The sequence below is a fragment of the Pedobacter miscanthi genome (assembly GCF_003315595.1).
Taxonomy (GTDB): Bacteria; Bacteroidota; Bacteroidia; order Sphingobacteriales; family Sphingobacteriaceae; genus Pedobacter; species Pedobacter miscanthi.
In genome coordinates, this window is the sequence record NZ_QNQU01000029.1 from 1 (window position 1) to 57,671 (window position 57,671).

At 37.8% G+C, this 57,671-nt stretch carries 56 protein-coding genes (1 of these 56 running past the window's edge); 26 read left to right on the forward strand and 30 right to left on the reverse strand.

Features of this window, described 5'->3' with window-relative positions; all coding sequences use genetic code 11:
- Positions 1-241 precede the first annotated feature (241 nt).
- Complete coding sequence (locus tag DRW42_RS24490; RefSeq protein WP_113951507.1) at positions 242-646, reverse strand: hypothetical protein; 405 nt, start codon at positions 644-646, stop codon at positions 242-244.
- Between the two features lie 2 nt (positions 647-648).
- Complete coding sequence (gene lat / locus DRW42_RS24495) at positions 649-1,980, reverse strand: L-lysine 6-transaminase (protein ID WP_113951508.1); 1,332 nt, start codon at positions 1,978-1,980, stop codon at positions 649-651.
- 181 nt (positions 1,981-2,161) lie between these two features.
- Here lat and DRW42_RS24500 point away from each other — a divergent pair, with 181 nt between their 5' ends.
- Positions 2,162-3,406 (forward strand): tyrosine-type recombinase/integrase, encoded by a 1,245-nt coding sequence (locus tag DRW42_RS24500; protein WP_113951509.1) that lies wholly within the window; start codon positions 2,162-2,164, stop codon positions 3,404-3,406.
- Here DRW42_RS24500 and DRW42_RS24505 read toward each other — a convergent pair.
- On the reverse strand, positions 3,403-3,648 hold the full coding sequence (locus DRW42_RS24505; protein WP_158544395.1) for a hypothetical protein: 246 nt from the start codon (positions 3,646-3,648) through the stop codon (positions 3,403-3,405). The genes DRW42_RS24500 and DRW42_RS24505 overlap by 4 nt on opposite strands.
- 1,081 nt (positions 3,649-4,729) lie before the next feature.
- On the opposite strand from DRW42_RS24505, the gene DRW42_RS24510 reads away from it, so the two are divergent.
- Together DRW42_RS24510 and DRW42_RS24515 are read left to right on the forward strand one after the other, a co-directional pair.
- Positions 4,730-5,665, forward strand: coding sequence for a hypothetical protein (locus tag DRW42_RS24510; protein ID WP_113951511.1), 936 nt, complete (start codon positions 4,730-4,732; stop codon positions 5,663-5,665).
- Positions 5,666-5,847: 182 nt separating this feature from the next.
- Complete coding sequence (locus DRW42_RS24515) at positions 5,848-6,150, forward strand: hypothetical protein (protein WP_113951512.1); 303 nt, start codon at positions 5,848-5,850, stop codon at positions 6,148-6,150.
- Between the two features lie 152 nt (positions 6,151-6,302).
- Here DRW42_RS24515 and DRW42_RS24520 read toward each other — a convergent pair whose 3' ends face one another.
- A complete protein-coding gene (locus DRW42_RS24520) occupies positions 6,303-6,587 on the reverse strand; it encodes a helix-turn-helix domain-containing protein (RefSeq protein ID WP_113951513.1) in 285 nt (94 codons plus the stop codon).
- A gap of 74 nt (positions 6,588-6,661) precedes the next feature.
- On the opposite strand from DRW42_RS24520, the gene DRW42_RS24525 reads away from it, so the two are divergent.
- Genes DRW42_RS24525 through DRW42_RS24545 form a run of 5 tightly spaced genes read left to right on the forward strand, consistent with a single transcriptional unit; the run spans position 6,662 to position 8,749 of the window.
- Complete coding sequence (locus DRW42_RS24525; protein WP_113951514.1) at positions 6,662-7,489, forward strand: hypothetical protein; 828 nt, start codon at positions 6,662-6,664, stop codon at positions 7,487-7,489.
- Between the two features lie 14 nt (positions 7,490-7,503).
- A complete protein-coding gene (locus tag DRW42_RS24530) occupies positions 7,504-7,950 on the forward strand; it encodes a hypothetical protein (protein WP_113951515.1) in 447 nt (148 codons plus the stop codon).
- Positions 7,950-8,141, forward strand: coding sequence for a hypothetical protein (locus DRW42_RS24535; protein ID WP_113951516.1), 192 nt, complete (start codon positions 7,950-7,952; stop codon positions 8,139-8,141). The genes DRW42_RS24530 and DRW42_RS24535 overlap by 1 nt, the downstream gene beginning before the upstream one ends.
- A 48-nt stretch (positions 8,142-8,189) precedes the next feature.
- Positions 8,190-8,504: a hypothetical protein gene (locus DRW42_RS24540; protein ID WP_113951517.1), complete on the forward strand. Its 315-nt coding sequence runs from the start codon at positions 8,190-8,192 to the stop codon at positions 8,502-8,504.
- Positions 8,505-8,509: 5 nt separating this feature from the next.
- On the forward strand, positions 8,510-8,749 hold the full coding sequence (locus DRW42_RS24545; RefSeq protein WP_113951518.1) for a hypothetical protein: 240 nt from the start codon (positions 8,510-8,512) through the stop codon (positions 8,747-8,749).
- 890 nt (positions 8,750-9,639) lie between these two features.
- Here the strand turns inward: DRW42_RS24545 and DRW42_RS24555 are convergent.
- The gene (locus DRW42_RS24555; protein ID WP_113951520.1) at positions 9,640-10,254 is read right to left on the reverse strand and encodes a recombinase family protein; all 615 of its coding nucleotides are present in this window, start codon (positions 10,252-10,254) and stop codon (positions 9,640-9,642) included.
- 129 nt (positions 10,255-10,383) lie between these two features.
- The gene (locus DRW42_RS24560; protein ID WP_113951521.1) at positions 10,384-10,716 is read right to left on the reverse strand and encodes a hypothetical protein; all 333 of its coding nucleotides are present in this window, start codon (positions 10,714-10,716) and stop codon (positions 10,384-10,386) included.
- A 112-nt stretch (positions 10,717-10,828) separates the two neighbouring features.
- On the opposite strand from DRW42_RS24560, the gene DRW42_RS24565 reads away from it, so the two are divergent.
- Entirely contained in the window at positions 10,829-11,842 is a 1,014-nt protein-coding gene (locus DRW42_RS24565; protein ID WP_113951522.1) for a hypothetical protein, read from the forward strand.
- An 86-nt stretch (positions 11,843-11,928) separates the two neighbouring features.
- Here DRW42_RS24565 and DRW42_RS24570 read toward each other — a convergent pair whose 3' ends face one another.
- From DRW42_RS24570 to DRW42_RS24585, 4 genes are all read right to left on the reverse strand, one after another.
- Complete coding sequence (locus DRW42_RS24570) at positions 11,929-13,716, reverse strand: Eco57I restriction-modification methylase domain-containing protein (RefSeq protein ID WP_158544396.1); 1,788 nt, start codon at positions 13,714-13,716, stop codon at positions 11,929-11,931.
- A 105-nt stretch (positions 13,717-13,821) separates the two neighbouring features.
- Positions 13,822-14,448 (reverse strand): HNH endonuclease, encoded by a 627-nt coding sequence (locus tag DRW42_RS24575; RefSeq protein WP_113951524.1) that lies wholly within the window; start codon positions 14,446-14,448, stop codon positions 13,822-13,824.
- Positions 14,448-15,074, reverse strand: coding sequence for a response regulator (locus tag DRW42_RS24580; protein WP_113951525.1), 627 nt, complete (start codon positions 15,072-15,074; stop codon positions 14,448-14,450). The genes DRW42_RS24575 and DRW42_RS24580 overlap by 1 nt, the downstream gene beginning before the upstream one ends.
- A gap of 1 nt (position 15,075) precedes the next feature.
- Complete coding sequence (locus DRW42_RS24585) at positions 15,076-17,598, reverse strand: sensor histidine kinase (RefSeq protein ID WP_113951526.1); 2,523 nt, start codon at positions 17,596-17,598, stop codon at positions 15,076-15,078.
- A 263-nt stretch (positions 17,599-17,861) separates the two neighbouring features.
- Here DRW42_RS24585 and DRW42_RS24590 point away from each other — a divergent pair, with 263 nt between their 5' ends.
- Entirely contained in the window at positions 17,862-18,563 is a 702-nt protein-coding gene (locus DRW42_RS24590; RefSeq protein ID WP_113951527.1) for a hypothetical protein, read from the forward strand.
- A 416-nt stretch (positions 18,564-18,979) separates the two neighbouring features.
- Here DRW42_RS24590 and DRW42_RS24595 read toward each other — a convergent pair whose 3' ends face one another.
- The 5 genes from DRW42_RS24595 to DRW42_RS24615 form a co-directional block, all read right to left on the reverse strand.
- On the reverse strand, positions 18,980-19,831 hold the full coding sequence (locus DRW42_RS24595) for an SGNH/GDSL hydrolase family protein (RefSeq protein WP_113951528.1): 852 nt from the start codon (positions 19,829-19,831) through the stop codon (positions 18,980-18,982).
- Between the two features lie 246 nt (positions 19,832-20,077).
- Entirely contained in the window at positions 20,078-21,226 is a 1,149-nt protein-coding gene (locus DRW42_RS24600) for an FAD-dependent oxidoreductase (RefSeq protein ID WP_113951529.1), read from the reverse strand.
- A complete protein-coding gene (locus tag DRW42_RS24605; protein ID WP_113951530.1) occupies positions 21,207-21,830 on the reverse strand; it encodes a TetR/AcrR family transcriptional regulator in 624 nt (207 codons plus the stop codon). Before DRW42_RS24605 ends, DRW42_RS24600 begins: the two co-directional genes overlap by 20 nt.
- A gap of 219 nt (positions 21,831-22,049) precedes the next feature.
- On the reverse strand, positions 22,050-22,919 hold the full coding sequence (locus DRW42_RS24610) for a 1-aminocyclopropane-1-carboxylate deaminase/D-cysteine desulfhydrase (protein ID WP_113951531.1): 870 nt from the start codon (positions 22,917-22,919) through the stop codon (positions 22,050-22,052).
- A gap of 65 nt (positions 22,920-22,984) precedes the next feature.
- On the reverse strand, positions 22,985-24,013 hold the full coding sequence (locus DRW42_RS24615) for a DUF6588 family protein (RefSeq protein WP_113951532.1): 1,029 nt from the start codon (positions 24,011-24,013) through the stop codon (positions 22,985-22,987).
- Between the two features lie 102 nt (positions 24,014-24,115).
- On the opposite strand from DRW42_RS24615, the gene DRW42_RS24620 reads away from it, so the two are divergent.
- Positions 24,116-25,144, forward strand: coding sequence for an RluA family pseudouridine synthase (locus tag DRW42_RS24620; RefSeq protein ID WP_113951533.1), 1,029 nt, complete (start codon positions 24,116-24,118; stop codon positions 25,142-25,144).
- A 3-nt stretch (positions 25,145-25,147) separates the two neighbouring features.
- Entirely contained in the window at positions 25,148-25,987 is an 840-nt protein-coding gene (locus DRW42_RS24625; protein ID WP_113951534.1) for an aminotransferase class IV, read from the forward strand.
- 375 nt (positions 25,988-26,362) lie between these two features.
- Here DRW42_RS24625 and fmt read toward each other — a convergent pair whose 3' ends face one another.
- Complete coding sequence (gene fmt, locus DRW42_RS24630) at positions 26,363-27,271, reverse strand: methionyl-tRNA formyltransferase (RefSeq protein WP_113951535.1); 909 nt, start codon at positions 27,269-27,271, stop codon at positions 26,363-26,365.
- A gap of 90 nt (positions 27,272-27,361) precedes the next feature.
- Here fmt and DRW42_RS24635 point away from each other — a divergent pair, with 90 nt between their 5' ends.
- Positions 27,362-28,405 (forward strand): DNA topoisomerase IB, encoded by a 1,044-nt coding sequence (locus DRW42_RS24635; protein WP_113951536.1) that lies wholly within the window; start codon positions 27,362-27,364, stop codon positions 28,403-28,405.
- Between the two features lie 139 nt (positions 28,406-28,544).
- Here the strand turns inward: DRW42_RS24635 and DRW42_RS24640 are convergent, their stop codons facing one another.
- A complete protein-coding gene (locus tag DRW42_RS24640) occupies positions 28,545-28,751 on the reverse strand; it encodes a hypothetical protein (RefSeq protein ID WP_113951537.1) in 207 nt (68 codons plus the stop codon).
- 234 nt (positions 28,752-28,985) lie between these two features.
- Complete coding sequence (locus DRW42_RS24645) at positions 28,986-30,254, reverse strand: exo-beta-N-acetylmuramidase NamZ family protein (protein ID WP_113951579.1); 1,269 nt, start codon at positions 30,252-30,254, stop codon at positions 28,986-28,988.
- 172 nt (positions 30,255-30,426) lie between these two features.
- Here DRW42_RS24645 and DRW42_RS24650 point away from each other — a divergent pair, with 172 nt between their 5' ends.
- Positions 30,427-31,656, forward strand: coding sequence for an ABC transporter permease (locus DRW42_RS24650; RefSeq protein ID WP_341866240.1), 1,230 nt, complete (start codon positions 30,427-30,429; stop codon positions 31,654-31,656).
- Positions 31,657-31,745: 89 nt separating this feature from the next.
- Here the strand turns inward: DRW42_RS24650 and DRW42_RS24655 are convergent, their stop codons facing one another.
- On the reverse strand, positions 31,746-32,186 hold the full coding sequence (locus DRW42_RS24655) for a hypothetical protein (protein WP_113951539.1): 441 nt from the start codon (positions 32,184-32,186) through the stop codon (positions 31,746-31,748).
- Between the two features lie 36 nt (positions 32,187-32,222).
- Positions 32,223-33,023: a tRNA pseudouridine(38-40) synthase TruA gene (truA, locus tag DRW42_RS24660; protein WP_113951540.1), complete on the reverse strand. Its 801-nt coding sequence runs from the start codon at positions 33,021-33,023 to the stop codon at positions 32,223-32,225.
- A gap of 74 nt (positions 33,024-33,097) precedes the next feature.
- Between truA and DRW42_RS24665 the strand changes: the two genes are divergently transcribed.
- A complete protein-coding gene (locus DRW42_RS24665; RefSeq protein ID WP_113951541.1) occupies positions 33,098-33,481 on the forward strand; it encodes a YchJ family protein in 384 nt (127 codons plus the stop codon).
- 132 nt (positions 33,482-33,613) lie between these two features.
- On the opposite strand, the gene mazG is transcribed toward DRW42_RS24665, so the two are convergent.
- Both mazG and DRW42_RS24675 read right to left on the reverse strand, forming a co-directional pair.
- Positions 33,614-34,420 (reverse strand): nucleoside triphosphate pyrophosphohydrolase, encoded by an 807-nt coding sequence (gene mazG, locus DRW42_RS24670; RefSeq protein ID WP_113951542.1) that lies wholly within the window; start codon positions 34,418-34,420, stop codon positions 33,614-33,616.
- 19 nt (positions 34,421-34,439) lie between these two features.
- Positions 34,440-34,889 (reverse strand): DoxX family protein, encoded by a 450-nt coding sequence (locus tag DRW42_RS24675; RefSeq protein ID WP_113951543.1) that lies wholly within the window; start codon positions 34,887-34,889, stop codon positions 34,440-34,442.
- 71 nt (positions 34,890-34,960) lie between these two features.
- On the opposite strand from DRW42_RS24675, the gene DRW42_RS28890 reads away from it, so the two are divergent.
- Positions 34,961-35,209, forward strand: coding sequence for a hypothetical protein (locus DRW42_RS28890; RefSeq protein ID WP_158544397.1), 249 nt, complete (start codon positions 34,961-34,963; stop codon positions 35,207-35,209).
- Here the strand turns inward: DRW42_RS28890 and DRW42_RS24685 are convergent.
- From DRW42_RS24685 to mnmC2, 3 genes are all read right to left on the reverse strand, one after another.
- Entirely contained in the window at positions 35,192-36,301 is a 1,110-nt protein-coding gene (locus DRW42_RS24685; RefSeq protein ID WP_113951545.1) for an AI-2E family transporter, read from the reverse strand. The genes DRW42_RS28890 and DRW42_RS24685 overlap by 18 nt on opposite strands.
- A gap of 80 nt (positions 36,302-36,381) precedes the next feature.
- Positions 36,382-37,329: an aldo/keto reductase gene (locus tag DRW42_RS24690; RefSeq protein WP_113951546.1), complete on the reverse strand. Its 948-nt coding sequence runs from the start codon at positions 37,327-37,329 to the stop codon at positions 36,382-36,384.
- Positions 37,330-37,970: 641 nt separating this feature from the next.
- Complete coding sequence (gene mnmC2, locus DRW42_RS24695) at positions 37,971-38,636, reverse strand: tRNA (5-methylaminomethyl-2-thiouridine)(34)-methyltransferase MnmC2 (protein ID WP_113951547.1); 666 nt, start codon at positions 38,634-38,636, stop codon at positions 37,971-37,973.
- Between the two features lie 281 nt (positions 38,637-38,917).
- On the opposite strand from mnmC2, the gene DRW42_RS24700 reads away from it, so the two are divergent.
- Positions 38,918-39,256, forward strand: coding sequence for an MmcQ/YjbR family DNA-binding protein (locus DRW42_RS24700; protein WP_113951548.1), 339 nt, complete (start codon positions 38,918-38,920; stop codon positions 39,254-39,256).
- A 3-nt stretch (positions 39,257-39,259) separates the two neighbouring features.
- On the opposite strand, the gene DRW42_RS24705 is transcribed toward DRW42_RS24700, so the two are convergent.
- From DRW42_RS24705 to DRW42_RS24715, 3 genes are all read right to left on the reverse strand, one after another.
- Complete coding sequence (locus tag DRW42_RS24705) at positions 39,260-39,724, reverse strand: DinB family protein (protein WP_113951549.1); 465 nt, start codon at positions 39,722-39,724, stop codon at positions 39,260-39,262.
- Positions 39,725-39,729: 5 nt separating this feature from the next.
- A complete protein-coding gene (locus DRW42_RS24710; protein WP_113951550.1) occupies positions 39,730-40,509 on the reverse strand; it encodes a DUF2625 family protein in 780 nt (259 codons plus the stop codon).
- Between the two features lie 299 nt (positions 40,510-40,808).
- The gene (locus tag DRW42_RS24715) at positions 40,809-42,842 is read right to left on the reverse strand and encodes a M13 family metallopeptidase (protein WP_113951551.1); all 2,034 of its coding nucleotides are present in this window, start codon (positions 42,840-42,842) and stop codon (positions 40,809-40,811) included.
- Positions 42,843-43,202: 360 nt separating this feature from the next.
- On the opposite strand from DRW42_RS24715, the gene DRW42_RS24720 reads away from it, so the two are divergent.
- From DRW42_RS24720 to DRW42_RS24735, 4 genes are all read left to right on the forward strand, one after another.
- On the forward strand, positions 43,203-45,194 hold the full coding sequence (locus tag DRW42_RS24720) for a heavy metal translocating P-type ATPase (protein WP_113951552.1): 1,992 nt from the start codon (positions 43,203-43,205) through the stop codon (positions 45,192-45,194).
- 159 nt (positions 45,195-45,353) lie between these two features.
- The gene (locus DRW42_RS24725; protein ID WP_113951553.1) at positions 45,354-45,992 is read left to right on the forward strand and encodes a Uma2 family endonuclease; all 639 of its coding nucleotides are present in this window, start codon (positions 45,354-45,356) and stop codon (positions 45,990-45,992) included.
- A gap of 45 nt (positions 45,993-46,037) precedes the next feature.
- Complete coding sequence (locus DRW42_RS24730; protein WP_113951554.1) at positions 46,038-46,676, forward strand: Uma2 family endonuclease; 639 nt, start codon at positions 46,038-46,040, stop codon at positions 46,674-46,676.
- A 45-nt stretch (positions 46,677-46,721) separates the two neighbouring features.
- Entirely contained in the window at positions 46,722-47,363 is a 642-nt protein-coding gene (locus DRW42_RS24735) for a Uma2 family endonuclease (protein WP_113951555.1), read from the forward strand.
- On the opposite strand, the gene DRW42_RS24740 is transcribed toward DRW42_RS24735, so the two are convergent.
- Positions 47,360-47,782 carry a DoxX family protein gene (locus DRW42_RS24740; protein WP_113951556.1) on the reverse strand — a complete coding sequence of 141 codons (423 nt, stop codon included), beginning with the start codon at positions 47,780-47,782 and terminating at the stop codon, positions 47,360-47,362. The two genes, DRW42_RS24735 and DRW42_RS24740, sit on opposite strands and share 4 nt — an antisense overlap.
- A 351-nt stretch (positions 47,783-48,133) precedes the next feature.
- Between DRW42_RS24740 and DRW42_RS24745 the strand changes: the two genes are divergently transcribed.
- The 4 genes from DRW42_RS24745 (at position 48,134) to DRW42_RS24760 (ending at position 55,467) form a co-directional block, all read left to right on the forward strand.
- Positions 48,134-50,812: a valine--tRNA ligase gene (locus DRW42_RS24745; RefSeq protein WP_113951557.1), complete on the forward strand. Its 2,679-nt coding sequence runs from the start codon at positions 48,134-48,136 to the stop codon at positions 50,810-50,812.
- Positions 50,813-51,130: 318 nt separating this feature from the next.
- A complete protein-coding gene (locus DRW42_RS24750; protein ID WP_113951558.1) occupies positions 51,131-52,486 on the forward strand; it encodes a Gfo/Idh/MocA family protein in 1,356 nt (451 codons plus the stop codon).
- 96 nt (positions 52,487-52,582) lie between these two features.
- Positions 52,583-53,947 (forward strand): 3-keto-disaccharide hydrolase, encoded by a 1,365-nt coding sequence (locus DRW42_RS24755; protein WP_113951580.1) that lies wholly within the window; start codon positions 52,583-52,585, stop codon positions 53,945-53,947.
- Positions 53,948-54,273: 326 nt separating this feature from the next.
- A complete protein-coding gene (locus DRW42_RS24760) occupies positions 54,274-55,467 on the forward strand; it encodes a Gfo/Idh/MocA family protein (protein WP_113951559.1) in 1,194 nt (397 codons plus the stop codon).
- Between the two features lie 759 nt (positions 55,468-56,226).
- On the opposite strand, the gene DRW42_RS24765 is transcribed toward DRW42_RS24760, so the two are convergent.
- On the reverse strand, positions 56,227-56,685 hold the full coding sequence (locus DRW42_RS24765; RefSeq protein ID WP_113951560.1) for a type I restriction enzyme HsdR N-terminal domain-containing protein: 459 nt from the start codon (positions 56,683-56,685) through the stop codon (positions 56,227-56,229).
- A 390-nt stretch (positions 56,686-57,075) separates the two neighbouring features.
- On the opposite strand from DRW42_RS24765, the gene holA reads away from it, so the two are divergent.
- Positions 57,076-57,671: the 5' portion of a DNA polymerase III subunit delta gene (holA, locus tag DRW42_RS24770; protein ID WP_113951561.1), read on the forward strand. 424 nt of this gene lie beyond the right edge of the window; only the first 596 of its 1,020 coding nucleotides appear in the window; its start codon is at positions 57,076-57,078; the stop codon falls past the right edge of the window.

A 57,671-nucleotide genomic window follows, 5' to 3' on the forward strand; every position in this document is an offset into this window, starting at 1 on the left:
AGACAGGGAAGAGAGGTTTATTCAACAGCGGTTCGTTCCTCAGGGTACAAAACTTTGTAAATAAACCCGATTGCAGCGAACATCCCGATTTTTCATCGGGATAAAGCGCAAAGCGGGACTGAAAATGCCAAGTGCACAGAACCTTCCATTTCCAAATCAATAAAAAATCAAAATTTTACGAAAATTAGCCCATTATTTATTCCGTTCTGTGAGGATACAGACCGGGGAGTTGGTGTTAATATTAATTAAACGGATGTTTATTAAAGGCTACCTGGCTCATTGCACTTTTTTCGTACAGGGCAATACAGGCTTTATTAAAAGCAGGATCGAAGTTTACTTCTCCAGGCTGTAATGTAGCTGGCACATTTCCGTTTTGCATGAAGAAGTAAACCTTTGTATTGCCATATTTGGTATGCGGCATTAAATTGCCATAATCTTCCATTTCTTTCCAAACCGAATCCTTAACCGTTACCACATAAATACGTTGTACAGGACCAGTGTTATTGGCGTTTCTATACTTTGCAACTTCTTTAAAACCTGCTTTCATATCTTCAACACCTGGCTGGTCGAATACATCTTTTACCATAAAAAATATCAGTATTAAAACGCCGATGGTAACAATATAAACTAAGGGTTTTTTGTTCATGGCTACAATAAAGGCAATATTTTTTCCATAACCGTCAGGCCTTCGTCAATATGTTTTTGCTCAATGCAAAGTGCCGGACGGAAACGTATGGTTTTTTCACCACAGCCCAAAAACATTACATTGTTGTCCAGTCCTTTACTGATAAAAGCATTGCGCATTTCTTTGTTGGGAAAATCGAACGAACACAATAACCCTCTTCCGCGTACATTACTCATTTTATCGAACCGATGCGACAGGCTTTCTAAATGATCTCTTAAATAAGCCCCAACTTTAGTTGCATTTTCGCAAAGATTATCTTCTTCTATAATCTGTAAAATCTGGGTTGAGCGAACCATATCAACTAAATTACCTCCCCAGGTAGAGTTAATCCGGCTTGGCACTTTAAATACGTTGGTTTCAATTTCGTCTACCTTGTTGCCAACGAGAATGCCGCAAACCTGCATTTTTTTACCAAAAGCGATGATATCTGGTCGTGCTTTTTCGCTAAAATGCTGATGGCACCAGAATTTTCCTGTTAAACCCACCCCGGTTTGTACTTCATCATAAATCAAAAAGGCTTCATTTTCATCGGCCAGTGTTTTAAGCTGGATTAAAAACTCTTCGCGTAAATGGTTGTCGCCACCCTCTGATTGTATAGGTTCGATAATAATGGCACAAATTTCGTCTTTGTTATCGGCAAAAGCCTTTTTGATCTGCGCTAAAGAAGCTTCTTCTGTTTCAACAGCACGGTTTAAACGATCTCCTGAAAGTGGAAATTTAACTTCGGGAACGGCAACCCTTGGCCAGTCGAATTTGGCAAACCATTTGGTTTTATCGGGCAGGGTATTGGTTAAACTTAAAGTATAACCCGTGCGACCATGAAAGGCCCTTTCGAAATGTAAAACCTTAAATCCTTTTTCTTCGGTATAACCTTTGGCAAAGTTTTTTTGAACTTTCCAGTCCATGGCTACCTTGATGGCATTTTCTACCGCTAAACCGCCACCTGCAATAAAAAAAGCATGCGGAAGGTAATCGGGAATACCAACTTTAGAAAATGTTTCTACAAACTGTGCATATTGCTGGGTATAAACATCCGAATTTGAAGGGTTGGCCAAAGCCGCCTGGAACAGACTTTTTTTGAACCCTTCATCATTGATCATTTTAGGGTGATTATAACCTAAAGGAACGGAAGCAAAACAGGTGAAAAAATCGAGTAGGGTCCTGTTATATTTCGAATCGTAAATATAGGCGCCGTTACTTTTTTCCATATCATAGGTAAGGTCGAAACCATCGGCCAAAATGTGTTTCCTTAACGATTCGTTAACGCGATCTGCAGGTACTGTTAATTGATACATAAACTTGGATTTGGTATATTCCAAATTTAGTTAAATGTGCCTAAAATCAAAATTTAAGCACTTTTTGTACCCTTAAGGCAAAAAATAGGTTTAAACTGTTTAAAGTACTTTAAATAAAAAAATATGCTTAAATAGCTTTTTATGTAATTATTTTTAAATTTGGGGGATAAAATAGGGGATAATGAAAACTAATTTTAAACGCTCTAAAGCAAGAATATTAAAATCTTGGAAAGACACCACTTTCAGGTTATTTGTACCATCGATTATCAACAAAGACAATAAGATTGAGGTACATTTCAACTTTTTTAACCCAGAAACTGGAAAAAATAAGCAGATTAAAAAAGCAAACGGTATTGATAGATACGCTCCAGAAAAAGTGTATGTTGGACAGGCTAATTTACTAGTTGATAGTCTAATTAATCTTTTGGAAAAGGGTTGGAATCCAATAAGTAACACTATGCCTGACTATAATAAACTAACTGCTAATAGCAATACAAATGATTGTATTAATGTTTGGATTGAACATAGGGAAGCAGATTTGCAGGCTAAAAAGATTAAAAAGGATGAACTTGAAACTACTGCAATGGTGTTAAGGTTTTTCAATAATTGGTTAAAGAAAAATAATCTACTTTATGACAAACCATCAATATTCACAAAAAATGATATTGATTCATTTATGCGTTCCATTGAGAAAAAACGAACACTTGGAAAAGCTACCTACAACAGTTATTTGTATCGCATAAATTATTTCTTTAAGTTTTTAGTTGAAGAAAGAGTGTTAACCAGCAATCCTTGTTTGGGTACATTCAAGCATAAAGTTAAGGGCTTACCAACAAGATTTGTAATTTTTGAAGGTGATGAGGTAGCTATGGTTAAAGAGAAATTGAAAGGCGTAGCAAAGTATGCTGATCTAGAATTAGCAATCAACTTACTATATACATATAGGATCAGAGGTGCAGAACAATTAAGAATTACAATAGGAATGTTTGATTTTGAAAACAATTTATTGCTTTGCCCTGCACAAGTAGTTGAGCGTGGTGAATTAGTGAATATGACGAAAAATGGACAACCTGCAGTGTTTAAATTGAACGAGCATATGATAACAATGATAAAAAGATATCTTGGTAAGGATATTGAAAATAAAAATTACTTTCTTTTTGGTGGGCATTGCAAGCCAAAGCCAGTACAAACCGCTCAACAACTATTCACTAACAAGTGGTCGCGGTTTAGAAAGGAAAATAATTTACCTCCTCACCTTCAGTGGTATGCTTTAAAGCATACGAGTAATTCAAATACTCTTTTAACAACAGGTAGTGATGCATTATCAATAATTAACAGACATTTGGACACTAATCAAATTAACAAATATACAGCAGAAATGAAACGTAAAATGACTATTGAAGTTGATGATACCCACAATTTTTAGGGACTAATTTTTTTACCCCATTTTAAAATTGAAGCTGAAAGTGATTCTATCTTTTCAGCTTTTTGTGTTCTTTTAGGTTTATTCTTTTCTTTAGAAAAAGTTTTTTTAATGGCTAAAGTATCAGCTTTAACTAATTCTTGATTTTTAGTTAATTCGATGATGTGTTTTTCCAAGCCGCATATCTTATCCATTAGCAAATTAAATTGCTGGATTGAAAGGGTGATATGTGTTTGTTGCTCCACATATCCTAAAGTAATTGGGAGATTAAAAAAGTCAAGCGCTAGTACTAAATATTATGGGGGGTGAGCGCAAATGGGGGGGTAGATTGAAACCCACTCATTCGCATACAATGCACTCCGTGCATGTTTCACCTGTTGGAAGCAAAATACTTCGTACGTTGGAATGACTAAATGAACGATTACTGTTTAAGCTTACTCTAAATCAATTAATTTATTAGAAATGAATAATCTAGTTGGAATGAAGTAATCAATTGTTTACATCGATTAATACATAGTTATTCTAAAAAAAAATATTCAGTTGAAGTAATATCATTAATTGTAGAACTGAATTACTCAGATTTACTTCGTACGTTGAAAGATGGTAAACCTCGGTTATCGTTGGAATATGTCAATACAATGTTTCAATTTGATTTACCAATAGATGAATACTGTTTAGGTTTCCAATCGATATTTATAATACATTAACTACTGCTTACTGTTGAAATGATTCCATCATAACTTGTTTATTATTCCAACTTCTTTTTCTTCAATAACTCCTTAAAAGTTTTTATAAGCAAACCAGTAATTGAATTTTACTTTTTCTCATTCCAATGAGTTATATATATAATACGAGAATTTATTCGAGTATTATATATATAGATTATTAGAAAAATAAATATAATTAGTGTTTAAGTATATAATAGGGGTACTTTTTTGCAAATTATGGATTTTGATATAAGTTTCCGAAGGGGTACTTTTTAGGATTTTTTCAGTAATTCAGGATTTTGATATAACTTTCCGAAAGGGTACTTTTTTTGTGCAAATATTGTTTGGTTATCCTTATTAACCGAAGGGGTACTTTTTCAACTTCTAGTTATTTATTTAATTGGACTTGATTTTTTTCACCTTCCAAGTTACTTTAGATTAAAAGTTTTTGAAAATATTTTCACTAGAAAAGACACTGTCATTCCAGGTAAGGTATTTATTAGAAATGAGTTTCACTTATTGCGCTGGTAGCACCATTCCTTTCAAATTGATGGTACTATCAGCTTTAGCTTTTGAAAGGGCTAATAATACTGTGAAGCTAAGCTAAATGTAATAACAGATGAAACCAATAGTAAAACTATCTATAAACATTCCCGCAGCAATAATCGAAATCCTGCAATCAAAAGATGAATGTAAAACAGCATTCCAATTAAATAAGTATGTATTCTTCTCTGCAGTGTTGTATGCTGCAACCGATAATTCAAAAGAACTAAATAGTCACGACCTTTACGCTACAATGATGGTTAATAACGTCAAAGGGATGGTCATAAAGAACAACCTTATCAAATGGGGCATAATTGAAATTACCAGTACCGTTCAATTCAAGAAAGCAGGTAAAAATTCATTTTCTGCAAACAACAGTTGTACCTATCGTTTAAACCCTGTTTTTATCGGGTGTATTACCACCTACACATTTTTCTCTTCAACAGCAAAGTTTGTAACTAAACCAGAAGTGTATTGGCTCACGGGTGGTGAAATAATCGAAAAAGCTACAGAAAAGGAGGTAAAGGAATTGGCTATGCGAAAAAAAGCTTTAAAGCGCACAGTTGACCCAAAGAATGCAGATGTTCTTGCTGTTGCTACAAAAGATGATTTCTTTATCAACCACAATGATGTCGATATTGATTTGACCGATCCATTCTGGAGTGACGACCATTGCACGAAAGCTATTACAGCGATTCCATCGGTATTACCTAAATCGAGTACTGATCAAGACGCCATACTTAAATTGAGTAGTACCTGCAGCGATATCAAGGAATTAACGCTAATTGATGATGAGGGTATCACAACAACTGTGCATAATTTCCATGATTACAGAGAGACAGCTCCCAATGGTTTGCCTTCAATGATAAACAAGCAACTAAGTTCGCTTTACAAACAAACAAACTACCATATAGTAACTATCGGTGATTGGAAAAATGATAAAACCCTAAAGTTTTCAAAAGAAATAATTACTTGCAATAGTTACCAATTAACCTTCTTAGAGGCAGTGTAGTTTTTAATGACGTATTTTTCCGATGATTAAGATGTGACCAATATTTTTTTGCATCCCAAAGAAAAATATAGAAACCTATAATGAATAATTTTGGTAGTTTATCTGAACTATTAAAACCAACTAATGTTAACAATACCTTAAAGATATGATTTCGAAATTGGATTAATTCCTATCTTTAATTTATGATAAGAAAAGAAGCAAACGATCTAAATGATTATTACAATGGTATAGTTGGTAAAACTTATGATGGAAAATATTTCAACGCTTTAGTCATAGTGCCAGAAAACGGAGAGAACATTGATAAATTAGTTTACCATATGATGCATAACGAACCAATGAATGCTTCAAACCTTTTGGCAACCTATGATTCGTTCAAGGTCTTAGCAGTGGCAGACTACGATATTAATACAAATCAGTTTGCAGTTAGAGAAGTACAAGCACTAGCAAAGGAAATGGAAGCAAACGATTTCGAATGGTCTGAATAATTATAAACCTCTCGTGCCCCTATCATAAATTTTGTCGGGGTTTTATTCTTGCGAAATAGTTAATGAAGAGCTGCTCGTGGAAATTCATACTATTAAATCTAGTTAAATTCTAATTACTTCTTACTGTATAATGTAAGATGTGCTGCGATGATTTAATCTTTATCAGGTTTGAATTCCTCCAAAAGCATCTGTGGGGAAATTTCAAAAAAATCTGAAATGTCAAATATCATGGAGACCGTAGCATTCACCACACCTCGCTCAATTCTTGAAATTTGCGAATAATCAAGATCCAATTTGTTGGCAAGCTCGGCTATGGTCAACCCCTTTTGTTTACGATATTTTTTGACGTTGTGTGCGAGGGTGATAATTCCTTGTTCATTGCGTCTTTTTTTCCCTCCTTTTATCTGTCCACCTTTTTTCTTTGCGCCATTTTGCATTGGACTAAGAAAAAGAAAAGCTCAAGTTGTATATAGGGATTAAAATCCCTATTTTTGTGTTTTAAAATACTCTCATGAAATCTAGATTCACATTAATTTTTCTCACAATTTTTTGTATTTGCTCTTGCAACCAAAAAACATCGGTTAATCAAACCAGTAATGATCAAAGCACTGCAGACAAATCTGCTAACCTAAAGGATCTTGAAGATTACAAACTTTCCCTGCTGGGAGATCCAATTTCTAAGGTTGACGAAATCCTTGGTGAACCAGATACAAAGGGTAATTCATATAGTTTTAAGACTGGGCATTATATTTACTATAATAAAGTTATTGATAGGGGTGAGGTAAAGCATTTAGTTATCTACTACGTTCGTATCGGAAGAAATGCGCCTTACCGTACTGTAGAGGATATTCAAGCAATCTCGGATGGTGGAACTTATGCGAATTCAAGATATGGCTCTTTTGTTGTTCAAAAACCAGTTGGGTTTAGTAGTAAAAATAGTGGAGTTGACAATCTGAAGTCACAAATTGATTTAAAAGTCAAATCTGTTAATCTTAATACCCTTAATACTTACGATGAACCTTATATTAATGGTAAGGCATATTTCTATTATGATGATCAGTTGCACCTAAAGGCAATTAAATATAGCTGGCAATATGTTCAGGGTTTTGAAGATGCGACCATTTATTACTTTGATAACGACAAGTTGATTTACATTAGTAGCAAAACTCCTACCAGCAAAATAAAGCATTCAGAAAAATATGTGCAGAATGATGAAGTCAAGGTTGCACTATATGATGGTGACGAGAAACCCTGCAGTGATGGAGCAGATTGCTACTTCGACAAATTTAGCAACGCTTACAAGTTATTAGATCAATATTATGCAGGTCAGGGGGATTAAATAACCGCAGCATCATGAAAAGATATACTCCGCCTCAATACACAAATCAGAATCCTACTGTTTCAGGAAAAACATCCCTAACATCAAGTACAGATTTCATTGTTGATGTATTTGGCACGAAAACCCATTCAAATCCAATATCCAATTTCTTTGAAAATTTACGTGGATTTCTTTTGGTGAAACTGGTTCTTCCAATAGCAATGTTCCTTGGGATGTTCCTATTGTTGGCACTCGTTATTTGTGCGTTCGGAAAAGATCAAATCTTTGGGGAGGCAGGTAAATGGTGGGTTGGCATTGGAGTTCCAGTAGTATTTGGGCTTTGCATATTTTCGACCAGATGGGGTAATTTAATCTTTACTGCATGGATTATGTTGCTTTACCTTGTGTTTATAATCATCCCTTTGGGATATGTTATTGTAACTTTAATGAAACCAGTTTTGGAATATTTAAGCATAATGTAATGGAAAGAAAATTAACTGGTGACGAAAATATTGATGAACTGTCAGTACATCAATATTTAGCACTTAAGATATTTGTAAGCCGACTTGACGCTGAAGAGCGATTAAATGGTAGCTTATATGGCTTGGATTTGAAACGATTGGCATCTGATGCATCTCTGCTTGCCAAGGAAGCAATACAAGGATTTCACTGAAAATTGTTTATTGATAGATCTATCATTCTGGAACTTTAAGAATTTATTATGAGAATTACACATGTTGATTTGCATGATGTTGCAATAGATTGCAATAAAATATTGGAAGAATTAGGCAGTCATGATGAGTTGAAGCTAAAGCCTAATGGATCAACCACAACTATACTTTCCAAGAACATCAATTCAGGTGAAGTGGTTGAGCTTTATGAAGATATAGTGCTATGGGAGGGTTATGCTTTCCTCAATGGTTATGCTACTGCACTAAAAAACTTGAAGGTAGAGAGCGCCAATGTCACGTACGATAATGAGACTACGCATAAGCCCTCAAAAACTTTGTTTGGGATATTTAAAAGAAACAAATAAGTATAATGGGCGTTTCAATCTTAGGTTTAAACTCAATGTGTGTTAAGCTAAATGGAATTTTAGAAAATCTGGAAAAACCATATCAATGGTCTTACGATGCAGGTGGTGATACAATAATCTTGCTATGCAAAAATACCAATAGCGAAACCACCCAATATATCTTCCAAAGCAATTCGATTCAAGAATGTTTTAATTATTTAACTGGCTATTATTTAGGATTACGTCACTTAAGTATGCTTGTTTAATGCTGTTTCCCATCATGTAATAGGCTATGATTAAGTAAAAAAAATGCAGAAATTCTTGTATCCCAACTTTATAAAAGATTTTATAGAAATTTTACTGTAATTGAGGTTATTTTTTGAAATAGCTTTATTTTGCTTTATCTTTTGGAATTATTTAAGAGTGCTTCTAAGTTATGTCAACTGCAGAATATCTATATTTCATTTATTTTTTGCCACTAGTGCTTGCTTATTGGTGGGGATATAGTAGAAGGTCAAAATCCTTAACATTTATTCCCAAAATCCCATTAACAGATCAGGACAGGTTGAACTGTTCAATTTTTGAAAGATGTAAAACTGTACACTCAGCAGCATTAATTGAAGCGACTCAAAAAACATTTTTTCGGCAGGTAGAATATGGTAACGTTATCTATGATGTTACACTGCAGAAAACTAATTATGGTGTTTGGGATTGGATAACCATAAAAAAGTATGAACCGCCTGTACTCACTCACAAATTTGACAATTACAATTTCTGAACACTAGAACGTTTTTAGTGAAAAGTCAATATTTCTGGTCAATTTTTTTGGTCCCAAATTTTTTACAAGGGTGTTTCCCAAATTTTCCAGTCGAAACTGATCCAGACTTTGAAAGGCACATCGGGCAGGTATTTCCCAGGTGCTGGGAGGTGTGCCAGTAGTAGGGTACCAAAGGGTGGGGTAGCACTGGTGAATAAAACGCACCAGAATTTTACGGAAGTGTTGAAGAGACACCCACCTAAATGGTAATAATTAACAGAAATGTTAACTTTTTTTAGGTAAATTCAAGCTAAAATCCACGTTTCTACTGTTAAATAATATATGTTTCGATATGTATTCCTAGGGTTCTACCTAGGTTTAACCCAGGTTATGCACGGGTTATTTTGCACTCTCCATTAAGCCTAGCTTCTTGATTTTGGTAATTGTATTTAGGTTGACACCAGTTAATTTTGAAATCTCAACACCTTTTAGATTGCCCATTTTTAGGTATTCCAAAACTTTACTATTCCTTGGCTTGCTGAGGAATTTTAAAGAATCTTCTTTTGTTCCAACTTTTCTACCACTATAAACACCTTTAGCTTTAGCGATCAAAATACCTTCTCTTTGTCGCTCTCGGATTTGAGTTCGCTCCATTTCGCTTACAACCCCAAGAATACTTATGATCATTCGGGATATTGAGTTCTCGTTGCCATTTTCATCAAGGGTTTTCAGTCCTTGATTGATAAAAGTTATCGACACACCTTTTTTTTTAAATAATTCAATAGTGTTCAACAAATCCTGTACATTTCGACATAACCGATCAATGCTGCTAACAGTCAGCGAGTCTATTTTCCCAGCATTTAATAGTTTTATAATTTCTTTTCCCTTGTCTCTATCAGCAAACGCAATCGAACCGCTACAGTAGTCTTCAAAAACTTTGAAACCTGCAGTGTTAGTCTTTTGTCTGTCTGTTTTCTGATCAAGCGATGAAACTCTAATGTATAAAATATCCATATTTTAGATTGGTTTAATTTTACTCTAAATATACGAAAAAACATCTTATTATCGCCTGGAAATCAATGAATTATGTTTTTATGTTCATTGCCATAATTCGTGCTTTTAAAGTGTACCCTAAAAGGGAAGTTATGTATTGAATATGTGATTAAATTTCTTCCGCAACGATCTTTCAAATGTTACCGCTTCAATTTGCGTATCAAATGCGATTGTTCTGTATTCAATGCTTTCGAGGTTTAAGAACACATACTGCTTTTTCACCTCACTTCTCCTTGTACCTTTACCAAAAGGGATAGGCAGTAATGAGCAAAGCCTTGAGGCTACATTAGAAGCCCTGCCAAATAGAATTAGCTCTTTTGTGTCCTTATTTCTCAATTGGTATACGCCATATCCCACTGGTGCGGTGAGTCTGCCTCTCAAATGAGGGTTCGGGAAAGATTTCCATGTAGACCATTTTTCCATTATTATTCATATTTTAGCCAATCATTTGATTCGCATTCTCGCTGCAATTTATAGTTTTCTATTGAAGCATTAAAATGTTATTGCGGAAGCTCAATAAAATATTAATTAGCGCATGTTCAAACTTTTTCTCTCTCTTGTATTCATTGCAATTTTATGTTCTTGTAAAACTTCTGTTGTTAGCCAGCGTGATAGAGATGAGCGAGCTAGGAAAATAATTCTAGCTTCAAAGATCAAGGAGAGGCATTTATACTCCTATAATTATAAGTTTGGTGAAGTTGATTCCTCATCAAAGTTTCTCTCGATGAAAATCCTCTACGATGATCGAGGAAATACGGTTAAGGAGATAAATTATTCCGATGCGAAGAATCATCAATCCCCTCCAGACACCACTTATTATTTTTATGATGACAATAACTGTGCAAAACTGATTAAAAAAATCACTTACGAAATTGAGAGTGATACTACCATAACGGACTCAACTGCTGTTGTTACTGATACTTCTTCTTACAATACAAACTCTAACACATTTTTAGATTCCACGGTAATTGATACGGTAGTTGAGGAGTCGGAAACAAACATCTACCAGCCAATTTCTTATCAACATGCAATGCCAGTGAGTAATACACCGTTTCATCGCACGGTTTCGAAATATGTATACACTTACGATGAAAATTTCAATAAAGCCACTATGAAATACATAGTTGATGACGTCTTAATTAATGTAATTAATTATACCTACGCAGATGATAATCAAATGTTAAAGGCAACGGCTTACACAGCCGACAACAAGGTAAGTTCTAGAACAGAATATACCTATAGTGCTAATATACAAAGTGGGTGGAACGAGTATGGTGAAAATAACGAGCTGTTTGAACGGGTATCCACTAGCTATCTACCAGATAAAAAACAGCGGAATTCTGTATATAATAGTGAAGGGAAATTAATTCGGGTTGAGCTTATCAAGTGGGACAATGGTGATGTTTTGGAATATGTTGTCGATAATAAGGTGGCAAATTCAATAGAAAAAGTTGTACGTGAATATTATAAACAGGGGTTGGTAAAAGCTATCAAAAGGTTTAGAGATGAAGAACCAATAGAGTTTAAGCAGGGAATCATCATTTACTGAGGCTGGCTAAGAAAAATGCAGTTGTCGATACAACAAAGTCAATTAATCCCTGCCTCGATGTTGAGATATGAAATTGTATTTCCACGCTACCCAGTTGTAAGTTCTGCAGGTTTTAAACCTTCAACTTGGTAAACACATTCGACAAACTCGTTTACTTTAGACATATCATCTTCGGCTATGATGTAGCTCCTTTCTTCGATTGAAAAATCATACACACCGAAATTTTTAAAATAGTTTTTACTAAGCGAAAAATATTCCGAACCGTAATGTCTACTTGATGTAACTATGTAAAACCAGAACAGCTCAGTACTCATCAGTTTCGATAAGAATATTAATTCTGAAATATCGTCAGAAACCATTGCTAACCCGTTGTAGAATAGTAAATTTTCATCTGCATTCAAGACAAACTTTGGAATTTTGTTTGATATGTGTGGGAAGAAAAGCTTGTATTTATATTTATCCAGCGACTGGTTCCTACCGTAGGCATACCAATTCTCATATACTCCAGTGCCTTTATCTCTCTGGGATAGTATCTCTTTGTTACTAGTAAGGTAAGCATACGTGCTCGGGAATTTATTAAGCAGTTCCGTTTCGGGAATTAACTTAGGTTTCCCGTTGTGATATTCATAGGGAAAGATGATTTTTTGACCAATTAATTCGATGTTGTCGATGTTTATAAACCTATTCGCATTCACAATATCTTTGCATATTTGCTTCTCAATTTTATGGGATACTTCTCCAGAAGTATAATAATAAAGAGCATCTTCATGAAGAATTGAGAGGATGTAAACGTCATTTCTAAGGGTAGCGATCCCATTTCTCGATTTAAACTTTTTTCCAAGCGGAGTTCCTGTTTTTTCGATTTTATAAATGAGATCATACTGGTGCAGATTCCAACTGCTAACGGCAGTTAAACTTGAGTAGCGGATTTCACTTAATTTGTAATTTCTATTTTTAAAGTCATCTAGGTTTGAAATCCTAGTGTAATTAATTACATCGGACTCAATTTTCGAGATTTCACAGATACAGGTGTAGGTGGCTTTATTGTTAAATATCTGTTCCCCACCAAAATCTATTAAATTAATCTTAAATTTTTCATCTTGGAAATATTCTCTAAGTGCTCTGCCATTAACACTATTTAGGAAGGTATTCATCGTAATATAGCTTAATATTCCACCCCGTTTTAACATTAACATTCCAATTTGGAAAAAAGGGATGTATAAATCTGGGTGTCCACTTGCACATACTTTCCAATGCTTTAACAACTCCCTACTGTCAGTATCAATGTTGCGTGAACAAACATATGGTGGATTACCAACTATTGCATCGAAACCATTACCTACCTTAAATCCTAGATACCAGTTCGGGGTTAATGAATTCGCTTCCATTAGATTGAATTGAAAAGTGTGCTCATCTTCACCATATGAAATTGCTAGGAGGGAGAGTAAGATTTTCGACCTAGTAATTGAGAATTTTTGAATGTCACAGCCGAAAATATTTTCTCTGAAAATATCTTTAAAGGACTTATTGGAGAACTCCCTAAGTTTTATGGCTGCAGTGAAAAGGAAGCCCGCACATCCGCATGCTGGGTCACAAATAGTAATCTTTTCCCAATCTGAGATTTTTGAGAGTACGCTCTCTAAAATGAAATCCCTTATAAATTTTGGCGTGTATATTGCACCAGTAATTTTTTTATCTGATGGGGAGATAACAAATTCGAATAAACCAATTACTTCCTCAAGTGAGAAAACAGGCTGAATTTTTAAAAAGTCCGTTAAATTCTGGAAATCAATATCTGATGGCTGAATAATTAATGAATTTATTAGCTCATTTTTGATTTGTCTATTTTCTTGTGAAAAGAGAAAGGATGACACGATCAATCTGTTGATCAAGTTTTGGTCTGTTGAGTACCCTTTTAAAAATTTTAAGACTTCTTTGCTTACTATCAAAATATTTATTGGTATGTAAAAAAACAATTTTTAGCTCTTGTAGGCTTCCCGTAAATCAATTTCGAAAAAGAAATATTCAATGGCATAGCTCCGCATCTTCTCGTCGATTTCATCGTACTTCTCGCTGCCAACAGGATAAGTCTTCAAAATTACAGCTAATTCTTCAATACTCTGCTTTAATGTCCTCAAAGTCCACAATAACTTAATCGGATGTTCACGTTCATCAAATTTGAATGCTCTAGTTGCCATCCATTTTCCGAGGTTTGTTTTTCCAATTATTGCTCCTTCTTTGTTACGGTAGAATTGCTTGTCGTATTCTGGATCGCATGGATCTAAAAATCCCTCATCGTTTAGATGATATATCGTTTCGCTATTTGTAATCCACAAGGAACTCTTATTGTTATTGCAGAATTTGCAAGAATAAACTAGATTTTTGTAGTCGACAACGGTAAGTGTTCCGCTTTTAAGAAAAAAATCTTTTGGAACAAAATGATCCACTTCATAAAATGTATGTTTAAAGTATTCATGGGCATCACAGTATGCACAGGATGAATTGAAATCGACCTCTAAGTCTTCTTTGTGTTTAGTCCAATCTTTACTAGGTTTTCTTGTTGGTGTAAGGCGTCTTGTCGGTGTTTGAGAACGTAGTGGGAACATTATTTAGCTTTTAAAGATTCAACATATTTTAGTGCTTCTGTTTTTGCTGCTTCAAGTTTTTCAAATTTAGTAATATCATATAGGTGAATAGGAATTTCATTGGTACGTTTATCCAATCGATAAAGTTCGAGCTGTGCCTCTATCAGTCTATGTTTTTCCTCGCTATTCAAACCTTTTTCTTCGCCTTTATTTATTAAATTTTGTAATACCACTTTATTTCGCCCAATGAGATTTTTGTAATCCACAATGTTTTTCACTAATATATCTTCGAAATGTTTCAAATTTTCATTTGCTTCTACTTTATCATAGATGATGTTCGGAATTTCTACGTTTGGAAATGCGTCCGCCTGTTCATTAGTGAAGATTATCATTGGAAATTGTGGTTTGATTTCTCTAAACTTTCTTGCAACTTCATCACCATTATATAATAGAACATTATTATCAACCAAAAAATAATCGATCATTAACATGTCAATATCGGATGAATAAATTTGGTCAATTAATTCCGATATGGGCATATGCTTGGTGATGTTGTATCCTATTACGTCAAAGTTATCTCGAAGATCCATTTGATAAAGTAATACTTGGTCAGGATCTTCATCGACATATCCGATTTTATATTTCATTTTAATTCGTTTTAAGTTTGATTACAGTTTTGAATCCCTCATTAGTGTCAATGATTTCTATCTCTCCATCGTTATCATTTACCGTATTTTTAACTAAGTACATACCAAGACCAGTGCCAATATCATTTCCCAACCTGTCTTTCTTTGAAGTCGTAAATGGTAAAAAAACCGAATCCTTATCGCTCTTGAATACATCAGGTAGTCCCAATCCATTATCGGAGTAGGTAATGGATATAGTATTATCAATATACTCCAATAAAATATTAAGTTTTCTCTCTCTTGGCTCTCTCATATTATGAAATGAATCTATCGAGTTGGAAATCAAATTGCTAAAAATTGTATTCAAGTCTATCTCAAAGGCTTTAAAAGTATAATCTTCCTTAATATTGTTTTGCAATTCGATAGTTATCTCACGCTTGTCGAAAACCTTTCTCCAATCAGAAATTAGTGTGTTAAAATATTCATCCAGTCTTATCACCCTTCTTCTCCGTTTGTTTTTCTTAATGGAAGTTAGGGCATAGTCAACCCAATGCATCATAAGTTCCGAATCTTTTTTGAAGATTCTCATTAGTTCTAAACCATCCCTGTAAACATATTCATCAGTCGGGTCAATAGGAGTTAATTTGGAATAAACTTTTTCCAAATGATTTATCCGAGAAAGGTTGTTTCGAACACCTTTTAGTTCATGAGAGAATGATGTTACAATTAGACCTAAACTTGCCAATGTTCTAACTTGGGACATCTCATTCTCTTCTTCTTCCTTTTGCAAGGGTCTAACGAGTGACTTCTGAATTATTTCTTGGTATGACTTTAATTCTTCTGCTATGTTTTCATAAGGCTGAGACTGATCATTGCCTGCAGTTTTCGCACTTAATTTTTGTGCTTCTCTCTGCTCAATTATTAGTTCAGCTAGTCTTAAAGCTTCCGCTTCAGCCTCACGTTCTTGTTTCTCCTTTGCAATTCGCTTCATTTCAAGGTAGAACGGATGTAGTACTTTTGTACGATCAAGCTCAAATTCTTTAACAATATCTGTTAATAAATTTTTTAGAACTTGAAAGGATTCGTTTTCAATCAAAGCCCCACGGTCGGATTTGTCAATCAAATCGCTATTTCCAACTCTTGAGATGGTCAATAGACCTGAAATCTGATTTGCTCCAACTCTCCAGTCTCCAATTCTTTGCCCTGCGCCTGCAGTACTTTGACTTGCTCTGTCGCCTAATTTCAACCAATCATTTCCGTTTTCTCCATAGGGTCTCACTCTAAACGAATCCCTGTATATTTTTATTCCACCAAATTTATCAATCAGAGCCTTTCGTTCCTTTGCATTGATTACTTTGTATGGGTAGCCTTCCTTTTTAGAGATCTGATTCTTTAGGAAAAAAAAGCTGAACCTAAATGCGCCAATATTTTGAAATTTTCTTTCATTTTGGGGATCATTCTCCCATTTTGTCAATTCAAATACCGACCTTGAATACTTGAACTTCTTTTCTTCAAAAGTTTTGAGGTCTAATGGTGGTTTTGCATTAGTGAATAAATGAGAATATTGTTTTCGTACAATCCCTAAATCTAGTTCATTTCTCTCAATTTCAATTTCTACCTTCAAAGTTTTAGGATCAAAATTTGCTACAACTTTGGTGTCATAATCATTTAAAAAGGACGTCTGAACCTCTCCAAAATCATCTGGAGATTGTTGGGAGATACATGCAACATGAAATGGAATTTTCAACTCCTTTGGGGGAACTAAAGCCTCCAAGCTGTTGTATACGCTCCTAATATTTTCCTTTGACCAAGAATCCTTCAATTCTGTGATCTTAATCGCTGTTCCTGACTCGAATTTCACTGACTTTAAATAAGACCTTACCGTGTCCTTATCTATAAAACTGAGCTTTAAATATTGTTGTAGATTTTCATGCCTATCAGTTAAGGTCGAAGTAATTTCGCCTATCGCTAAATTACCTACCTCAAATTGTTCCCAATCCATTTCCCAAAACAGATTTGTAAAATGTTCGTTGGTTTTAGTGGATGTGAACATCTCTGTTTTGCTTCCCAATCTATCTAAAGCAAATCTACCAATTCCCTTTGCACCAGTTTTCACTCTTCCGCCATTTGAAACATAATCAACCTCCTTATTTCCTGTACCTATTTCCATCCAATGGTTTGCGATGGTTTTTCCATCCATTCCAGTCCCATTGTCTATAAGATAGATAGCATTGTCCCGAAAGAAATATTTTTGTAAAATCCTTGTTTCTGATTGCTTTAACCCTTTGTCTAATATATAACCTTCATCATTTTTTTTGTAAAATTCTTTAATATTGGATGAATCATTAATGTGTTCGTATTCATCGAAACTTAACGTCTCTGGTACACTTTCACACACTATATCGAAAATTATTAAACAGTTATTTGCATCTGCATCATAAGCATTTTTCACCAGCTCAATGGTAGCGCCTTCAGGATTTGTAAAATTCTGCTGACCGATTAATTTGGCTGTTCTGGCGGATACTTTGAATGGAATTTGCTGCATGTTTCTATTATTACCTCAATAGATATCTATCAATAGACTGGTAATTTACGATGTTAACTTTTTTATTGCAATTAGAAAAAGTTATTTCAAATTATTTTACATACTCGATATATAAAACAGTGATATTTCGTTGAGTATCTGCGGTAATTTTGGTATTCATTAGGGGAGGACATTGTATGGATTTTGTTTAAATTCATATTTGTCTATACTCTGTAGTAGAAAATTGATCAATTTAAAGTTAATTTAGTGCTAAATAAATCTTTATGTTACAGCACTCAGATACACTGATCCATTCTACCAAAATTGATACCACTAAAATATTAGAAACCCGAATAGTTCTAGATACTCTTCGTCTGCCCTCAAATCAATCTCTCGATTTGATCGGTAAGGTAGATACATTTTATAATAACGCCTGGAGCAAACTCATTTGGTTTGTCGCTACCTTAGTGACCCTTGGTGTGATAGTTATACCTATTTTGATTCAATGGTACCAACGAAGGCAACTGCAGTTAAATAAAGAAGAATTAAAAACTGAAATCAAGAAAGAGTTTGAAGAAACGCTCTTGGAGTTAAAACAAAAGAACCAAGAAAACTTGGCAGAATTGAGAACCGAAATGGAAATCCTTGCCAAAGGAATTGGAGCCAATGCTACAGCCTACATTGCAATGCAAGCAAAGAGATATGAAGTCGCAACTAACTCTTTCGCTAACGCTGTCCATGCATTGCTTTATTCCAATGATTTGCTCAACGCAAGAATAGCACTGAGTAACTGGAAGAAGTGTCTAAATGCTGAGGGCGTTACTAAGAATAAGATATTAACATATGCTAAGAACATGGGCGGTGATTATAAAAAGAAAGTTAGGGAAATAAGGGAATTAGTGGTGGATAACGATATAATCAATTCTTTAAATGAGATTGACGCAATTTTCGATGCTTTACCCGAAGATAATCAAGAAGAAAAATAGCACGCAAAGTAATTGGTTTTGTTGATAACTCGCAAAACATAACTTCAGTTTTTTACCTATAATTGCAACGTAAGGGGTTAGAGCCTTACATCAGTAGCGATATTAGAGCGTTAATCTTAATAGAAAGGTCACTGCAGCAAATGTTCGTGACCTTTTCTTTTTAATAAAAAGGGGATAAATGCGGGGATAAAATCAGTGCAAAACTTCTATTTTACAGCAATTTTTAATTCTAAATATAGCTTTAAATTGAAATAAAGCATATTATTTGATGGTTGATTTAAACTGTTTAAAGTATGATTATAGACAAAATCGAGTTTTGGACTTCAGAAATGTGGAAAACTTTTTTGTTAAAAAGCCGTGTAAACCTCGCAGGTTTTTGAAACCTGCGAGATTTTAATATGAAAAAGCCTGATAATTTATTGAGCTATTTTTTTGAAAACCCTTATAAGATTGTCAGCAATTATCTTATTCCCCTTATCCGAGGGATGAAGACCATCATACGTTATTTTCACTGCATCCAATGGGTAAGGATAATCATCACCTTTGGAATTGAAAGGGATAGATGCTGAAGCAGGGTATTTATAGTTTTGGTATTCACCGGTGGAAGGATTCTTCAGTCTTTTAAACCTTACTGCTTTTTCCAGTTTGAGTTTTTGATTGTGGTAAAGATCTACCACAGGAAAGTTTTCGTGTTTTGCAATTTCGATTATTGCATTGGCAAACATCTCTAATGTCTGACCGTTTTTAGCCTTATACGATCCGAATGCGTTGTTGTTGGCGTCAGCTACGTAAACAAAATCGTTTCGCTGCATTGGGGTTATAATTACAATTTTTGCATTGGGATTTAATGTCCTGATTTTGTTAACAATAATACGGTAAGCTCCGCAGGTAGTACCGGTACCTGTATTGTTAAGGTAATCGTTGATTGATCCGACAGGTATGCCGGACCACCAATCGTTCGTGCCTAGGAAAATTGAATATAAATCAGACTGAACAATACCTAATTTCTCAATTTCTTTCGCAATGCCCACAGTGGTCCAGCCGTTATGGCCCTGGTTTATGTAGTTGATGTTTGGCAGTTGATCTTTAACCCTATCCAGATATCCTCTTTTTACACGGTTTCCGGTTTCATTTAAATGGTTATTGAGGTAAGTAATGGAATCGCCGATGGCTGTCCATTTGATCTCTTTTGCGGGGATAAATGAAAAGTTAATAATGGATAGGAATAAAAATGATGTAATTATATTTTTAAAGGATTTTCTGCTCATGCCTTGTTCAAAATCTTGGTTAATCCATAGTTGAAGACTGGCGATGAATTTAGCGAGAATATTTTATGTTTTGAAGTGATTGATTCTTTAAAAAAACAGATGCCCGGATAAAAGCCCAAACATCTATTTTTTCAGGGTATTGATCTATTTTTATTTTAACTTAATGAATGATAACCTACATTTAACCTATCGCAACATGATCACAGGTTAAATAATTTATAGGGGGCTTCAGCAATGAGGCCCTTTTTATTCCCCACCGATTATATCAACCAGAAAATTAAGCGCATCTGCAGAATGTAGTGCTTTAGTTGATTGCATGGTCATATCAGCTGTTTCGGAAGATCTTTTCAACATTTGTTTCTCATAAGCTGAAATCGCATCCCCACTGGTCTGGAAATTTTCATTTTTTAAACATTGGCTTAGTTCGAGCGCATCGAGCATGGCCATATTTACACCTTCTCCCGCATAAGGAGGCATCAGGTGTGCCGCATCGCCGAGCATGGTCAAATTTGGGAGAGTTTCCCAGTTCTGATCCAATGGCATGCAGTATTGCGGACGTGGGACAAAAGCACCCGATGCATTTTCGAACAGCTCGAGCCAAAGCGGATCCCAATCCGAAAATGTCTCTTTAAACCATATAATTACCTGGTTTTTATCTGAAAAATCGATTCCAGACGCCGTTACCCAGTTTTCAGGTGCATTACAGCCGGTATAAAAAACCAAACTACCATCGCCTTTTGAACTTACAATGAGCGATTTCTCACCACCCATGGCAAATATTTTTCCACCATTTAACAGTGCATGCATATTTGGTGCGGCTGTTTCAGATGAATAAACAGCACCTTCTACAATGGTAACACCCGAATAAAAAGGCTTAATAGGGGTAATGTACGGCCGGATTTTAGAGTTTGCACCATCAGCGGCAATGACGATGTCGGCCGTAACAAAAGTTCCGTTTTTAAATTCAATCCGCCACGAATCCTTATCGGGTTGAAGTGATACAAAGTGACTGTTCCACACCACAGTATCTTTTTTCAATGAATCTAAAAGTATTTTTTGTAACGGACCGCGGTCTATTTCAGGGCGGAAAGCCTCTCTGTTGTCTGTATCGTTATCCTCGAATACAATGTTGCCATGCTGATCAATAATGCGGGTACGATCGGCTCCGGGGCGGTAGTTGGCCATAAAATCATCCATCAATCCGGCTTCTTTCAGTGCAGCCAAACCCGATTCTTCATGCAAATCGAGTGTTGCACCTTTTGGCCTTGCATTTTCATCAGCATCGCGTTCGTAAACATTTACTTTAAATCCGTCCATTTGTAGCAAGCGGGCCAAAGTTAAACCACCGGGACCGGCACCGATGATGGCGATTTTTTTATTTTTTAAGTTGTTCATGGTGTTTCTGATTGGTTATGCCTTTAATTACAATTTCACAGCAGGTTAAAACTAGCTCTTCATTAATAATTTGCTGCGGGCGGTCTAAATGATCGAAATATTCAGCTACAAGATCCTGAATAGGTGAAAAAAGCAGGGCCCTGTGCACATCATGAGGTAAATCGGGTATCAGGCCGGTTTTAACATGGGTTTTTAAAAAGCGATGTATTGGCGCAAAGAATTCTCCCTGCTGTATATTTTTTTCCTGAAAAGCCTTATTTAAAAGCGGAGAGGATTTTCCATACTGGATTAAAGAGAAGGAGGGTTTATTATTTTTAAGGTAGTGAAAAGTATTTAACCACAATCTTTTCATGCCTTCAGCAAAACCCATTTCAGGATTGAAGTTTTCCAATATTGCTTTTTCGTAAGTGCCCAGTACTTCTTCGATAAAGAGTTTGACCAATAAATCTTCCTTGTTTTCGTACTTGATGTAAATGGTGCGAGGAGATATATTGGCTGCCTTGGCAAGCTTTTGCATGCTGAGGTTTTCCAATCCCTCTTCAGAAATAATTTTTAAAGCAATTGAACGTATGGCTTCTTCCTTCTCTAAATTTTTTGGCCTCATATTATGATATTATGTTGTAATTAATACGGATCAAAAGTAAGTAAACGTTTGTTTACTTTTAGATTTTATTGAAGATATTTAACTGATTTTGACAAATCAAACGCTATAAATAATTTTTAACCACAGATGCACACAGATAAACACGGATTTTTTATCTGTGTGCATCCTTTCCATCTGTGGTTAATTTTTTATCCAAAAAGTGTTAAGTATTTTCCTATACTAAAACTTATCCTCCATCCCAAATAAGCCTATTAATCCGCCGGTATGGATGGCGAGAATTTTATCATCTTCGCCGATAAATCCCTTTTTTTGCAGATCTGCAATAGCAAAGCACATTTTTGCAGTATAAACAGGATCTAAAAGCAAGCCGGTTTGAGCAGTAAATGTTTTAATAAAATCGATCAGTTGAGGGGTGGTTTTGGCATAGCCGCCAAAATGATAATCAAGGTGCAATGCTAAATGATCGGAAAGGGGAGTGTATTTTGCTATTTCATCTTTAATAAACGAGCCGCCTTTTAATACGGGGATAATGTGGAGTTTGGTGTTTAATCCTTGTTGCTGAATTCCTTTTAATAATCCGGCTGCGGTAGTACCTGTTCCGGCAGCACAGAAAATATGATCATAATTTTCAATGAGTTCGCTGATGATTTGTGCGCAGCCAATTGTAGCTTCAGGCGAGGCTCCTCCTTCATCAATAAAATACGCTTCATCATTTGTAGCAAAATGCAACTCAAACAATTTATGTTTATCCCGGTAACTTTCGCGGTTGGTAAAAATGAGCTGCATGCCAAATAAGCTGCAAAGCAATAACATTTCATTCTTTACTTCTTCACCTCTTACAAAAGCTGTTGATTTTAATCCCGATCTTGCTGCTGCCGCGGCCGTAGCCACCAGGTGATTGGAATAAGCGCCGCCAAAGGTTACTAAATGTGTTTTGTTTTCTGCTTTTGCCCTGGCTAAAATGTATTTGAGTTTGCGCCACTTATTGCCCGAAATATAAGGGTCGATCAGGTCATCGCGTTTAACAAAAAGATTGTTAAATGGGGGCAATGTTATCTTTTGTACAGGACTATATATTTCTTCGAACACGTGTAAAAATAAAAAACACCTGAATATTTCAGGTGTTTTTAAGCAATATTATATTTGAAAATTGATTATTGGCCAATACCAAGACCTATACCTGCATTAACCATGCTGTATTTTGCCTGGGTATAAGAACCGTAAAATTTAAAGAAACCAAATTTTAACTGAAAACCTAAGCTTGCCCTCACACCATCAATATCAGTTTGTTTAACCGAAACCGGATCTACATAAGTTGCATTGCTTGTGCCATCTTCAAATTTATAGGTACCTAAAGCTTTTAAATTAGTGTTGGATATTTGATAACCCACGCTGGCAAAAGGAGTAAAAAACAATATTTTTTTCGATACGATGGCATCAAAATTTACCCCATTAAATTTTGCATCAATACGCTGATCAGAATTTGCGGTATTATTAATATTCAATGGCAAATTATATTTATACTGGGTAAAACCGCCGGCAATTGCAATATCTACAGGTACTAATTTTTCTGTTGTAGAACCCATAAATAATGGTAAAAGTTCAACTTTGGCGCCAAAACCAATCATCGATAAACTTCCCAAATCGCTGCCGATTTTTATTTTAGGCATGGCCCTTAAAGTAACATCGATATTTTTTGGTAAACCCAATGTAGCCTGGATCTGTGCAGACGGCACCACATGGAAACCAACACCCTGTGGCAGGTTGAAGAATTTGCCTGTAGGAATTCCACTACTGGTGTAAATCTGCATTTTGCCACCTTCGCTATCGTTGCCAAATGCCGTTGGGCCAATTGAAGAAGCACCTGGTGCAGGTTTGATATTACTTAATCCCAATGCGTTTACATCGTAACTTCTGGCCGATTGCGGAACAAAAGCTGCAGAGGCAGAAACACGGACATCAAATTTTAAAAAACCTTTTGATCTGGCAGTATTCGACCATCCATCAGTTAATCCCAATCCCAAACCTTTATATAACGGGTCGAAATAGGCATTAATTAATTTGGTTGCATCAGCAGGACCAGAAACAAATAAGCTTCCAACATCTTGTTGTGCGTTTGCCTTTTGGGCCATTACCAATAAAAATAAAGCACAAGCGGCTTTTAAAGAGTAGCATTTCTTCATATAAATGATTTAGAATGTTTTTATTAGGATAAAGATAATGCTGTTTTTCCGAAAACTGCAATCATTGAAAAATTCTTGAACTTAAAAGTTTATTTTTGCCCAATGGAAAATGTGGTCGAATTGCAGGAATCAGAAGAGCAGGAATTATATGAGCATTTAAAAATTATTGTCGATAAAGGGCAGTCTTTGCTGCGTATTGATAAATTTTTGATGGTACGTGTAGAAAATGCCTCACGAAACCGTATTCAGAACGCAATAGATGCCGGTAATGTACTGGTTAACCAAAAACAGATCAAATCGAGTTATAAGGTAAAACCTTTCGACGAGATATCTATCGTGCTGCCACATCCGCCACGCGATACCGAAGTTTACCCGGAAGATTTACCGCTCGATATTATTTACGAAGACAGTGATCTTTTAGTGGTAAATAAAGCTGCCGGAATGGTGGTACACCCCGGATTTAACAATTATACCGGTACGCTGGTTAATGCTTTGGCATTCCACTTTGAGCAACTTCCGCAATTGCCGGGTAATGATGGCCGCCCGGGTTTGGTGCACCGCATTGATAAAGATACTTCGGGTTTATTGCTGATCAGTAAAAATGAAAAATCGATTACACACCTCGCACGTCAGTTTTTCGATCATAGTATTACGCGTAAATACATTGCGCTGGTGTGGGGCGATATTGAGCATGACGGAACAGTAACCGGTTACATCGGCAGAAGTGCTAAAGACCGCCGCGTGATGGATATTTATGATGACGAAGAAAAAGGCAAATGGTCGGTAACGCATTATAAAGTACTAAAGCGTTTGGGCTATGTAACGCTGATCAGCTGTGAGCTTGAAACCGGCCGTACCCACCAGATCAGGGCACACATGCAGCACATCGGGCATCCGCTTTTTAATGATGCTATGTACGGCGGCGATAAAATTTTAAAAGGAACTACTTTTAACAAATACAAGCAGTTTGTAGATAACTGTTTCGAATTATTACCTCGTCAGGCTTTACATGCGCAGAGTTTGGGTTTTATCCATCCTACCACTAAAGAATACATGTATTTCGAATCGCCTTTACCGCCCGATTTTAAAGCCGGCTTAACCAAATGGGAAAATTATATCGCCACATCATAAAATATGCTTCAGGAGTACCTTTTATTTAATGATGAATTTCAGGCGGCTGATATTCCGTTTTTAACGGCTGCGAACAGGAGCTTTAAATTTGGAGACGGATTGTTTGAAAGCATGCGTATGATCAATCATAAGCTCCAGTTTGCTGATTTACATGCCGACAGGCTTACGGCAGGGATGAAAGCTTTAAAGATTGATGGACATGCCTTAATGGACGATTATTTTATACGTCAAAAAACTGCCGACCTCGCCAAACGCAACAAATGGAATGGAAATGTCCGTTTCCGTCTTTCGGTTTACAGGGGAGGAGCTGGTGTATATACTCCCGAAATTAATAAGGCCGGTTATGTTTTAGAAGGTATTCCGCTAAAATCATCTGGTTACGAACTTAACAGTAAAGGTTTGATCATCGACGTTTACGACGAAATGACTAAGCCTGTTAATAAACTATCTAATTTTAAAACCGCTAATGCATTACTTTACGTGATGGCGGGGATTTTTAAAAGCCAGAACCGCTTGGATGAAGCCATGATCCTGAATCAATATGGTTTTCTTTGTGAAAGCATCAGTGCCAATGTATTTGTGGTATATAATAAGCAGATTTATACCCCATCGCTGGCCGAAGGTTGTGTAAGCGGGGTAATGCGTACCGCTGTAATGCAATTGTGCAAAATGAATGATCTACCTTTGATTGAAGCACAGATTAACCCTGAAATTTTAAAAGAAGCAGAAGAAGTTTTTATTACGAATGCTACGCAGGGCATACAATGGGTAATGGGCTACGGCCGGAAAAGGTATTTTAATGAAATATCGAAGTTTTTGAGCGAAAAATTAAACGCAGTTTAGTTCACTGGTCATTTGTTAATTGTTTAATTGCTCGATTGTTAAATTGTTAAAGCAAATTGCCGACTGTAAACTGTTTTTATCGTTCGCTGGTTAATTGGTGATTGCTTTATTGTTTCATTTCAGGATTGTTAAATCGTTAAAGCAAATTTTTTTTCAATTCGTTATTTCGAGCGAGCTAACATGTACCGTCATTTCGAGCGAAGTGCAACGAAGTTGAGAAATCTACCTCGAGATAGATCTCTCCGTTTCGCTAGGCTTCAGTCGAGATGACGCCACTTTTTTAGCGCTTATTCTACTCCGGACCTCCAGACGTTGGCCTTCGCACCATTGCGATTAAACAAACGCTAAGCGCCAAACACTCTACGCCAAACGCAACTACAACCTCATTCCCCTTAAAAAATCTTCAATCAACATGCGTTTTTTACCTTCATACTGGATATCTAAAAGTTTGATAAAACCGTCTTTAGCTGCAAATTTTAAATAGGTTTTACCATCTGTTAAGAACCCGCCAGCTGCAATGCCAGGCTCTTTATCTTCAATTTCGGCCTTAAATACCTTTAAAGTTTTATCATTTAGGATGGTAAATGCCGTTGGGTAAGGACTCAAGCCGCGGATTAAATTATGGATTTTTTGTGCAGTATTATTCCAGTCGATTTTACAGTCTTCCTTAAAAATCTTCGGTGCATGTTTTAATTCGCCGCGTTGAGGTTGCGGTTGTTCGTTTACTTCGCCTGCCTCAATGGCATGGAGGGTTTTTACCAGTAAATTTGCGCCAATAACCATCAGTTTATCATGCAAATCGCCTGCGGTTTCATCATCTGCAATAGCAACACTGTCGCTAAGGATAATGTCGCCTGTATCAATTTCCTCTTTAAGGAAAAAAGTAGTTACGCCACTTTCTTTTTCGCCGTTTATAATGGCATGGTTAATTGGCGCCGCACCGCGGTATTGTGGTAGCAGTGAGCCGTGTAAATTAATGGTTCCTTTGGCTGGCATACTCCAAACCACTACCGGTAGCATCCTGAATGCCACTACCACCTGCAGATCGGCCTGGTATGATTTTAATTCCTCAATAAACTCAGGATTTTTTAATTTTTCGGGCTGTAAAACCGGAATCCCTTTTTCTACGGCATATTTTTTTACGGCACTTTCGTTCAGTTTTTGTCCACGGCCTGCTGGCTTATCAGGTGCAGTAACTACTGCAACAACATTAAAATTGGCTTGAACTAAGGCATCTAAAGATGCAACAGCGAAATCGGGCGTACCCATGAAAACTATTTTCATAAAGAAAGTGTTGTGTTTCTAAAATAACGTGGATAGCCGCGTTAAGTTTTGCAAAATAACTAAAAATAAACCCATACTTATAGGCAAAAAATGGTACAAGGCAAAGATGTTGTTAAAGCAAGTGGATTGGTGTATGTAACCGACGGCATGCCTGGGATTTACCGTAAAGGGAAACCGGGTAAATTTTATTACGAGGATAAGGAAGGACATAAAATAACGGAAGAAAAACACCTCGAAAGGATCAAAGCCCTTGTTATTCCCCCGGCCTGGCAGAACGTGTGGATTGCCAATAAACCGAATGCATATCTGCAGGTTACCGGAATTGATGCTGCGGGCAGGAAACAATATAAATACCATAATAAGTGGACAAGCCGCCGGTCGGAAGATAAATATTTCCGCCTGCTGGAATTTGGGAAAGCTTTACCAAATGCAAGGAAAAACCTGGAGAAAGATCTTCGCCGTAAAGATTTTGATGAACGGAAAGTGCTGGCCATTTCGGTTGATGTATTGCAAAAAACACTCATCCGTGTTGGAAACGAGAGTTATAAACAGCTTTATGGTTCATTCGGACTTACCACACTGCGTGATAAACATGTAAAAATTGACGGAAGTAAAATTACCATGGATTTTATAGGTAAAAAGGGCGTTCAGCAAAAATTAGAACTGAATGACCGGTCGCTGGCTAAACTGGTTAAAAAATGCAGAGACATTCCTGGTCAGGAATTATTTCAGTTTTATACCCATGGAAAAGAGCATAAAAGTATAGATTCGGGTAAGATAAACACCTACATTAAAGAAATTACGGGCGATGATTTTACAGCAAAAGATTTCAGGACCTGGGGCGGAACACTCGAAGCTTTGCGCCAGTTTTCTAAATGTAGCGCTGATGAAAATTTTAATTTAAACTCAAAAAAGGCAATCGTAACCGTTTTAGATTGTGTGGCCAAAAAACTGGGAAACACCCGGGCGGTTTGCAAAAGTTCGTACGTGTATCCGCTTTTGTTAACAGCTTACGAGAATGATGAGTTAGGCAAATACATGAAGAAGATGAATAACAATAAAGTAACTGGTAAGCTAGGACTGGCGCACGATGAAAAGGTTTTATTGTCGTTTTTGAAAGCGAATAGTAAGTAATAACAACTCGTCATTTCGACTGTAGTGTAACGAAATGGAGAAATCTATCTCGAGGCAGATCTCTCCGCTCCGCTATGCTCCGGTCGAGATGACGACCAGCTAATAAGTTTTGTTTCAGTGGGGATGAAGACTCTAGCCGTTATTCCTTAGGCGCCTTTTTTATCGGGTGTACAGGCTGTTCTTCCTGCTCGCGCTGTTTTGCCGGATTATTGGTTTTTGGTGCTTTATTCGGTGTACTGTCGTTCTCTTTCCTTACCGTTTTATGATCAACAGGTTCTCTGCCTTTAGGTACTTCTTCTTCGTAATTACTACCTGGTTTATCGCTTTTAACTTTTGGACCGCTCATTTTTTTTAATTATTGAGTGAATAAATTTTGAATGATTGAATGTTGCTAACGCCAAATCAAATCCTTTGCTTAATAACAATTCTTAATCTGTTAAGTTTGAAAAATTGCTTTATCAATCATTCTTTCATTCAAAACTCAATCCTTCTATCATTCAATCAATTTCCCATTCAATTAATCATTTTCTCAATTATTCATTCATTCATTCTTTCATTCAATCATTGAGCCATTCAATCATTAATTATAAAGCAGATATTTCTTACGCATGGTTTTATAGGCACTTAATCCCGGTTCCCAGCTCGCCCTGATTTCGGCTTCGCTTTTTCCATCAATAACCTGTTGCCTGAAGTCGGCCACACCAACCAATCGCTCAATTGTGCCCATTTCTTTGCTTAATTTGGTGTTAAAGAAATCTTCTTTTCTAGGCGATGCCTTATAAAGTTCAATTAACCAGCTGATGTTAACCTGTTTTGATTTAACCAGTTCTGCAGTATCATAATTCCTCAGGTCAAGGCCATAACAAAGCTGATCCTGAAATAAAGGAGTTTCAGACATGCCTTTTATGCTTTTTGGGGTGAAACTGAAATCGAATTTTCCTTTGAGGTATGGGGCACCAACAATAGTAAAAGGGAACATGGTACCACGGCCATGGTTTAAATAAGTACCCTCGAACAAACAGGTAGATGGATAAAGCAAAATAGCTTGCTGTGTGTTTAAGTTCGGAGATGGTTTTACTGGTAAAGTATAGGCCATATCGTGGTTATAATTGGCATTTTTGATAATGGTGATCTTACATTTTACTTTGTCTTTTAACCAGCCCTCACCGTTTAACATCTGTGCATATTCGCCAACGGTTAAACCATGTGCAATAGGAATGGGTTGTACACCAATGCCGGATTTAAATTTGGGATCCAAAATCGGACCGTCTATCAAATAACCATTAGGATTGGGCCGGTCTAAAATCAACAGTGGTTTATTATTTACCGCACAAGCCTCCATCACGTGTTGTAAGGTATTTATGTAGGTGTAAAAACGTACGCCCACATCCTGGATGTCAAAAACCATAATGTCGATATCGGCCAGGTCTTCGGCAGTAGGGGTACTGTGTTTGCCATAAAGTGAGATCGCTTTTATGCCTGTTTTGGTATCTACATCATCGTTAACCGTAACCCCGGCACTTGCATTGCCCCTGAAACCATGTTCAGGACCAAATATTTTCTGAATTTTAATGCCCCGCTTTAGCAGACTATCAACCGAGGTTTGTGTACCGATAACCGATGTAGGATTAACCACCATGCCCACACGTTTTCCTTTTAGCAGTGGCAGGTATTTTTCAGTCTGCTCGGCTCCGGTTTTAAGTTCCGATGGCACTTTGGGCGTCCTGATCAGCAATTTTCTGTTTTCGAGGTTTTTCCCCTTTCCGATTTCCTGTTCCAGTGGTTTTGGCTGTCCGCAGGCTGATAATGCAATTAATCCAGTTAAAGCAAAGCAGATATATTTTTTCATTTTCATTATTATTCTAATCTTCCGGTATGATAACAAAACAATTAAGCTGATATTTTGATTTATGCTATTGATGTTTGCGTATTGTAAGTTGATCGCTGATGTTTAAAGTTGCTTATTTATTTTCGAAAATGCCATTTTTTAAAAGGAATTGAGCATTTTTGTTACTTAACAATTGATTAAATTGAATTTCGAATATTTCATAGCAGGGCGGATAGCCATTAAATCGGAACGTACCTTTTCTAAACTGATCGTGCGCATTGCCATTGCAGGTGTAATGCTGAGTCTGGCTGTTATGATCTTATCCATCGCCATTATTAAAGGGTTTAAAACGGAGATTCAGGATAAGGTGAGGGGATACCTTGGTGATGTACAGATTACGCGGTACGACCTGAATAATTCTTTTGAACATTCGCCCTTTGTATTGGATGCTGAAACGCAGAAAATGCTTAAAAATAACCGCGATATTGAATTTTACTATCCTTTTGCCACAAAACCTGCCATTCTATCAGCGAATAGTGAAATAGAAGGTATTAATTTTAAAGGAGTAGATAAAAGTTATAAGTGGGATTACATTAAACAGCACATCATCAGCGGTACCATAATCGATTTTTCTGACAGTACGGCTGCGATGCAGGAGCTGTTAATTTCGAATTACACCGCAAAACGTTTAAAACTAAAAACGGGTGATGATTTTATCATGTATTTTGTACAAAATCAACTGCGTCCGCGGAAATTTAAAATTGTAGGTATTTACGATATCGGTGTAGAAGATATTGATAAAGGTTTTGTACTGGGCAACCTGAACATTATTAAGCGCTTAAATAACTGGAAACCCGATGAAATAGGTGGTGTCGAAATCAGGATTAAAGACTTTAATAAGCTTAAACCCATTGCCGATAATATTTACGAACATCTGCCGCGTAACCTTCGTTCGTATTCCATTGAGGAAAATTTTCCGAATATTTTTACCTGGTTGGGCCTGCTTGATGTAAATACGAATGTCATCCTGATTTTAATGCTGATTGTGGGGGTAATCAACATGGTAACAGCATTATTGATTATGATTTTGGAGCGTACTAATATGATCGGGATGCTAAAATCTTTTGGGGCCAGCAATTGGAGCATTATGAAGATTTTTCTCTACAATTCGGCTTATCTCGTGGGGATTGGTTTGCTTTTGGGTAATATTTTAGGTGTGGGACTTGGCTTTTTACAGCAATCAACACATATTTTTAAACTTAACCAGGCATCTTACTTTCTGGCTTATGCGCCGATTGAGTTTCATTTTATCGATGTTCTGGCGCTGAACGTTATCACAGTAGTCGTATGTTTGGCGGTTTTGGTTATACCTTCGTTACTCATCAGCAAGGTTTCTCCGTTAAAAGCCATCAGGTTTAAATAACTGATAAAAAAACTTGGGTCACCGGACAGATCAAACCCGGCGCCCAAGCAAACCTAAACCTAAGATTTTCTTAAATATTCCGACGCTTATTAATCGGTTCGTTTTAAAATATATTCGTAACTCAATGTAGCATAAGATACCGCTGGCGGAAAATTAGCTTGTTCCTTAAATCTCCTTTTAAGCGTTAAATCTACACCACTGCTTTTAACATCATATTCGCCGTTCAAAATCCTGTTCCAGTCAAAATCAGCAGTCCAAACGCCTTCAGCTACAAAATTACCTATACCATTATTTAAAGTATAAGTTCCTTTTACCGCCGCTGGTTTTAAATTGCCGCTGGCCGTGATATCAAATTTGCCATCTTTTAAAGTAACTGAAACGGGCGTGATTTCGGGCACCGATTTAACACTACTGGTTACCACCAAAACGCCGGTATAATGGCCATCTGTTATCACATCCACAGTAGTTGATTTTTTACAGCCGAAAGAAAGGCCAATGGCAAGTAAGAGGATATAGATTTGAGCTTTCATACCCCTTAAACGGCGCTCAAATAAAAAACGCTACAACTAAACCGAAATCCACTCTATTCCCTGTGTACTGTGGATAAAATCGGTGCGGGGTTGGAGGTTGAGGTAGGGGTAGGTTACTTTAGAAAGGTAAAGTCCTGTAGGGTGTGCCGGATCCAAAGTTTTGGGTGTTTCGAGACTGATCAGCAGGTTTTCGAATTCATCAACACTTAATTCACCTTTGCCCACTTTTAAAATTTTACCCATTAAAATCCTGATCATTTTACTCAAAAAACGGTTGCTTGCAATATGGAAACGGATGCGGTCGCCTTTACGGTTTACAAACAGGTCGGCTTCCATCACATTACAGATGGTGTGCTCATACTTATTGGGTTGGGTACAAAAAGCCCTGTAATCTTTATAGTTTGGCAATAAATTTACGGCTTCCTTCATTTTATGCAGATTGAGCGCTGGTTCCAGGTAAAAGGAACTCTGGTTGCTTAAAAAAGGATCTTTATAGGTATGGATAAAATAATCGTATTGGCGCTGTACTGCATCAAAACGGGCGTGTGGCAGGCCTTCCATTTTAATAATATCGAAAACAGCTATATTTTGTGGTAAAGCCTTATTTAAGCGGTAAAGCAAGTCGAAATCAAATTCATTTTTAATATCTGCATGGAAAAAAAACTGACTGGCATGTACATGTGCGTCCGTTCTGCCACAACCGATAATCGGGATGGGAAATTTGAAAATCTGGTTCAGCGCTTTTTCAATAACATCTTGCACACTAATGGCACCTGGTTGTTTTTGCCAGCCATTATAATGCTGACCCTGATAAGCGATGTGGAAGAAGTATCTCATTATTTCGCTGCAATTTTACGTAAATTTTAGCAGCCGCAATATTAAAAGCTATTTTTGCACCGTAAATTTTAATTATGGAGTTAAGAAACTGCCCTTGTGGAAGCGGAATGGCTTTTCAGCATTGTTGCCAGCCTTATCATTTAAGAGTGAAAAATGCACCCACTGCTGAAGTATTGATGCGCTCGCGGTATTCGGCCTTTGTTGTAGCCGATGCGGCTTATCTTTACGATACCACGCACAGCAGTAAAAAGAAAAATCATTCTAAAAATGCTTATTTAAATAGTGCAAAAAATACCAAATGGCTAAAACTCGAAATCGTTTTTTCGGATTTTGACGTGGTAGAATTTAAAGCATATTACCTGAATAAAAAGTTCCAGACCGAGGTGCTGCACGAAAAATCTAATTTCAGGTTAGAGGATGGCAAGTGGTACTATGTGGATGGGGATTTTTACGGGTAATTTTAAGTTTATTGGCCTCACACGGATAAAGCCGTCATCCTGAATTTATTTCAGGGTCTATCTTGCAAGAAAGATACTGAAATAAATTCAGCATGACGTCGCGTTGGAATGACGACACGAGGGGAAGTCTATTTATAATTTCTTCGCTTCATTCCAATATATATCCATTTCTGCAAGTGTCATATCGGCAAGGGCTTTTCCGTTTTCTTTGGCTTTGGTTTCAAGGTACTGGAAACGTTTTATAAACTTTTTATTGGTTTTTTCCAGTGCGTTTTCAGGATTGATATTAATAAATCGTGCATAATTGATCAGCGAAAAAAGCACATCACCAAATTCTGATTCGGCTTTTTCAATATCAATAGCCGTGTTATCGGCTACGTTGAATTCGGTTTTAAATTCCTGCAATTCTTCTTCAACCTTTTCCCAAACCTGTTTTTTATCTTCCCAGTCGAAACCCACGCCCCTTGCTTTTTCCTGTATGCGTGCTGCCTTAACCAAGGCGGGTAATGACGAGGGTACACCAGCCAAAACCGATTTGTTGCCTTCTTTCAGCTTAATTTGTTCCCAGTTGCGTTTTACATCTTCCTCGTTCTGCACTTCAACATCGCCATAAATATGCGGATGACGGTTTACCAGTTTATCGCAAACACCATTTAATACATCGGTAATGTTAAAATCGTTCGTTTCGGAAGCAATGCGTGAATAAAATACCAGGTGCATCATCACATCGCCAAGTTCCTTCTTGATTTCGTCTAGATCTCCCTCCAAAATGGCATCGCTTAACTCATAGGTTTCTTCAATGGTTAAATGGCGCAGGGTTTCCATGGTCTGTTTTTTATCCCACGGACATTGTGTGCGCAGTGTATCTAAAACGGTAAGCAGGCGTGTAAAAGCATCGGCTGGGTTATTTGCGGTAGCTGGAATAGGGTTATTTGGCATGTGCTGTTATTGAAGTAAATTATCGGATGCTAAAATACCAAACCCAGGCGATTAAGAAAAGCTGAAAAGGTACCCTGAACCATAAATATTTTGGTCCGGGGCCGGGTTTGTGCAGATCTTCATAGTTAATGCGGTGTTTTGCCGCATAAATATTGGCCGGTAAAATGGCGATGTAAAAAATAATTAATGCTATTCCGGTGTAATAACGCGTACTATCTATGCTTAAGCCAATGGCGAATAAAATTTCGAGTACACCTGTAAAAAGCACAATCTCAACCTTTTTAGGGATAAACAGTGGAATCATGGCCGCCATACTGGTTTTAAACTTAAAGTGCCCGATGGCGGTAAAAAGCAACATTACGCTCATGGCAATATTGCCCGCAAAAATATTTCCTTTATCAAAGGTAGTGTGACCGCCAAAAGCCAATAATGCCACATATACCAGTAACAATACAAATAGAGGTTTCATTAAATTATTTTATCAGGTTAAAGGCAATTAAAATAGTTGCTATAAACAATATCACTAATCCCGATAAAAATATGAAATCTGCTGTTTTTTCTAATGGTTGGCTTGAAGTTTTTGTTCTCCGCATAGCGATAAAAGATAGGATACAACTGGTCATGAAAAACATTACCGCCGCAACTGCAAATTCATCGATCAGGGAACCATCGGTAAGTGCAAGTTTTTTTAAAGAAGTAAGCACAATAAAGCAGATTCCCAGTAAGTTTGCAGATGTGCTTAAAATATGCGGCGATCTGTTTTCGGCCATTTTAATCTTTTTCTTCTAATTTAATCTTTTTAGTAATCCGGTAAACGCGTTTCTTTTTATCGGGTTTGTGTTCTTCGCCCATTAAAATACCCCAGGGTTTAAGGTTATCAACCCTGTCGAATATGATTTTTAACATGGCCAGGTAGGGGATACATAAAAACATGCCCGAAATGCCCCAGATCATTTCGCCAACTACGATGCCGATAAAGGCAAACAAGGCATTAATTTTTACTTTAGAACCTACTACCAACGGCATTAAAACGTTTCCATCAACAGCATGAACACCTACAAAAGCAATTAAAACCAGTAATACTTTGCCTGCACCAGCGGTTGCAAAAGTGATTAAACAGCTTACCAATAACGCGAAGAAAATCCCTAAATATGGTACAACATTAAATATTCCGGCCACCAAACCCAATAATACAGAATATTTAACCCCTAAAAGACTCAATACGGTGATCATCAATACAGTAACAATCAACATCTGGAGAAATAATCCGATGATGTATTTTTTAATGATATACTGGATCTGGCTAACAATTTCACTTACTTTTTCTTTGTGTTCTTCTCTAAAAACAGAGGTTAAGAATGTGAATAATACCCTGCGGTAATTTAAAATAAAGAAGGTAAATAATAAGGTAAAACCCAAAAACAAGAGGGTAGAAGACAAGGTTGCCAGGGTTGTCGCCACAATTGCGGCACTGGTTGCCAATGCTTTTTCGGTACTATCATTTAAATAATCGAGCTGTTTTTGCGAGTTTACACCAAAAGTATGCGAAATCCATTTCTGGAGTTCGTGGTATGAAACATTGGCTTTTTCTTTCAATAAAGGCCAGTCTGCCCATAAATCGCTCAACTGGTTGCCAAAAAAGTAAATAATACCACCAATTACTGCGATCATCAGGATTACAGATGCCAGGGTAGATAAACTTCTTTTAAATTTTAATCTGTGTTCCAGAAAATTACCAACCGGTAACAACAAAATTGCCATTAAAAAAGAGAACAGCAGTGGCGCTAATAACGATTGGCCTAAAATGGCAATGTAGGTTAGGCTGATTAAACAGAAAAGGACCAATGCAAGTTTGGGTAGAAATGATAGTTTGTCTTTCATAAATTTTAAATCCTGTTTAATACAAAATGCCCGAGTAATTGTTTCATTAATCGGGCATTTAAATATAAGGGATTATTTTTTTAATAACTGCTTGCCTGATCTAAAATTGAAATATCTTCAGGCGAAAGTTTTAAGTTTGCTGCATCCGTGAATGATTTTAACTGGCTTAAATCGGTAACGCTGGCAATTGGCGCAGTAACTGATGGGCGATTAATCAACCACGCCAAAGCTACCGAGGCTGGTGCCACATGGTGTTGGTCTGAAACCTGATCCAAGGCTTTTAAAATCCTGAAACCACGTTCATTCAGGAATTTTTTAACGCCACCACCACGCTGACTTTTGTTCAGATCATCTTCACTGCGGTATTTGCCGGTTAAAAAGCCACTTGCCAAAGAATAATAGGTTACAACACCCAGGCCATGTTCCAGGCAGATTTTTTCGTGTTCCCGCTCAAATTCTTCTCTGTCGTAAAGGTTGTACCCCGGCTGATAAACTTCGTAACGGGGCAGGTTATGTTCGGTAGAATAAAGCAAGGATTCTTTTAAACGATTGGCCGAAAAATTAGATGCACCGATCCAGCGTACTTTTCCCGCCTTGATCAAGGTTTCGTAAGCACCAAGGGTTTCTTCCACCGGAATACTTTCATCATCAAAATGCGAAAAATAAAGATCGATATAATCGGTTTGTAAGCGTGATAAAGAATGCTCTACCTGGTTAATGATATAGTCCTTTTTTAACGATTTGCCCTGACCCATATCCGAACCTACTTTTGTGGCAATAATTACATCGTGGCGTTTATTGTGATTTTTTAGCCAGTTGCCGATAATCGTTTCCGATTCGCCACCTTTATTGCCGGGTACCCAGCGCGAATACACATCGGCGGTATCGATAAAGTTGAATCCACTTTCAACAAATTGGTTTAATATTTCAAATGATTTTTGCTCGTCTATTGTCCAGCCTAAAACATTTCCTCCAAATACAATGGGCGCAATATTTAAATCGGTTTTTCCTAAGGTTCTTTTTTCCATGATACGAATGTTAATGTTGTGTTAACAAATTTTAGGTGGCAGTGGTTTTGGCAGGCAGTCTGAATTATGTCAGGATATCGGAGGTTTTAATAGCAAAGCACACGGAGAGAGAGTGCTGAGGGCATGCAGGTGGGCGGCTATTTATTCTTAATTTCCTATGAAATTTTATCTTCGGACATCGGACCTCCGACACCGGACGCGCTTAACCACAAAGGCACGAAGACACAAAGAAAGTTTTTTTGTAATTTACCTTCGGACTTTCGGACCTCCGACATCGGACTCGTTTAACCACAAAGGCACGAAGGCACAAAGAGCGTTTTTTACAATTTTATCTTCCGACTTTCGTACCTCCGACATCGGACTCGTTTAACCACAAAGGTACTAGGACACAAAGAGCGTTTTTTTTGGAATTTATCTTCGGACTTTCGGACCTCCGACCCCGGACTCATTTAACCACAAAGGCACGAAGGCACAAAGAGCGTTTTTTACAATTTTATCTTCCGACTTTCGGACCTCCGACATCGGACTCGTTTAACCACAAAGGCACGAAGCCACAAAGAGCGTTTTTTGAAATTTTATCTTCGGATTTTCGGACCTCCGACCCCGGACTTTTCCATCATCCATCTTACATTTTCCATCCTTTACATCTCTTTAACTGCTCTAAGCATTTCCCTTTTTCCTGGTGCGCCTGGTAATTTTTCGATGGTAAATCCAGAAGCTTTAACTGCTCTTTTCAATTTTCCGGTAATGGCATAAGTAACGAATGTTCCACCGGGTTTTAAGAAACTGCAGGCCTGTGCAATGATTTCATCGCTCCACATTTCGGGCTGGTGCTGAACGGAGAAGGCATCATAATAAATCACATCAAATTTTTGGTTGGTTTGGTATTCGGCCAGGGTAGTATGCGGGATTTCCAATGTACAAAGTGGCGTGAGTTTTTGGGGAGCTTTTAGGGCATCGGGATAGCTGGAGATAAAATCAGACCAGATCTCTTCCGGAACATAAGCCGAATAACCGGTTTGTTCAATCACTTCGCTGGTAAGCGGAAAAGCTTCTATACTCGTATAATTGAGTTTAATGTTATTCGCCTGGCAATATTCGAAGCTCAGAATAAAGTTTAATCCGGTACCAAAACCCACTTCTAAAATGGAAATTTCTGACCGGTCAGCCGAGGCAAATTTTAAGCCTGCATCAATAAATACGTGTTTACTCTCCTGTAATGCGCCATGTTTACTGTGGTAGTGTTCGCCAATGGTTTCATTATAAAGTGTATTCGAACCATCAGCAGTTGGGGTAATAATATTCATGGGCCAGGGTTTTATTGATTTTTTTGCTACAAATATAGGAACAGGATTGGTAGGATTTTTAAATAGGATTAATAAGATTAAATAGGATTAATAAGATTTTAGGATTTCAGGATCATGATTCATCCCGATACTTTTATCTTGAATCTTGATACTTGAATCCTGATACTTGTGCTTTAGTTTTTCAGCTTTAGTCTTTCTCCTTTTACTTTTGGTCTTTAAATTTTTAGCTTTTATCTTTGGTATTTAAGCTTTAACCTTTAGTCTTACATTAAACCCTAAACATGGATATCGAATCTTTCAGAGAATATTGTTTGAGTTTGCCCGGTACTACCGAAGGCATGAAATGGGAACATTTGTGTTTTATGATTGAGGAAAAGATTTATGTAATTATCGCTATTGATGAGGGTAATAGTTTTTCGATCAAGTGTAATCCCGATGAATTTGAGGAGCTTGCAGCCCGGGATGGGATAGCGCAGGCTTATCACATGGCTAAAAGGCAGTGGATTCAGATTGAAAATTTAGATGTATTAAATGATAAGGAATTGAAAAGCAGGGTGGCCGATTCCAGGGCAATGGTTTTAGCTAAGCTACCTAAGAAAACACAGGCAAAGTATGCTTAGGTTTTATACCAGTTTCTTTAATGCCATGATATAGCCTATGTGCATACCCTCATGAAAAGGCACAAAGTTTATGGCGTCCTCTATTGAGTTTAGTTTCATGCCGTAGCGCTTATCCCATGGATCAAATTGTTTAAAAATCCCACTTGTATAATCTGATGCTAAGCGGTCGATACTGCTTAATAGTATGTCGAAAATCGAATTAATTTCTTCTTTGCCAATAAAATGACCTGGCTTTGTTCCGCTTAAAAATGGAGTGAAGTATTCTGATTCAACTGTTACCGGTAAACCTGATCGTACGTAACAAAGGTTTTGCTGTGCTGCGGTGAGGTGCGCAATATTCCAGATGATGTTGTTATTAAAACCTTTGGGTATTTTATTTAACTGTTCGGTATTTAAATCTTTTACGAGTTCTATAATGAAAGCCCTGGTGTTTTTGATCTGTGTAATGGTGGCTAAGGTATCAGGCATTTAAATTATTGTTTCGGCGCTTGCTTTTTCATTTCTTCCTCATTCTTAAACTCTTTCGACTTCATGATGTTAAATTTGTACATATCTTCTGTATTAACCAGTTTTCGCGTACATTTTTCAATATCGGTACCTTCCTGCCATAAATACGGGCGGAAGCTATAAGTTTTAGAACCATCTAAATTGCCGATAAACTGGCTCCAGGTACTCCATCGTAAGCCTTTGTAAAATTTAGAAAGATCACTATCGAAGCAGAAAACGAGAAACTCGCCATAACCTGCACCCAATGGTTGCCAGGTTAAACTGTTCGGTTCGAGGTAGTATACATTTTTAATATCTTTACCCAAACCACCATAATTAATGGCAAAAAAACCACCAACTGCATCGTCGGCAATTAACAGATAAGGCATATTATCACCATACTCATCAAGCGTTTTGCCTTTATTCCATTCGGCAACGTTGCGGTTCAATTTTTCACTGCCTGATCCTAAAATCCTGATCCAGCCATTATCAACCAGGATGCCCCCGGTGTTGTAGATTACTGAGCCTAATGTGGCATAAGTGGTAGTTTGTGTGTTATAAAGCACTTCTTTGGCTTTTGCCGAATCAACAGGTAAAACTTCCACCTTGTTTTTGGCAGAATCGATCCATTTTTTTACCAATGGCCAGGCTGGGTCGGTTTTGTTGATTAAGGCCTCAAGACCGATTAATTTATTTTCCTGAGCAAAACCTGTTAACGAAAATAAAGTTAAACCCAGGATAGAAAATGTTTTAAGTACACTGTTCATAAAATATTTATGTTTTTTCAAAGATAGAATGATAATTAAGAATTGCCGAAAGGAGTTAAATTAAATTTTGGTAAATGTTGAATTTGATTTTATGAATGGTTCGTGGCGACACGAACTAAGGCGAATAAAGGTTTAAACTTTAGCATTGTTAGATGGTAACATCTGACACCACAATAATAAAAAAAAAACGTCCCGAAAATATCGGGACGCTTGCAATATAGGGATGATATAAAAAAAATGATTTTAAATGATTGAGGGAAAAACCTTAAACCTTCCACCTTTTAACCTTCTACCTTATCCTACCACATTCTAATCCTATCCTCTGGTTTTTTATACAATTTATCACCAGGTTTAACATCAAATGCATTGTACCAGGCATCCATATTTACAGGGGCACCAATGGTACGGTATGGACCAGGAGAGTGCGGATCGGTTTTAATTAACTGAGCCGCACTTTCTGGTAAAATATTGCCTCTCCAAACTTGTGCCCAGGCTAAGAAGAAACGCTGATCTGGCGTAAAACCGTCAATTTTCTCATTGCTCTGGCCTTGTTTAGTCATTTTGAAAGCGGTATAAGCCGCATTTAGTCCACCTAAATCACCAATATTTTCGCCCATGGTTAATTTACCGATCACATGTACGGTATCTAATACGGTATAAGCATCAAACTGCTCACCCAAAGCTTTGGTTTTAGCATCAAATTTAGCTTTGTCTTCTGCTGTCCACCAGTTTTTTAAGTTACCGGCAGCATCGTACTGGCTTCCGCTATCATCAAAACCATGGCTCATTTCGTGACCGATTACGGCACCGATACCACCATAATTTACCGCATCATCAGCATTTGGATCGAAGAAAGGGAACTGTAAAATACCAGCAGGGAAAACAATTTCGTTTAAAGTTGGGCTGTAATAAGCATTAACTGTTGGTGGCGTCATTCCAAAACGTTTACGGTCAACAGGTTTACCCAATTGATCAACCATTTCGTTGTAACCCCAAACACTTGCATTGCGTAGGTTTTGGAAATATGTGCCTTTATTGATCGTTAAACCATCATAGTTTTTCCATTTTTCAGGATAACCCACTTTGGGAGTAAATGCATGTAATTTAGCCAAAGCTTTTTGTTTGGTTTCAGGACTCATCCATTCTAAACCATTAATTCTGATTTCGAATGCTTTGCGCAGGTTCACAATCATTTGGTTCATACGCTCTTTCGCTTCAGGCTTGAAATATTTAGCCACATAAAGCTGACCCAATAATTCACCAATGGTGCCATCAGTTAAAGATGACATGCGCTGCCAGCGTGGCGTTTGTACCTTCTGACCGGTTTGAGCCTGTGTGAAAGCAAAACTTGCCTTAACAAAAGGTGAACTTAAACTTGATGCCGAACCTTTTAAAATATTCCACTCTAAATAAGTTTTCCAGTCTTCAACCGGAACCGATTTCAACATGCCGTCGAAACTCGCCATAAATTTAGGCGAAGAAACCAAAACAGTATCCTGGTTTTTAATCTTGAATTTCGGTAAATAAGTTGTCCAGTTAATATCCGGTGTTTTTTTGTTCAGCTCTGCAACGGTTAATTTGTTGTAGGTTGCGTAAGGATCACGCATTTCTAAACGGCTCATTTGCGCTTCTGCAAACTGTTTTTCAATTTTATAAACCGTAGCCGCTTTTTGTTTAGCCTCTTCAGCTGTACTTCCTGTTAAGGTAAACAGGGTAATCATGTAAGTATTGTATGCTTCGCGGATTTTAACACTGCGGGCATCATCTTTCAGATAATAATCGCGGTCGGGTAGGGTTGTGCCTCCCTGACCAATGTTAACCATGTATTTGTTTACGTTTTTACGGTCCTGGCCAACACCTAAACCGAACATTCCGCCTCCTAAACCATTGGTTCTCATGTAAGCTACCTGGTCTAAAACACCCGGGATATCTTTAATCTGTTTTACTTTAGCTAAATCGGCTTTTATTGGCGTATAACCTAATTTTTCGATGGTTGCGCTATCCATTGCAGCCGTGTAAAAATCGCCAACCCTGCGCTTTACCGAACCGGCAGGAGCTGATTTGTCTGCGGCAGCATCTTCTACCAGGGATTTTACTGCATTGATATTGAAATCGCGAAGTTCGTTAAACGAACCCCAACGGGTTTCTTTTGCAGGAACAGGATTGTTTTTTACCCACGTACCACTTGCGTAGGTGTAGAAATCATCGCCTGGCTTAACGGATAAATCCATATTGGCAGGATCGATAAATTTTTTTGTTTGTGCATTTGCAGAAAAGCCAGCAGCAACTATACCCAGTGCCGCAAAATATCTTTTCAAGTTTTGGTATTTCATTCGCTTAATAAGTTAGTATTATGATGCGAAATTTATGAAATACAAATCAATACTGATGCAATATATTAATAATATTACTTGTTAAACCAGTAGTAGATTTTTGCTAAGCCGAGCCGTCTGATCAGTTCGGATGCCGAAAATGGTACTTTAATAGATTTCATAATTTTAAATCTTTTATACACTATTAACATTTTTTAACAAAATATATTGTGTGCAGGTAAAAAATATTGCTATTAAGAATGATTCGGGATAAAGCATTTTATTTTCCATAAATTTGAAACACTTATCCAAACCTGGCAGGTTTTTGAAACCTACAAGGTTTATGGATAACTAATAAATAATGTTTTAGCATATAACATAATGAGTCACTCCCACGATAAAGAAGATAGCTGTTGCAGTAGTAAAGCGCATTCCGCACCAAAACATAACCACGATCACGGGCATTCGCATGATGATGGCGATGATCACGACCACGATCATGGAGGAGATCCATCTGCATTTAAAACCTATCTGCCTGCCATTATAACACTGGCTATGCTTTTAATCGGGATAGCTTTTGATAATCTTTTTAAAGTTCCTGCATTTCAAATCATCAGGCCTTACTGGTACATCGTAGCTTATCTGCCTGTAGGCATTCCGGTTTTACGCGAGGTTTGGGAGACTTTTAAGGCAAAAGATTTTTTTACCGAGTTTTCCCTGATGTCTATCGCTACCATTGGTGCTTTTGCCATTGGTCAATACCCTGAAGGCGTAACCGTAATGCTTTTTTACACCATTGGAGAGCTTTTTCAAATGGCAGCTGTAAACCGGGCAAAAGGAAACATTAAAGCGCTGCTCGATGTGCGTGCCGATGTGGCTCATGTACTTCGCAACGGAAAATATGAGGATGTTAATCCCGAAAAAGTAGAAGTTGGCGAAACCATACAGGTTAAAGCCGGAGAGAAAATTCCGTTGGATGGCGAATTGATCAGTGATAAAAGCAGTTTCAATACAGCCGCATTAACAGGTGAAAGTAAACCCCGAACCATTAATAAGGGTGAAGCCATTTTGGCCGGAATGCTTAATCTGGATAAAGTAATCGAAGTAAAAGTAAGCAAAGCTTTTGCCGATAGTGCTTTATCGCGCATATTGGAAATGGTTCAGAATGCCACTACACGTAAAGCCAAAACAGAACTTTTTATCCGCAAGTTTGCAAAGGTTTATACCCCGATTGTTTTTTTTCTGGCTCTGGCGCTGGTTACCATTCCTATTTTGGTTTTAGGCAAGGAATATCACTTCCAAACCTGGTTATACCGTTCTTTGGTTTTCTTAGTAATTTCTTGTCCCTGTGCTTTGGTTATTTCCATTCCCCTGGGTTATTTCGGTGGCATAGGTGCAGCATCTGCGAATGGTATTTTATTTAAAGGTTCTAATTTTCTCGATCTCATTACCAAACTCAATACCGTGGTAATGGATAAAACAGGTACTTTAACAAAAGGTGTTTTTAATGTGCAGAAAGTAGAGAGCAGCATTGATGAAAAGGAATTTTTGAACTTGTTAACCGCTGTCGAAGCTAAATCAACACATCCCATCGCCAAAGCCATTGTAGAACATGCAGGCGATAAGGAAATCCATCCGGCTGAAAATATTGAAGAGATAGCGGGAATGGGTTTAAAAGGATACGTAAATGGTAAAGAGGTACTGGCAGGCAATGTTAAACTGCTCGAAAAATTCAACATCAGCTTTGATGCTAAAATCAAAGATATTGAAGAAAGTATAGTGGTTGTGGCTGTAGATCAGCAATATGTGGGCTATGTTTTAATTGCGGATGAAGTAAAAGAGGATTCCGCCCAAGCTGTAAAACAATTGCATGAAAACGGAATTAAACAGGTGGTAATGCTGAGTGGTGATAAATCATCCATTGTTAAAAAGGTAGCTGCAAGTTTAGGTATTGATACTTACTATGGTGATTTACTGCCCGAAGATAAAGTTGCCAGACTCGAAGAAATTAAAAACAATAAAACTAGAGTGGTAGCCTTTGTTGGCGACGGCATTAACGATACCCCGGTATTGGCCATTAGCGATATTGGTATAGCCATGGGGGCAATGGGAAGCGACGCCGCCATCGAAACGGCCGATGTGGTTATCCAAACCGATCAGCCTTCAAAAATTGCCGTGGCGATTAAAATCGGTAAGGCCACCAAAAATGTAGTGATCCAGAATATTGTATTGGCCTTTGCTGTTAAAGCACTGGTTTTAATTTTGGGCGCGGGCGGTATTGCAACGATGTGGGAAGCTGTTTTCGCTGATGTTGGCGTGGCACTTCTGGCCATTTTAAATGCGGTAAGGATACAGAAAATGAAGTTTTTTTGATCGGTTAATCGTTTAAATTGGTTAATCGGTTAACTGAGTTTGCACTACTCTCTTTTTTGATTAAAGCATTGATTATTAGTTGATGTTTTGGAAACTGTTTTTGAGGAAATGTAAAATAATATATCACTTTTAATACTAATCAATTTAGTAGATTTGAATATGGCGAAAAAACCTGTTCTATATCCAGTACCAGATGAAATTGATGAACCCGTTAAACAGTTCAATGAGCTTGATGCATCATTAACCTATAGCTATGCAAGCTATCTAAACTGGCTTTTTCCTGAAAGGGTAGAACTGATTGCAGGCAAAATCTTTAAGATGAGCCCGGCGCCATCAAGCGTTCATCAGGTGGTTGTTGGCAACATATTTCTTAAATTGGGTAACTTTCTAAATAAACAACCTTGTAAAGTATTTATTGCTCTATTTGATGTTCGTTTTTCAAAAGAAAGTAAAGATGATAAGGAAATCTTCACGGTGCTTCAACCTGATATCTGCGTAATTTGTGATAGAAGTAAAATTGATGTCCGTGGTTGCATTGGTGCACCAGATCTTGTGGTGGAGGTTTTGTCGCCTGGCAATACCAGAATGGAACTGCTCAATAAATACCGTGTTTACGAAGAATTTGGCGTTAAAGAATATTGGATAGTAAGCCAAAGCGATCAAAATATCTTAATTTACACCTTAAACGAGGATGGTAAGTTCCAGCCCTCTAAAATATTTACGCTTAGCGAAAAAATCACATCATCTGTATTACCAGGTTTTGAATTAGAACTGGATGAAGTTTTTGACGATATGTAAAATAATATATCACTTTATGTGCTAATTAATTTAGTATATTTGGGTATGGCGAAGAGAACAGTTCCATATCCAATACCAGATGAAATCGATGAACCCGTTAAGCAGTTCAATGAGCTTGATGCATCATTAACTTATAGCTATGCAAGTTACCTGAACTGGCTTTTTCCTGAAAGGGTAGAGCTGATTGCAGGTAGAATATTTAAAATGAGCCCCTCGCCATCGAGGGTACACCAAGAAGTAGCCGGCAGCATTTTTTTAAATCTTGGTAATTTTCTCAAAGATAAGCACTGCAAAGTTTATTCGGCTCCGTTTGACGTTCGTTTTCCTAAAGAAAGTAAAGCTGATAAAGATGTGTACACCGTTTTGCAGCCTGATATTTGCGTAGTTTGTGATAAAAGTAAATTGGATGCGCGTGGTTGCATTGGTGCACCAGATCTTGTGGTGGAGGTTTTGTCGCCAGGCAATACCAGAATGGAATTGCTTAATAAATACCGTGTTTACGAAGAGTTCGGGGTTAAAGAATATTGGGTAGTAAGTCAAAGCGATAAGAACATTTTAATTTACACCTCAAACGAGGAGGGTAAGTTCCAGCCCTCTAAAATATTTACGCTTAGCGAAAAAATCACTTCATCAGTATTGCCAGGCTTTGAATTAGAACTAGATGAAGTTTTTGACGATATGTAAAATAATATATCACTTTCGGTACTAATTAATTTAGTATATTTGGGTATGGCGAAAAAAACAGTTCCATATCCAATACCAGATGAAATCGATGAACCCGTTAAACAGTTCAATGAGCTTGATGCATCGTTAACGTATAGCTATGCGAGTTACCTGAACTGGCTTTTCCCTGAAAGGGTAGAGCTGATTGCGGGTAAAATCTTTAAGATGAGCCCTGCGCCATCGAGGATCCATCAAACAGTATCTATCAATTTGTTAAAGCCCATAATCAATTTTTTAGATGGTAAACCCTGTAAAGTTTATGCTGCACCATTTGATGTCCGTTTTCCCAAAGAAAGCAAAGCTGATAAAGACGTGTTTACGGTGCTTCAGCCTGATATCTGTGTAATTTGTGATAAAAGCAAATTGGATGCACGTGGTTGCATTGGGGCACCAGATCTTGTTGTCGAAATTTTGTCGCCCGGTAATACCAGAATGGAGCTGCTTAATAAATACCGTGTTTATGAGGAATTTGGTGTTAAAGAATATTGGGTAGTGAGCCAGAGTGATCAAAGCATATTGATTTATACTTTAAATGAGGAGGGTAAATTCATACCCTCAAAAATATTTACCCTGAGCGAAAAAATCACTTCATCTGTATTGCCAGGCTTTGAACTGGCACTCGATGATGTTTTTGACGATATCGATTAACTATTTTCTACTGGTTTTTGAATAAGATTATTCGAGCCGGAATTAAGAAACATAATCGCGGTTAACACGCATATCAGTACAAAGTTATATTCAATACCGTTTCTTCCACCGCCTACCACAAACCAGCCTTCTTTAAAGTGCACCATGATGATGCCCATAATCAGCACAAAAATGTTTGCAAAACATGCCAGGCGGATATATTTATTCATGATTAAAAGTATTGCACAAACAATATGCGAAAGTTTAATTGCCCACGCAATAAATACCCCAAAAGGCGCAAATCCTACTTTGTTCAGGTAAAAATTCCCGAAATCATTAATGCCTCCGTCAAATATACCTAAAACACTGTGCGACAGTAAAATTATAGCAATACTTATGCGTAAAATGGCATAAGCTATTTTAAAGTTTTTAGTTTCCATTGCAGCTTAAATGACGTGTGATCCAAAATACAATTATTTGCCCGGATTTTCGTGGTTTCAGATGTTCAAGCACAATTGTATAATGCACAACCCATTGTTTCTAAACCCGACATACGCGAAAAGACCGGAGGGAGGCACGAGTGAGGACTTGTAGCATTGGCGGGACTAACCTTAATATGGAATGCCGCACCTGCTTTCCAAAAAAATACTCCGTCCTGCGGACACCTTCCGAAAAAATCGGAACAGGCTCTCTAAGAGAGGGGGAATGATTAAAGGCATAAGTATACCTTTCGGCTTACTCTGCTTTGGTCTTTCAGCTTAAATAGCTATTTTTGAATTTTTAATACATTCATGAGCATATCCACCAAGTACAATCCTGCAGAAACAGAAGATAAATGGTATAGCTATTGGCTATCGAAGAAATTTTTTCATTCAGAACCCGACGAGCGCGAGCCTTATACAATAGTCATTCCGCCTCCAAATGTTACGGGGGTACTGCACATGGGACATATGCTTAACAATACCATCCAGGATGTGCTGATCCGCAAGGCCCGTATGCAGGGTAAAAATGCATGCTGGGTGCCAGGAACAGATCATGCTTCTATTGCTACTGAAGCAAAAGTTGTGGCCATGTTAAAGGAGCAGGGAATTGATAAAAAAGACCTTTCGCGTGAAGCGTTTTTAAAATATGCCTGGGAATGGAAAGAGAAATACGGCGGTATTATTTTAGAACAGTTAAAAAAACTGGGTGCAAGCTGCGATTGGGACCGTACACGTTTCACCATGGAAGAAGATCTTTCTGAAGCGGTTATCGATTCGTTTATCCACTTATACAAAAAAGGATGGATTTACCGCGGTATCCGTATGGTTAACTGGGATCCGGCAGGTAAAACTGCTGTTTCTGATGAAGAAGTAATCCGTAAAGAAGTAAATCAGAAATTATATTATATTAAATATCAGGTATCAAGTAATAAGAATCAAGATGAACCAGAATATTTAACCGTAGCTACAACACGTCCGGAAACAATTATGGCCGATGCTGCCATTTGTATTAACCCGAACGATGAGCGTTTTACGCACTTAAAAGGCAAAAAGGTTTTTGTGCCTCTGGTTAATCACGAAATCCCGGTTATTGAAGATGAATATGTAGATATCGAATTTGGTACCGGTTGTTTAAAAGTTACCCCTGCGCACGATCTGAACGATTATGAATTGGGTGTTAAACACAATTTACCGGTTACCGATATTTTAAATGATGATGGTACCTTAAACGAACTGGCGGTTATTTTAGTGGGGGAAGACAGGTTTGTTGCCCGCAAAAAGATCGCTAAAATGTTGGAAGAGGCCGGTCATTTAGAAAAAGTTGAAGATTACAAATCACAGGTTGGTTTCTCTGAACGTACCGATGCTGCCATCGAACCAAAACTTTCGATGCAGTGGTTTGTGAAGATGAAAGAAATGGCACAGCCGGCTTTAGATGATGTTTTGAACGGAGAAGTAAACCTGATCCCGAATAAATTTGAGAATACATATCGCCACTGGATGGAAAATGTTCGCGACTGGAACATTAGCCGTCAGTTATGGTGGGGACAAAGAATCCCTGCCTGGTACGATGATAAAGGAAACTGGGTGGTAGCCAAAACAAAAGATGAGGCTTTAGAAGAATTCTGGAAGAAAAAACATCTTGACGAAAGTTGTTCGGACGCTGAAAAAGCAGGATTTAAACACCAGTTGGAGCCATTTTTAAGACAGGATGATGATGTAATGGATACCTGGTTTTCATCGTGGTTATGGCCGATTTCAGTTTTCGATGGCTTTAAAAATCCCGAAAATAAAGACATTAATTATTACTATCCAACCAACGACCTGGTTACTGCACCAGAGATATTATTCTTCTGGGTAGCGCGTATGATTATGGCCGGACACGAGTTTATGGGCAAAAAACCATTTACCAATGTGTACTTAACCGGTGTTGTACGCGATAAATTAGGCCGTAAGATGTCTAAATCGCTGGGTAACTCACCTGATCCGATTGGTTTGATCGAAAAATATGGCGCTGATGCTGTTCGTGTGGGGATGTTAATGTCATCACCGGCCGGAAACGATTTAATGTTCGACGAAAGTTATTGCGAGCAGGGACGTAATTTTGCCAGTAAAATATGGAATGCTTTCCGTTTAGTAAAAGGATGGGAAGTGGATGAAAATCTGTCGAATCCGAATACGCAGGCCATTTCGTGGTTCGAAAACCGTTTTAACGAAGCGTTAGTAGAAATTGAGGCCAACTTTAAACAATACCGTTTGTCGGAAGCTTTAATGATCACTTACAAACTGGTTTGGGATGATTTCTGCGCCTGGTATTTAGAAATGGTAAAACCTGCTTACCAGCAACCAATTGATGCCGAAAGTTACAAAGCTACAATTGCCTTTTTCGAAAATATCATCAAATTATTGCATCCAAATATGCCTTTCATCACTGAAGAGTTATGGCATGACGACTTATTTGCCCAGCGCGGCGAATTGGATTGCTGTATTGTTGCCGAATTTCCTAAAGGTGGTACTTTCGACGAGAAATTGTTGAAAGAAGCAGAAGTAATTAAAACGGTTATTGCCGAAATCAGAAATGTTAGAAATCAAAAACAGATTTCGCCCAAAGAGGCATTGCCTTTAAGTATTAAGGTTAATTCTGATCTCGATTACGAAAAATGGTTAAACATTGTTTTCAAGATGGCCAATGTAAGCGAAGCTGAAATTATAAATGATAAAATTGTAGGTGCAACTGCATTTATGGCCGGAAAAGATGAGTTTTTTATCCCGCTTACCGAAAATATTGATGTAGAAGCCGAACGCGAACGTCTAAATGCCGATTTAATCTATCTACAGGGCTTTTTAAAGTCGGTTGATGCGAAACTAAGCAACGAACGTTTTGTGCAGAATGCAAAACCTGAAATTATTGCCAACGAACGCAATAAAAAGGCAGATGCTGAAGCAAAAATCAAAATCATTGAAGAAAGTTTAGCTGTTTTAGGTTAAAAATAACTTGATACTTCGATCGTCATGCTGAATTTATTTCAGCATCCTCCTTTTTATTAAGACCCTGAAATAAATTCAGGGTGACGACCAGCAAAAGCCCTTTAGATTTTCTTCTAAAGGGCTTTCTCTTTTCATCTATTTTCCATCTCTTCTCATCCATTATCCATCTTCAATTGCCCATCTTCCATTTCTTTCTAAATTGTTACCAAAGCCAATCCTTAAAATAAACTAAAAATCCTAATTTGGAGGCTGTTAAACGCTTTGTAAATCGTTTAATCTATGAGCTAATCTAACCTAAATCTAAACCATCTTATCCCTATGGAAAATTCCAGGAGAAAATTCATTAAACAATCAGCAATATTTGCTGCGGCAACCTATGCAGGCACCATGGGCATGAGTGCCAAAAGTTATGGGCGTATTATTGGTGCTAACGATAGGGTGCGCGTAGGCGTTGTTGGATTTTCTGACCGTTTTAAAGATACCCTTTTGCCTTGTTTCCTGAACCACAACAAGGAATTGAATTTTGATATTGTTGGCCTTTCCGATTTGTGGAACTACCGGAGAGACCTGGGGATTGCTCACCTGAAAGCTAAATTCGGACATGATATTAAAGCCTGCCGCAATAACGACGAACTTTATGCCACAAAAGATCTCGACGCCGTAATTATCAGTACGGCCGATTTTCAGCATGCTTTACATACCATCGAAGCCGTGAAAGCCAATTGCGATGCTTATGTAGAAAAACCATTTGCCGAAACCATGGACGATGCCAAAGCGGCATTTAAAGCGGTTAAAGCGAGTAAACAGATCGTGCAGATTGGTTCGCAGCGGAGAAGCGGAGAGAATTATACTAATGCAGCAAAATTTATCCAGGATGGGAAATTCGGACCAATTACTGCGGTAGACCTCGTTTGGAATGTAAACCAGCCGGGCAGGTGGCGCAGACCAGATTTAGTGGCTAAGCTGAAAGAAGAAGATATCGACTGGAAAAGATTTTTGTTAAACCGGCCTAATGAAGCATTTGATCCACGTAAATATTTAGAATACCGCTTGTTCTGGCCATATTCATCAGGTATGCCTGGTCAGTGGATGAGCCATCAGATTGATACTGTACACTGGTTTACCAATTTAAAACACCCGCGCAGTGTAGTGGCCAATGGTGGCATTTATACCTGGAAAGATGGTCGCAGAAACTGGGATTCGATGGTTGCGGTATTCGATTACGGTCGGCCCGATACAACCGACGGTTTCCAGGTTACTTTTACTTCAAGGATGCAAAACAGTGTAGGCGATGTAGGAGAGGTTTATTATTCAAACGGTGGTGAATTGAATCTGATTACCAATAAAGTATCACCAAAGGGTGGTTTAAGGCAACAGGAAGCCTCTGCAATGGGCTTAAAAGCTAATCTTTTGCCTGAATTTGATTTAAGCAAAACCGAAGTTAAAGCAGCAACAGGTGCCAATATGGGTGGCGATGCCCTAACCTCGGGCCACATGCGCAACTGGATGGAATGTGTGCGTAGCCGCAAAACACCAAATGCCCCTGTTGAAGCAGGTTATTCGCACTCTATTGCCAACATCATGACTAATGCCGCGGTAAGAACCGGAGCAAAAGCCACTTTTGATGAAGGTAAACAAGAAGTAATTGCAAACGGAAAAGTATTTAAATATTAATTTATTCAGACCATACAATACACCAGAGTATCCACTGTTGAGCGCTTAGCTAAGATGTTCTCAGGTGGCTTAGGTGGTGAAAATAATAAACCTATCATGTTAAATATCAAAAAATATAGCCTTCTAGCCCTTTCGTTAATCAGCTTATCGGCCGCTGCCCAAAAAGCAAAACCGCTCTTCGATGGTAAAACCCTAACCGGCTGGAAAGCCGTTGCAGGTGCTGCCCCATACAAAGTTGAAGATGGGATGATTGTGGGCACCATGACCAAAGGCACACCAAACTCGTTCCTGATTACCGAAAAAGAATATGGCGATTTTATTCTGGAATTGGATGTAAAACTCGAAGGTGAAACCACCAATTCGGGTGTTCAAACCCGTAGCCACATTAAACCAGAAGGAAATAACGGCAAAGGTTTGGTTTTTGGCAGGCAGGTAGAAATAGATCCTACACCAAGGGCATGGACGGGCGGAATTTATGATGAAGCCAGAAGATTATGGTTGTATCCTCTGGAACTTAATCCATCGGCTAAACCATTATATAAAAAGAATGAATTTAACCATTACAAAATAGAATGTATTGGCAACGAACTTAAAACATGGGTTAACGGAAGCCCTGTGGCTTATGTAATCGACACCCTCGATAAATCTGGTTTTATCGGTTTACAGGTACACGGCATTGGCAATAACCTTGATAACGATGGCAAGAAAGTTTATTTCAAGAACATCAATATCCAGACAGAAGGTTTAAAAGCAAAAGCTTTTCCGAAAGGTGTTTACACGGTTAACTTAACACCGAATACTTTGTCTGCTTACGAAAAATCGGAAGGTTATAAACTCCTGTTCGATGGTAAAAGCAATGCCGGGTGGATTGGTGCCTATAAAACTACTTTCCCCACTAAAGGATGGAAAATTTCTGATGGAGTAATCAGTGTAGAGCCTTCAGGCGGTGCCGAATCAACCAATGGTGGCGATATTGTAACCAAAGAAGAATATGCAGCCTTCGATTTGTCTTTCGAGTTTAAACTTACACCCGGAGCCAATAGCGGTGTAAAATATTTTGTTACCCTGAGCGAAAAAAATACGGGTTCGGCCATTGGATTGGAATACCAGGTTTTAGACGATGTATTACACCCTGATGCCAAATTGGGCAGGGATGGAAACCGTACCCTGGCATCATTATACGATTTAATGACGGCTAAAAAAGAAGCCCGATACCTGCGCCCAATCGGTAGCTGGAATAACGGCCGTTTGGTGGTTTATCCAAACAATAAAGTAGAACATTATTTAAATGGTGTAAAGGTTTTGGAATATACCCGCGGTTCGGAAGAGTTTAAAAAACTGGTTGCCATTAGTAAATATAAAGATTGGAAAAACTTTGGCGAAGCACCAAAAGGACATATCCTGTTACAGGATCATGGCAATAAGGTAGATTTCAGAACGATTAAAATCAAAACTTTGTAAGAGAAGGGTTTATTTTTTGAAAATGAGCGTTGGTTTAATATGGCAGCCTGTAGTCCCGCTTTCGCTTATAGTCCTCGTTCGTGCCTCACTCCGGGCTATTTAGCTCAATCGGGTTTATGATTAGCGTTTAGTATACAGAACCGACCCATAAGCACTGAAAGAAATTAAATAGCCCCGACATACGCGAAAATACTTTATGTTACATCTCAGGCAGATATGGCAGCTACCGGCAACAAAAAGATTGTAGCATTGGCGGGACTTCACTCAAATAGCAGCAGAAGCTGTGCGCTCCAATAAATTAAAAAAATACTATTAATTATTATATCATGCATCGTCGGTCTTTTGTAAAGCATACAGCTTTGTTAGGTTCAGGTTTATTAGTTGGAAATCAGGTTTTTGCCGATCTGTATGCAGATCAGGTATATAATGTAGCTATGATTGGTTGTGGCGACCGGGGTAAAGGCGTATTGTCTGTCATTAAATCAATGCCAGCAAAGTATAACATTAAAGCCTATTGCGACCTGCTTGATTTCAGGCTTAAAGAAGCCGAAAAATATGTGCCAGCCGATGCAAAAGCAATAAAAGATTACCGCAAAGTGCTGGATGATAAAACCATTGATGCGGTTTTTATTGCTACACCGCTAAGCGAACATTTTAAAATTGCCAAAGATGCCGTACTTGCCGGTAAACATGTGTATGTAGAAAAAACCATGACCTACAATATTGCACAGGCGCTGGAGCTCCGGAAACTGGTGAAACAGTATCCCAATCAGGTTTTCCAGGTAGGATATCAATACCGTTATTCGCCGCTTTATTTTAAAGTGAAGGATATGATACAGAGCGGTTATCTGGGCAAGGTTACACAGATCGACTGCCGTTGGGACCGTAATGGCAATTGGCGCAGGGCAGTTCCTGAGCCGGCTTTAGAGCGGAAAATTAACTGGCGGATGTACAAGGAATATTCGGGAGGTTTAGCTGCCGAACTGCTCTCACATCAGATCGATTTCATCAACTGGGCTTTCGAAACACAGCCCGATGAAATTATGGGATCGGGTGGGATAGATGTTTTTAAAGATGGTCGCGAAACTTACGATAACATCCAGGCCATTCTACGTTACAATGAAAAAGGCATGATCGGCAATTTCGGTGCCACCTGTGGCAATGCACACGATGGGTACCTCTTTAAAATAAAAGGAACCAAAGGTTCGGTGTCATTGCTGACCAACACTGGCCTGTTTTACCCTGAAGCAAGTACCAAAAAAGAGCTGGGCATTGTTGATGGTGTTACCGGTGCAACAAAAATTGTGGTGAATAAGGATGGCGGAATCCCGATTTTAGATACACCGACTTTAGATGGAACCAACTATGCCCTGGATGAATTTTATAAATCAATTACCACCAAAAAGATGCCTGCATCAAACATCAATACCGGAACGCAGGCCGCAATTTGCGTTGCTATGTGTAACGAAGCCATTTACAGCGGCAATAAGCAGGTTTGGAAACCAATATATAATGTATAGTGCTTATTAAGTTTGAGCTTATCTTAGATGGCCGTCAATTCGAATAAACATCAAGGCCGTAGCCTGAAAATTATAATGACGTTTTTAAATTTAGTACTTAGGTTCGATTAATATTTATGCAATTTGAGTGGTTTTAGAATCCTTTTCCTCAAGAGTTCGTCATGCTGAATTTATTTCAGCATCTTTCCTGCCAGATAGACCCTGAAATAAATTCAGGGTGACGACCTTCCTGGTTGTAGCCTCTCGCTACAACGTGCCAATAAGTTTTTTAAATCCTAGCAATACGTTAAGACTAGAGTGGGTGCTCAGCGAAGCTAAATCTGCCTCGAGATAGATCTCTCCGCTACGGTCGAGATGACGACTTTTTCTGCGCCATGGTCGAGATGACGACTTTTTCTGCGCCATGCAGCCCCAAATAGTATTGCTAAGCGTGCCACCTAAACCCGATCAAAGCGGGATGCTCCCGATTTTTCATCGGAGCAGAAGCGGGAGCGGGGCTGGAAAAACCTATATGCTACGGTTTCTGCTTTTCAAAAGATTTACATTTAGTTTCTATCGGTGAAACACCAACTGATAGTTGAAATCTAAATTCAGTAAGGAATTCCATAAAAACATCATTTCGAGCGGAGCGCAGCGAAGTCGGGAACCACAAAGTGCTCAGCGAAGCTAAATGTGCCTCAAGATAGATCTCTCCGCTACGGTCGAGATGACGACTTTTTTATTGAAGCGCTTTTCCGTGCCTCGGTGGCTAATGCGACACTACAATGATAAATACTCCGGCATTTCCTGCGCAAAGTTAAAACTGCCTTTCTCAAGATCCATTTTTGCATAAACATGCTGTAAACCATTGGTTAACACGATCCATTTGGCCTGGTGAATAGAATTGTACCGCGCTGCCTGCTCAAAAACCGATTGCGTAATTTTAACCTTTGGCGCTTTGCATTCAATCAGCATCAGCTTTTCGCCTGCGGTATTATAAACCAGAATATCGCTCCGTTTTTGTAATTGGTTTAAAACCAAACCACCTTCAATCTGGATCAAAGTTCTCGGGAATTTCTTTTCTGCAATCAGGTTCTGGATAAAATGCTGCCGAACCCATTCTTCGGGTGTAAGTACCAGGTGTTTCTTCCTTAGCTCATCGAAAATAAAAACCACACCATCTTTTTGGGTAATTTTAAAGGGATAGGGTGGAAGGTTAAGCGGTGTAGGGGTGAACATTTTTTCAGTTGGCAATTTTCGGTTTACAGTTAGCAGTTTATAGTTCTCAGTTAACCATTAAACCAGTTTTCAGTTAACAATTTGCAATTGGCAGTTAACCAATTTCAACAGTTAACCGATTAACCATTAATACAATTTGCAATTGGCAGTTAACCAATTTCAACAGTTAACCGATTAACCATTAATACAATTTGCAATTGACAGTTAACCAATTTCAACAGTTAACCAATTAACCATTAATACAGTTCGCAATTAACAATAAAACAATAAAACCAGGTAACAAGTAAACCCCAAAGTTAATTAATTTTAAGATACATGCAGAAAACCCCATCCTTCTTAAATTATAAACATTTACCCAAATCCTTAAACCTAAATCGTAATTTTACGGCAATGACTGCTGCCGAAATTATTAAGGACATCAAAGCCCGCAAATTTAAACCCGTGTACCTCTTACATGGTGAAGAATCTTTTTATATCGACCAGGTAACCGATTATATTGAGGATAAATTGCTCAGTGATGCCGAAAAAGGCTTCAACCAAACGGTTTTGTATGGAAAAGATACTGATATGGCCACAGTTTTGGGTGCTGCAAAGCGTTACCCGATGATGTCTGATTACCAGGTGGTGATTGTTAAAGAAGCACAGGATTTAAAGTGGGGTAAAGAGGATAGCTCAAAAGAGGGTGAATTTGTGCTCAATTACTTCGAAAAGCCCCTGCCCAGCACCATTTTGGTATTGGCCTTTAAATACGCCAATTTCGATAAGCGTAAAAAAATCTATAAGGCGATTAATAAAAGCGGATTGATTTTCCAGTCAGACCCTGTTCGCGATTATAAACTGGTGCCCTGGATCGAAGAGTTTATCAAAGATAAAGGCTATAAGATCGATCAGCAGGCGTCGGCGCTAATGGCCGAATATTTAGGCACCGACTTATCCAAAATTGCCAATGAGATTGAAAAACTGATGCTGAACGTTCCGAAAGAAAC

Excerpts from the sequence above, each read along its gene's own strand:
- DRW42_RS24490 (WP_113951507.1), bottom strand. The coding sequence starts at position 646 with ATGAACAAAAAACCCTTAGTTTATATTGTTACCATCGGCGTTTTAATA.
- lat (WP_113951508.1), bottom strand. The coding sequence starts at position 1,980 with ATGTATCAATTAACAGTACCTGCAGATCGCGTTAACGAATCGTTAAGG.
- DRW42_RS24500 (WP_113951509.1), top strand. The coding sequence starts at position 2,162 with ATGAAAACTAATTTTAAACGCTCTAAAGCAAGAATATTAAAATCTTGG.
- DRW42_RS24510 (WP_113951511.1), top strand. The coding sequence starts at position 4,730 with ATGAAACCAATAGTAAAACTATCTATAAACATTCCCGCAGCAATAATC.
- DRW42_RS24515 (WP_113951512.1), top strand. The coding sequence starts at position 5,848 with ATGATAAGAAAAGAAGCAAACGATCTAAATGATTATTACAATGGTATA.
- DRW42_RS24520 (WP_113951513.1), bottom strand. The coding sequence starts at position 6,587 with ATGCAAAATGGCGCAAAGAAAAAAGGTGGACAGATAAAAGGAGGGAAA.
- DRW42_RS24525 (WP_113951514.1), top strand. The coding sequence starts at position 6,662 with ATGAAATCTAGATTCACATTAATTTTTCTCACAATTTTTTGTATTTGC.
- DRW42_RS24530 (WP_113951515.1), top strand. The coding sequence starts at position 7,504 with ATGAAAAGATATACTCCGCCTCAATACACAAATCAGAATCCTACTGTT.
- DRW42_RS24535 (WP_113951516.1), top strand. The coding sequence starts at position 7,950 with ATGGAAAGAAAATTAACTGGTGACGAAAATATTGATGAACTGTCAGTA.
- DRW42_RS24540 (WP_113951517.1), top strand. The coding sequence starts at position 8,190 with ATGAGAATTACACATGTTGATTTGCATGATGTTGCAATAGATTGCAAT.
- DRW42_RS24545 (WP_113951518.1), top strand. The coding sequence starts at position 8,510 with ATGGGCGTTTCAATCTTAGGTTTAAACTCAATGTGTGTTAAGCTAAAT.
- DRW42_RS24555 (WP_113951520.1), bottom strand. The coding sequence starts at position 10,254 with ATGGATATTTTATACATTAGAGTTTCATCGCTTGATCAGAAAACAGAC.
- DRW42_RS24560 (WP_113951521.1), bottom strand. The coding sequence starts at position 10,716 with ATGGAAAAATGGTCTACATGGAAATCTTTCCCGAACCCTCATTTGAGA.
- DRW42_RS24565 (WP_113951522.1), top strand. The coding sequence starts at position 10,829 with ATGTTCAAACTTTTTCTCTCTCTTGTATTCATTGCAATTTTATGTTCT.
- DRW42_RS24575 (WP_113951524.1), bottom strand. The coding sequence starts at position 14,448 with ATGTTCCCACTACGTTCTCAAACACCGACAAGACGCCTTACACCAACA.
- DRW42_RS24580 (WP_113951525.1), bottom strand. The coding sequence starts at position 15,074 with ATGAAATATAAAATCGGATATGTCGATGAAGATCCTGACCAAGTATTA.
- DRW42_RS24585 (WP_113951526.1), bottom strand. The coding sequence starts at position 17,598 with ATGCAGCAAATTCCATTCAAAGTATCCGCCAGAACAGCCAAATTAATC.
- DRW42_RS24590 (WP_113951527.1), top strand. The coding sequence starts at position 17,862 with ATGTTACAGCACTCAGATACACTGATCCATTCTACCAAAATTGATACC.
- DRW42_RS24595 (WP_113951528.1), bottom strand. The coding sequence starts at position 19,831 with ATGAGCAGAAAATCCTTTAAAAATATAATTACATCATTTTTATTCCTA.
- DRW42_RS24600 (WP_113951529.1), bottom strand. The coding sequence starts at position 21,226 with ATGAACAACTTAAAAAATAAAAAAATCGCCATCATCGGTGCCGGTCCC.
- DRW42_RS24605 (WP_113951530.1), bottom strand. The coding sequence starts at position 21,830 with ATGAGGCCAAAAAATTTAGAGAAGGAAGAAGCCATACGTTCAATTGCT.
- DRW42_RS24615 (WP_113951532.1), bottom strand. The coding sequence starts at position 24,013 with ATGAAGAAATGCTACTCTTTAAAAGCCGCTTGTGCTTTATTTTTATTG.
- DRW42_RS24620 (WP_113951533.1), top strand. The coding sequence starts at position 24,116 with ATGGAAAATGTGGTCGAATTGCAGGAATCAGAAGAGCAGGAATTATAT.
- DRW42_RS24625 (WP_113951534.1), top strand. The coding sequence starts at position 25,148 with ATGCTTCAGGAGTACCTTTTATTTAATGATGAATTTCAGGCGGCTGAT.
- fmt (WP_113951535.1), bottom strand. The coding sequence starts at position 27,271 with ATGAAAATAGTTTTCATGGGTACGCCCGATTTCGCTGTTGCATCTTTA.
- DRW42_RS24635 (WP_113951536.1), top strand. The coding sequence starts at position 27,362 with ATGGTACAAGGCAAAGATGTTGTTAAAGCAAGTGGATTGGTGTATGTA.
- DRW42_RS24640 (WP_113951537.1), bottom strand. The coding sequence starts at position 28,751 with ATGAGCGGTCCAAAAGTTAAAAGCGATAAACCAGGTAGTAATTACGAA.
- DRW42_RS24645 (WP_113951579.1), bottom strand. The coding sequence starts at position 30,254 with ATGAAAAAATATATCTGCTTTGCTTTAACTGGATTAATTGCATTATCA.
- DRW42_RS24655 (WP_113951539.1), bottom strand. The coding sequence starts at position 32,186 with ATGAAAGCTCAAATCTATATCCTCTTACTTGCCATTGGCCTTTCTTTC.
- truA (WP_113951540.1), bottom strand. The coding sequence starts at position 33,023 with ATGAGATACTTCTTCCACATCGCTTATCAGGGTCAGCATTATAATGGC.
- DRW42_RS24665 (WP_113951541.1), top strand. The coding sequence starts at position 33,098 with ATGGAGTTAAGAAACTGCCCTTGTGGAAGCGGAATGGCTTTTCAGCAT.
- mazG (WP_113951542.1), bottom strand. The coding sequence starts at position 34,420 with ATGCCAAATAACCCTATTCCAGCTACCGCAAATAACCCAGCCGATGCT.
- DRW42_RS24675 (WP_113951543.1), bottom strand. The coding sequence starts at position 34,889 with ATGAAACCTCTATTTGTATTGTTACTGGTATATGTGGCATTATTGGCT.
- DRW42_RS28890 (WP_158544397.1), top strand. The coding sequence starts at position 34,961 with ATGAAATCTGCTGTTTTTTCTAATGGTTGGCTTGAAGTTTTTGTTCTC.
- DRW42_RS24685 (WP_113951545.1), bottom strand. The coding sequence starts at position 36,301 with ATGAAAGACAAACTATCATTTCTACCCAAACTTGCATTGGTCCTTTTC.
- DRW42_RS24690 (WP_113951546.1), bottom strand. The coding sequence starts at position 37,329 with ATGGAAAAAAGAACCTTAGGAAAAACCGATTTAAATATTGCGCCCATT.
- mnmC2 (WP_113951547.1), bottom strand. The coding sequence starts at position 38,636 with ATGAATATTATTACCCCAACTGCTGATGGTTCGAATACACTTTATAAT.
- DRW42_RS24700 (WP_113951548.1), top strand. The coding sequence starts at position 38,918 with ATGGATATCGAATCTTTCAGAGAATATTGTTTGAGTTTGCCCGGTACT.
- DRW42_RS24705 (WP_113951549.1), bottom strand. The coding sequence starts at position 39,724 with ATGCCTGATACCTTAGCCACCATTACACAGATCAAAAACACCAGGGCT.
- DRW42_RS24710 (WP_113951550.1), bottom strand. The coding sequence starts at position 40,509 with ATGAACAGTGTACTTAAAACATTTTCTATCCTGGGTTTAACTTTATTT.
- DRW42_RS24715 (WP_113951551.1), bottom strand. The coding sequence starts at position 42,842 with ATGAAATACCAAAACTTGAAAAGATATTTTGCGGCACTGGGTATAGTT.
- DRW42_RS24720 (WP_113951552.1), top strand. The coding sequence starts at position 43,203 with ATGAGTCACTCCCACGATAAAGAAGATAGCTGTTGCAGTAGTAAAGCG.
- DRW42_RS24725 (WP_113951553.1), top strand. The coding sequence starts at position 45,354 with ATGGCGAAAAAACCTGTTCTATATCCAGTACCAGATGAAATTGATGAA.
- DRW42_RS24730 (WP_113951554.1), top strand. The coding sequence starts at position 46,038 with ATGGCGAAGAGAACAGTTCCATATCCAATACCAGATGAAATCGATGAA.
- DRW42_RS24735 (WP_113951555.1), top strand. The coding sequence starts at position 46,722 with ATGGCGAAAAAAACAGTTCCATATCCAATACCAGATGAAATCGATGAA.
- DRW42_RS24740 (WP_113951556.1), bottom strand. The coding sequence starts at position 47,782 with ATGGAAACTAAAAACTTTAAAATAGCTTATGCCATTTTACGCATAAGT.
- DRW42_RS24745 (WP_113951557.1), top strand. The coding sequence starts at position 48,134 with ATGAGCATATCCACCAAGTACAATCCTGCAGAAACAGAAGATAAATGG.
- DRW42_RS24750 (WP_113951558.1), top strand. The coding sequence starts at position 51,131 with ATGGAAAATTCCAGGAGAAAATTCATTAAACAATCAGCAATATTTGCT.
- DRW42_RS24755 (WP_113951580.1), top strand. The coding sequence starts at position 52,583 with ATGTTAAATATCAAAAAATATAGCCTTCTAGCCCTTTCGTTAATCAGC.
- DRW42_RS24760 (WP_113951559.1), top strand. The coding sequence starts at position 54,274 with ATGCATCGTCGGTCTTTTGTAAAGCATACAGCTTTGTTAGGTTCAGGT.
- DRW42_RS24765 (WP_113951560.1), bottom strand. The coding sequence starts at position 56,685 with ATGTTCACCCCTACACCGCTTAACCTTCCACCCTATCCCTTTAAAATT.